The sequence below is a fragment of the Rhodococcus sp. ARC_M12 genome (assembly GCF_022810385.1).
Taxonomy (GTDB): domain Bacteria; phylum Actinomycetota; class Actinomycetes; order Mycobacteriales; family Mycobacteriaceae; genus Rhodococcoides; species Rhodococcoides navarretei.
The window spans coordinates 56,037-98,353 of sequence record NZ_JALGQI010000022.1 but is presented as its reverse complement, the minus strand read 5'-3'; the positions used below and the strand labels follow the sequence as shown (position 1 = coordinate 98,353).

Genomic DNA, 42,317 nt, shown 5'->3' with positions numbered 1-42,317 from the left:
GGAATCAGAAACTGTTGATCACGATCGACCGGTCGATAGCCCTTCGCCACCAACACATTGTCCCGCACCACCGACAATGGGGCGCCTCGACACTCGAGACGCCCCACCATCAAAATGCGACAGCCCCCCAGGGGCATTCAACCGCACCACTGCCGCAGGCACTCAGCCCTGGAGCATCCCCGGGACGGGACATGCATCGACGGCCTCGGCGACCACGAGCGGATCGTCCGGCACCGGCGGGCGCCGACCTTCTTCCCAATCGACGCCGACGAGCGGTGGATACGCGGCGAGAAGCTCGTTCTCTTCCGGGGTGTACGCGCGCCCTCGACTGAGGAAGCGGACTCCCTCGGGTGATTCGAGCGAAAACCCGCCGCCCCGGCCGGGTACCACGTCGAGCACGAGTTGTGTGTGCTTCCAGGCCTGGAACTGAGAACCCGAAATCCACACCGGCACACCATCGACACCGTCGGGGAGGTCGTGCGGAACCTCGCCCACCCCGAGCCGGAGGTCGATGTATCCGAGGAGGACGTCGCGGTCGCCGACGATGAATTCCCCTGCGGGATAACACATCGGCGACGACCCGTCACAGCATCCGCCGGACTGATGCATCATCAGTTCGCCGTGGATACCGCCGAGGCGACGGAGGAGATCCATCGCCCCGGCGGTGGTCTTCAGCCGCGCGGGCGGCCGAGCATTCTCCATCAGAAGAAGCCCTGTGCCTTCTGGGCGTAGCTCACCAGCAAGTTCTTGGTCTGCTGGTAATGGTCGAGCATCATCTTGTGGTTCTCGCGGCCGATACCGGACTGCTTGTAGCCACCGAACGCGGCGTGCGCGGGGTACTGGTGGTAAGTGTTGGTCCACACGCGACCGGCCTGAATATCGCGGCCGGCGCGGTAGGCGATGCCGCCGTCGCGAGACCAGACGCCTGCGCCGAGCCCGTACAGGGTGTCGTTGGCGATCTCGATGGCGTTGTCGTAGTCGGTGAACGACGTGACCGAGACGACCGGCCCGAAGATTTCTTCCTGGAAGATGCGCATATTGTTCTTGCCGGTGAAGATGGTGGGCTGCATGTAGTAGCCGCCGTTGAGGTCGCCGCCGAGCTGCGCACGCTCGCCGCCGGTGACGACCTGCGCGCCTTCGCCCTTGCCGATTTCGATGTACGAGAGGATCTTCTCGAGCTGATCGTTCGATGCCTGCGCACCGATCATCGTATCGGTGTCGAGCGGATCTCCCTGTCGCACAGCCTTGGTGCGGATGGCAGCGAGGGCGAGGAACTCGTCGAAGATGTCCGCCTGGATCAGCGAGCGCGACGGGCAGGTGCAGACTTCGCCCTGGTTGAGGGCGAACATCGTGAAGCCTTCGAGGGCCTTGTCCTGGTAGTCGTCGTTGGCCTGCAGCACGTCGGAGAAGAAGACGTTGGGGCTCTTGCCGCCGAGTTCCAGCGTCACCGGAATCAGGTTCTGCGATGCGTACTGCATGATCAGGCGGCCGGTGGTGGTCTCGCCGGTGAACGCGATCTTGGAAATACGCGGGCTCGATGCCAGCGGCTTGCCTGCCTCGACGCCGAATCCGTTGACGATGTTGAGCACACCGGCGGGCAGCAGGTCACCGATGATCGAGATCAGGTGCAGAATCGACGCGGGAGTCTGCTCCGCAGGCTTGAGCACGACGGCATTGCCGGCTGCGAGAGCGGGGGCCAGCTTCCAGACGGCCATGAGAATCGGGAAGTTCCACGGAATGATCTGCCCGACGACTCCGAGCGGCTCGTGGAAGTGGTAAGCCACTGTGTCGCTGTCGATTTCGGACAGCGAGCCCTCCTGCGCGCGGATGCAGCCGGCGAAGTACCGGAAGTGATCGATGGCCAGCGGGATGTCGGCGTTGAGGGTTTCGCGAATCGGCTTGCCGTTGTCCCAGGATTCCGCCAGCGCGATGGACTCGAGGTTGTCCGCGATACGGTCGGCGATCTTGTTGAGGATCACGGCGCGCTCGGCAGCGGAGGTCTTGCCCCATGCGGGGGCTGCGGCGTGTGCGGCGTCGAGCGCGAGCTCGATGTCCTCGGACGTGGAGCGGGCGACCTCGCAGAAGTTCTCACCGGTGACGGGAGTCGGGTTCTCGAAGTACTGACCCTTGACCGGCGGTACCCACTCGCCGCCGATCCAATTGTCGTAGCGCGACTGGAACGACATGATGGAATCGGCGGTACCTGGACGGGCGTAGACGGACATTGAAAATCCTCCTGATCGACACGTGCTTCACAGTTGATGCGGTGTGTGATTCAGGACACTAGGCGGTGCAACGTTGCAACTAGGTTGCTTACGCCCGACCGGACGGTCCTCGGATCCTGCAGTCAGATTCCGAGATCGCGGTCGAGCAGATCGATACGCGCGCTGACCTGCCCGTAGAGCGCGGAATCTCTGCTCAGGGTGGACCGGTAGGCCTCCCAGGCGACCACATCCGAGCGACCGTGAATGGACGATGTCCACTGGGCCAGCAGCACCGGATCCCCGAGTCGGAGCAGCGCTGCCTGCATTCGAGACCGCAATTCCTCGCGGATCTCCTCGATACCGGGCGCGGACGATCCGGGTAGCACCGGGCCGGAGTAGATCCGAAGGGCGGCGTCGACGTCGCCGCGATCGAGGGCGCGGCGAATATCGCCGACGTCGGAGGACAACTCTCCGACCAGACGGTAGGGGCGCGACGCCAGGCCTGCGGTTCCGAATGTCTTACGCAGTCTCGACATCTCGGCGCGGATGGTCACGGAGTCGAGCTCGTGCTCGTCGAGCAGCACGGCGAGGTGGTCGGAACTGAGGCCCTCGGGATGCTCACCGAGCAGAAGCAGGATCTCCGCGTGTCGTTGAGAGAGCGGTATCCGGCCGGAACTCCGCACCAATCCGGGCCGACCCGATCCGAGAACTTCGAGCCGGGGAGCTGTGTCGCCCAACGATTTCGGTGAATTCATCAAATGCAGCCGCAACTCGGATTCGGCCGCGGCGACGGTGGCACGGACCAGCGAGAGCACCTCGGGTACCGCAACGCGCGGGCCACCGGTGATGTCGATGGCTCCCAGAATGTGGCCACTGGTGGGGTGGTGCACCGGGGCCGCCGAGCAGCTCCACTCGTGCACCGAACGCGAGAAGTGCTCGGACGCGAAGATCTGCACGCTGTGGTCGACCGCGAGCGCAGTACCCGGGGCATTGGTGCCCTTGCTCTCCTCGCTCCAGTCGACCCCCTCGGCGAAGTCCATCGTGAGCGCTCGGTCCTTCGCCGCGGAATCACCCTCGACCCACAGCAGCCGGCCCTCGGCGTCGGAGATGGCGACGAGCAATCCGGTGTCCGACGCGTCCTCGACCAGCAGCTTGCGGATGACCGGCCGGATGATGGACATCGGATGCCCGTTGCGGTAGCGCTCGAGATCCGGCCCGGTCAACGCGGGAGTGTCGTTCCCGCCGTCGGGATCGACGCCCTTGGTGCGACTACGCATCCACGAATCGAGCACCACCGAGCGAACCGTCGAACCGTGAGTACGAATGTCGTCGACGAAAGATTGATGGGCACTGGACATTTGGCGCGCGAGCACAGCGATGTCCTCGCCGGGGCGCACTGCGACCCAGGGGTTGCCGCCACTGTCCGATCGGCTTGCCATTCGACGCTTCCTCCGTGACCTGTCCACATCGCTGTAACCCAGCTCACAAGCAAGGATACAGCCGGGGCCGACGGAACGGCGGTGGCCGGTCCCGCCGACCGCGAGCGCCTACTTCTTCTTGACTGCCGAGGTGATGATGTCGTTGCTGGTGTCACCGCTCGACTTGGCCCGCTTGTCGGCGCGCTTGTCCTTGAGTGATTTGCCGGATTTCTTGGTCATCGTGTTGCGGGGCGATTTGTCCGACATAGCAGTAACCCATCTATTGGGGAACCTGAACGGTCCCCAGACCACGAACGCTACGCCTTCACACGACTGCGGTGGTCAACTCCTGCACACCGCCTCATTCCGCAGGCTCCACTCCCATCCACCGGGTCATTCCGCAGGCTCCACTCCCATCCACCCGGGTCATTCCGCAGGCTCCACTCCCATCAGCGCCACGGCACGCTCGGCGAACATGATGGCCGTCGCATGCGGGCCGCGACTGGGCACCACCGGGAACGCCGAGGTATCGACCACGAAGACTCCGTCCACCCCGCGCACGCGGCAGTGATCGTCGAGCACCGACTCCGGATCGGACTCGGGCCCCATCTTGGCGCTACCGGACATGTGCAGCGACGTGCCGAGTGCCGCGAGAGGGTCGTCGATCGCGGGCACTTCGACCTCGACCGCCATGGACGGCGATGCGAGCAACTCGCGCGCCAGTTCGACGCCACCTCGCATCGCCCGCCGGTCACCGTCGGATTCGAGATAGCGGTATCTCACGTCCGGGGCCTCGAACGGATCCGTGCTGCGCAGCGTGATGCTCCCTCGCGCCGTCGAGCGCATGAGCCCGACCCCGAACACGTGGGGCACACGCGAGAGACCGGAGATCAGTTGGTCGAACCTCCTGGTGTACGGCCTGATTTCCACCTCGCCCGCATGCAGAACCGCCTCCAGCGCAGGCGATGGCGTCGACCTGTCGTTCTTCGTGACGAAGGGAACGGCAACCTCGGGATGATCGCTGAAACCGTGACCTACTCCCGGACTGTCGGCGATGACCGAAATGCCAAGCGCAGCAGATCCTTCGGACGGTCCTATGCCGGATCGAAGCAACAGAGCGGGGGTGTGCACCGCGCCGGCCGAGACGACGACGGTGTCCGACTCGACGACTCTGCGTACGCCGTCGACGATGATCTCGACCCCGATCACCTTGTTGCGCTTGAATATCAACGACGACACCGTCGAATTGCCCTGCACTCTTAGGTTCTTTCGTCCCGCGACCGGCAGAAGATAAGCCAGAGCGGCACTTACGCGTGTCCCGTCGACGACGTTCGACGGAACGATGCCCACTCCCCCGGCGGCAGCGTCCGGAGAGTTCATGTCCTCACGGAATCGAAAGCCCGCGTTCGTGGCCGAATCCACGAATGCCGCCGTCAGGGGATGTCGATCCTGCATCGGAGCGCGCGAGACCGGCATCGGCCCGCGGGTGCCGTGCCACCGCCCCCTCGCTCCGGCGTCGAGGTCGGTTTCGGAGCCGATGTAGAACGGCAGGACCTGATCGAAAGACCACGCCGACTGCGGCCAGGCGTCGAAGTCGCCAGGCGTGGCGCGGATGAAGTAGCCGCCGTTCACTGCTCCGGAGCCTCCCAGGACCCGACCTCGCGCAATCGTCCGTGAGACACCCGCCGCGAGTTCGGCCGGATAGGTTCCCACCCATTCGCTGCCGGGGCCGATGGGAAGCGTCGACGCGTCGAGCAAGGCCGCCGGGACATCGGCGACGCCGGAGAATGCCGGTCCGGCTTCGAGCAACAGCACCGACCGATCGGGATTCTCGCTGAGCCGTGCGGCGACGACGCAGCCGCAGGAGCCACCTCCGACGACGATGACGTCGACGAACTCGGTGGGGTTCACACCGTCGACGAGGCCGGCCGGGATCGCACCACGTCAGCCGTCGAGTCGAGGCTTGAGCGCGTCCAGGCTGCGAGCTGCCAGTGCGCCGCGCCACAGCCCCGCGCCGTAGGCGACGTCGTCGGCTCGCTTGTAGAAGGCATACCGAACGGGATCGAGGCCCCCGAGTTCACGGTGCTTGTACCAATCCGAGAATGCCTCTGCCACAGCCAATCCGAGCGCTATTCTACGAATACGGCTCGACAGCAGCACGGCGAGCAGGGTGATCGGCCAATAGTGCCGACACAGAGCCGACGCCAGTTGCCACAAACCCGCCACAAAACCCTCTGCCGCCAGAATGGCTGCGATGCGAGTGGGCTGATCCAGACCGACGAACATTCTGCGAAGACGGACGATCGTCACGCCGAGCGTGGCGGCCGCGCCGACGAGCCCGAGCCGCGTCAGACTGGCGGCAAGCAGGCAGGCCACCAACGTCCACGGAGACATGGCGATCGGCGGCACCATTCCCGGATGCCGAGCGGACAACGGTGTGGCACCGGTCCCGTAGAACAGCTTGCGCGCGAACCACTCGCCGAAGGTGACGCGATGCTCGTGCGCGACGTGGGCGACGGGCTCGTACCGCAGCCGCCACCCCGCCTCCTGCAATCGCCAGCACAGGTCCACGTCCTCGGCCACGTGCATCGACTCGTCGAACCCGTCGCAGTCCATCGCCACGGATCGGCGGATCAGCATCGCGGCGCTGGGGACGTACGAGACCGAGCTACCTGCCCGCACCGCCGCTTCCTTGCGGCCCAGGTCGAGCGACGAGCGAGCGTGTTCGTACCGGGCGAGAGCACTGCCCTCGGGCTCGAGGGCGACGATGCGGGGTGCCACCAGAGCAACCGCCGGATCCGAGAAGTGACCCAGCATCACCTCGAGCCACCCCTTACGCGGGACGACGTCCGAATCCAGAAATGCCACGAAACCTGTTGTTGCACAGCGTAAGCCAGTGTTTCGCGCCGCAGCCGGCCCGCGTGAGTGCTCGTGCCGCAACACCGTCACACTGCCCACACTCCACGAGATCTGCGGCATGGCGACCGGGACGTCGGACCCGTCGTCGACGATGATCACGTGCAATCCGTGCAGCGCCGCGATCAGTCGCTCCAGCCCTGCCTCGTTGTTCTTGAGCGGTACGACGACGGTGACGTCCGACGGCGACGGGATCGACATCGGCCGCGGGTTCCCGACCCCGGAGTCCAGCAGCTTGCGCGCCACGAGAGCGGACTGCGAATCCGTCACTTCGATGAATCCGTCGCCGATCATCGCCGCAGCGGTCGGTGCGAGCTTGAGCATGCGGGTCGGTGAACCACCGATCAGGACGCGTCCTTCGGAGAAAGTGCGTACGCGTGGATCGACTCGCACCCCGAAGCCGTCAGGCAACCGACCTTCACCCATCAGGAGATCGTAAGCGGACAAGCCGCTGGAGTGTCGGCCACCCGAGAAATCGGAAGGAACATACCTGGCCCCCGTTTCTCGCGGCGTCACGACGGACCCCCCAGCAGGCGATTCACGGATTCGGTCATGCGATCACACCGTGCTCGGAGGGACTCCATCTGCGCACCGCTTCGGCGGCGCGGGCGCTGAGGGCCTCGAACAGTCGTTCACCCTCCTCCGAATCGGCCCCGGTGGGATTGCCGAGCACGCCGTTGGCAGTGATCGGTGCCAATCCACCGTCGCGAAGTGCCGGCAGCAAAGCGGCGATGTCGGTCACATTTCCCACCTGTGCCTTCGTCATGTTCACGGCCTCGGGCGAAAGGTGCAGTAGCAACGACGTTTCGGTCCGTCCGGCGTGAGCATCTGCTCCTGGTACGGCGCATGGGAACCACACGACATCGCGTCCCTCGTACCGGAGCAGCAGCACTGCGGATCGCACGGTGGGCCCGTTCCCGCCGTGTCCGTTGACGAACACCACCCGCTGGGCCCACCGGCAGGCGGAGCGTCCGTACTCCACCAGGAGCGTTTCGAGCGCAGCGGCGCCGATCGAGACGGTGCCGGGAAAACCCTCGTGCTCGCCGCTCGCCCCGTATGCGATAGGGGGAGCCACGACCGCGTCCGGGATGCTGCGGGCGACGGCGTCGGCGATACGGGTGTCGGTGTCGAGGGGAAGGTGCGGTCCGTGCTGTTCGATCGAACCGACCGGCACGACGAGGGTCCTCGAACCATCGACGTCCGTCCAGTACTGCGCGCCGAGGGGATCCGTGGCCATGGACGCAGATGCTATCGGATGGAACGGAACCGTCACGCCGCCGAAACACACCGTCGCTAATGTTCGAGTCGTGCCACCCCGCCGTCGGTCCATATTGCTCTCGCAATTGTCGATATCGACTCCCGGTGGACCGCAACCGGCAATTCTACGAGAATTGCGGCGGGTAATTCTCGCCGGCGACGCTCCACCGAATACCCCGATTCCACTCAACGAAGTGGCGGAACTGTTCGGAGTGAGCCGAATTCCGGTGCGAGAATCCCTCAAGACACTGATCGGTGAGGGATTGGTCGATCATCGACCGAATTTGGGCTACACAGTCGCTCAGCTGACCGCCGCCGAACTTCGCGAAATGTACATCGTGCGAGAGGTTCTCGAGACTGCAGCACTTCCGGTCGCGGTCGATCTGGCGACCGACACCGACCGCGAACACCTCATCGAGGTCAACAGGCAACTCGAGGCCTCCCTCGCCCAGGACGACTCGCGGGAATATCACCGCCTCTCACGTGAATTCCACCTGTCGCTGACGCGCCCGTCCCGAATGCACAGGTTGCTGCACATGCTCGAATCCGCCTGGAACATCACCGAACCCGTGCAACCCATGGTGCATGTCGCCGGGTCCGACCGCGCGTCTCTGCACAGCGACCACGCCGACATGCTCACGGCATTCCTCGCCGGCGATTCCGCGGGACTGCTCAGCGCAGCACAGCATCACCACACGCGCCTCAATTCGGTGATTTCGACACTGTCCAACGATCACGGATTGTTTGCCGATCCACCCTCGGAAACGCCCCGCTGAAGATATATCGCTCACGTCACGAGCGCGCAACACTTCGCCGCTAGCTTTTCCTCATTCACTCGTTCATCTCCTTCGTTCGTCTCATACGCCTTGCCGTCAGGAGCATCGATGACAGATACAGCGCACGGTCCCGCTCAAACGGGAGATCTCGTGGAAGCCGCGGGCCACCCCGTCGGCGGTGGACTGATCAAGGACAGCTACGACCCGCGGCTGACCAACGAGGATCTCGCTCCGCTGAAGAAGCAGACCTGGACCTCGTACAACCTCTTCGCCTTCTGGATGTCCGATGTGCACTCGGTCGGCGGCTACGTGACCGCGGGCAGCCTGTTCGCGCTCGGTTTGGCCAGTTGGCAGGTGCTGATCGCATTGCTGGTCGGCATCACGATCGTCTACTTCTTCTGCAACCTCGTCGCCAAGCCGAGCCAGGTGTCGGGAGTTCCGTATCCGGTCATCTGTCGCAGCGTGTTCGGTGTGCTCGGTGCCAACATTCCGGCGATCATCCGTGGCTTGATAGCGGTTGCCTGGTACGGCATTCAGACGTTCTTGGCGTCGGCTGCCCTCGACATCGTGTTGATCAAACTGTTCCCGTCTCTCGGTCCGTACGCCGTCACCGCCGACTACGGTTTCGCCGGGCTCTCGTTGCTCGGTTGGGCGAGCTTCCTGTTCCTGTGGGTCGTCCAGGCCGCGGTGTTCTGGCGCGGGATGGAATCGATCCGCAAGTTCATCGATTTCTGCGGCCCTGCCGTCTACGTCGTGATGTTCATGTTGTGCGGCTATCTCATCTGGAAAGCCGGCTGGGGCGCAATCGATCTGACCCTCGGCGACGTCGAGTACACCGGCTTCAGCGCCGTTCCCGTCATGCTGGGAGCCATTGCGCTCGTCGTCTCGTACTTCTCCGGTCCGATGCTCAACTTTGGTGACTTCTCTCGCTACGGAAAGTCGTACGCCGCCGTCAAGAAGGGCAACTTCCTCGGTCTGCCCATCAACTTCCTGGTCTTCTCCATCCTCGTCGTCGTCACCGCATCGCTGACTCTGCCGGTGTTCGGTGAGCTGATCACCGACCCCGTCGAGACGGTCGCCCGCATCGACAGCACCTTCGCCATCGTCCTCGGTGCCCTCACCTTTGCCATCGCGACGGTCGGCATCAACATCGTCGCCAACTTCATCGCTCCGGCATTCGACTTCTCCAACGTCAGCCCGCAACGCATCAGCTGGCGCGCCGGTGGCATGATCGCGGCAGTGGGTTCGGTACTGATCACCCCGTGGAACCTGTACAACAATCCCGAGGTCATCCACCTGACGCTCGAGACACTGGGCGCGTTCATCGGGCCACTGTTCGGAATCCTGATCGCCGATTACTACCTGATCCGTAAGCAGCATGTGGCGGTCGACGAACTCTTCTCGATGTCCAAGACAGGCCTGTACTGGTATTCGAAGGGCTACAACCCGGCGGCGGTGTACGCGACCGTCGCGGGCGCGGCGGTGGCGATGTTCACCGTGCTGTTCAACGGAGCCGTCGACGGGCTGGAGATCGCCGGTATGTCCACCGCTTCCAAGTACAGCTGGTTCATCGGTTGTGGCATCGGATTCGCCTCGTACTACTTCCTCGCGACGCGAACCAAGCTGGCCGTCACCAACTTCGACGCTCCAGCGAAGGCATAGGATCTGTTTCGTGCTCATCAAGGTCATCAACCCGAACACCACCAGTTCGATGACCGCAACGATCGGTGACTGTGCCCGGGCCGTGGTAGGCCCGGGCACGGTCGTCGACGCGGTCAGCCCCTCGATGGGGCCCGTTTCGATCGAGAGTCACGTCGACGAGGCGCTCAGCGTCCCCGGCATTCTCGCCGAGATCGCCCGCGGCGAGGCCGCTGGTGTCGACGGTTACGTCATCGCCTGCTTCGGAGATCCCGGTATCGACGCAGCCCGCGAGCTGGCGGCCGGGCCGGTCGTCGGCATCGCCGAGGCGGCCATGCACGCCGCGAGCTTCCTGGGCCGAGGATTCAGCGTCGTCACCACGCTCGGACGCACCATCGGGCGTGCCCAGGATCTGGCGAACCACTACGGCTTCGGACGCCACTGCCTCGGCATCCATGCGTGCGAACTGCCGGTCCTCGATCTCGAGACCGACCCCGATGCCCGCAAGATCGTCACCGAGGCGTGCCGCGTCGCCGTCGAGACCGACGGCAGCGACGCCGTCGTGCTCGGATGCGCGGGCATGGCCGATCTGTGCCAACACATTTCGGCCGAGATCGGAGTACCGGTGGTCGACGGTGTGGCCGCGGGAACCCTGTTCGTGCAATCCCTCGTCACCTTGGGCCTGAGCACCGGAAAGCGCGGCGAATTCGCCACGCCGACAGCCAAGCTCTACACGGGGATGCTCGAAGGTTTCAGCAGGCCTCCCGCTGACCCGATCCGGTAAGCGCTTCCACCCATCAGCTCTCGCACAACGTGCGGTAGGCAACGCCGGGTAGGTACTGGGCCCATTCGGCTTCGGTTACCGAGGATCCACCGGATTCGCACAAGCGAGTGCGGACGTCCTCCGGCTCGGTCCGCCACATGCGGACATCGCGGGCCGTGCCACCACCGAACAACACCTGCCCGTCTGCGGCGAACACCGCCGTGTAGACACGCTGGCCGTACGCGGTGAGGGCTGCATACTGCTCGGGCGCGGCACGATCACCGACATTCCACAGCCAGACCGTCGAACCGCCGTCGCCTGCGGTCAACCGCGTACCGGACCGATCGAAGGCGAGCGACCAGATCGGATTGGACGGCCCGACGAGTCGAACCACATGCTGCGGTCGGGCAGGATCTGCCATGTCCCACAATCGAATCGAGCGATCAGCACTACCCGCGGCGAGAGTTCGCCCATCCGGGGAAATTGCCACGGCCTGGACTGCACTTCCGAACCCGCCGAGCGTGGTGATCGGACGCGGATCGGTGGGGTCGCCGATATCCCACAACTCGACCACACCGCCGACACTGGCGACGGCGAGCACCGACCCATCACGAGACAGCACCATTGCGGAGGGATAGTTTCCTGCCTCGAAGGTCGACAAAGCCCGCGGGGCCGAAGCATCCGCCAGTGACCACAACGACACGTCGTTCGAGTTCTGGCCCGACACGAGGAGCATGGTCCCAGAACTATCGAACGCCACCACCGCAGTCAGACTGCTCGTTGCCGTTCGAATGGTGCCGAGGGCTACCGGATCGTCGAGATCGGTTGTGTCCCACAACTGGAATCCACCGGTCGACGTGCCCGCCGCAGCTCGGGTGCCGTCGGCGGTGAGTGCCACGGCACCTGTCTGCTCGAGACCGTCGCCGATCAGCAGCGGCGGCGACGCCACCGGATTCTCCACATCCGTGACGTCCCAGAGGACCGTGCCGGTGGCGCGGCGACCGGCACCTACCAGCAGGCGGGTGCCCGACGAATCGATGGCGTTCTGAAAGACGGTGTCACCGGCATCGGCGAGGACCGGTCCGGGAACGGGCCAGATCCGGGTGATTCCATCACCGCTCGCAGTCACGATGGACGAGCGATCCGGTGAGAACGCGAGTGAACCGACCGCGATCGGACCGGGAAGCGTCAGTTGCAGCGTTCCCGAGGCCGCATTCCACACCTTCGTCGAGTTGTCCGAACTCGCCGCAGCGATCAGAGCCCCGTCGCGGCTGAACGCAACATCGTTGACGTAGCTGGTGAAGCCCGTCAACGCAGACAGTGGAGTGAGTCGGCCGGCATCGTCGACGGCCCACCGGAGAACCTCACGGCCGGTGGTACCCGCGATCAACGTCGTTCCGTCGGGAGAGAACGCCAACTGTCGCCAGGTGTAGGTCGACCCGTCGGAAGGAACGTCGAGCAGCGGAACGGGCTGCGCTGCAGGAAGAACCGTCAGCTGCGTCGCGTCCCACAACCGCATCGCGCGGCCGGCACCGGCCGTCACCAGGAACCTGCCGTTCGGGCTGAACTCCGTTGCCGAGGGCGAACCGGGTTGCGAGAACTCACCGATCGTGCGGGGCGCGGTGGGTTCTGTGACGTCGAGAAGGGGCAACCTCTCGTCCTGGGTGCCGACGATCAGGAACCGGCCGTCGGGCGAGTACGACAGGCTCCGGACACCGGTGACATCCGTGACAGACAACGTCGTCGGCCTCGTCGGATCCGATACGTCCCACAACTCGACGCCGAAGTACCCGCCCACTGCGAGAACTCGACCACGCGGATCGAACGACAGCACAAGTGAATCCCGCGAACCGATCTCACCGAGCCGGGCGTGGCCGTCGTCGAGAGACCACAGTCGTACGCGCCCGTCGGATCCGGCTGTCGCCACGACGCTTCCGCGCGGATCCACCGCGGTCACGGACTCACCCTCGACTCCGCGCAGGCGTACCGGAGTATGGATCGCCGAAGAATCGAGCAGCGCCGATCGCGCCTCCGATGTTCGTTCGGTCTCGTACGACGCCAGCGCGAAATATGCCGCCAGCCCGGGATCCTGCGTTCGCAATTGCCCTGCCACACCGGCGATCTGGCGTGACACGGCCACCGCCTCCGCATGTTCGGCATCGACCCGTCTGGTGTTCGCGTCCGATCGGGCAACGAATGCCGTCACCGCCAGTGTCACCGCGAGTACGGTCAGAAGCGCGAGTGCGGTGACAAGTGTTTCGAGGGTGCGTCGTCGACGTCGGTCGTTTCGGTTCTGTTCCTCGACTCGATTCGCGCTTGCTTCGAGGAAGAGCTTCTCGACGGCATTGAGATCTCGCCGACGCACCGGTCCGACGGATTCCTGTACCAATGACAGCCTCGACTCCGGGAGCAGCGAGCCCGCGTCACGGTCGTTGTTCTCCCACAGTTCGGCTGCTCGGGTGAGCCGACGGTGTTCGACCAGCCATTGACGATCGTCGTCGAGCCACTCGTGAAGCCGCTGCCATGCCGTGAGCAACGCCTCGTGGGTGACCTGGACTGTCTCTTCGTCGACGGTCAGCAGTCTGCGCGCGGCGAACCTTTCGATGACGACATCGACGTCGGTGACCACGTCGGCATCGTCGTCACCGTGGAACAGCTCGACACGATCGACGCGGCGACGAGTGACCACGTCGTCGTCGAGATTGACCAGACGCATGAAGATGCGGCGTGCTTCGCGCTGCTGTTCGGCAGTCAAGGTGGAGAACACTTCCTCGGCGCTCTGGCCCACCGCTCCGCCGATGCCACCGGTTGCGAGATAGTCCGCGACGGTCAGCGTTCGGCCGCTGGAGACCTGCCACGTGGTCAGCAGTGCATGCGAGAGCAATGGCAGGGCACCCGAGTCGTGGGCGAACTGCGATCCGCGCGGACCCAACTCGCCGACCAACACCTGCACCAGAGCATCGTCGACAGTGACACCCGCCTTCGCGGCAGGCGAGACGATGACCTGCCGCAGCTGTGATTCGGTGAGACGTCCGACGACCACCGGGTTGTCGGACAGCCCGGCCAGCAGAGCATCCTCGGATACGGCGTCCTGGTAGAAATCGGCCCGCAGTCCGACGACGAGGACCGACCCGGACATCGGCAACTCCGATGCCGCACGGAGAAAGTTCTCGCGTTCACTCGCCGACGCGAGCGTCCACAGCTCCTCGGCCTGATCCAGCACGACGACCGAGCCCGGTGCGAACGACGTTGCTCGCGCAGGGAAAGCGCGTATGTCGCCGACGCCGGAGAAAATGTCCGAACCAGCGAACACCGGTGCCAGGCCGGCGCGAAGCAGCGAGGACTTGCCCGAGCCCGAAGCACCGACGACAAAAACGATGCCTCCCCCACCGTCGAGGGCTCCGCGGACGCGCGTGCTCAGACGCTCGATCACATCGTCGCGTCCGAAGAACCACTCCGCATCGGCGGACTCGAACGCTTCCAGGCCCTTGTACGGAGGGTCGCCCTTCACCGGGTCGACCGTGCGCCTGCCCGAGACGGACCGCACCCTCGACACCGCGTCCCACCACCGTGCACGCTCGTCCTCGTTGTCGACACCGCAGGCGATGAGTACCGCAGAGAACATCTCGGCACTGGCTTTGGTGGGGACGTGGTGACCGGAGAACCAGCCACTGATCGTGCCGTGCAGCCCACCGGAGCGCTCGACGATATCGCGGACCGTGGCACCTGACCGGATCCTGATCGCCCGCAGCCCCGCAGCGAATTCGGTGCGGTCCGAGATCGACGAGGGATCCGGGCGATCAGAGGTCATGGGCGAAAACTATAAGGCCGGGAAATCAAGTGCATACGCACTCGAACGCCCTCTGAGCAGCAAGAACGGCAAGTTGATTCGTTTGAATGACGCTTGGATCGAGCGCGAAGCACTACGTATTGACCTTGTATGGACTTCCTCGCAGAGCTGGAACCGCGAGGAAATTCCCCCGACGATGAGCCTGTCGGTGGATTCTCCAAGGGGGTAACTTCTCGTGCTCGAACACACGTTGGCAACGGCGGTACATCATCGGTTCCGGAGGCCGGTACAACCGACATCCGGTGCGTTCCCGACACCTCCCGACCCTCGTCGGCGCAAGCCTGCACTGAGCGCTCGCGAGATCGAGGTCATGCTCGCCTGGTTCGCCTCCGACTCGAAGACGGTCGCAGCTCGATCCGTCTTCATCTCGGTGGGCACGATCAACACGCACATCACCCGCATTCGTCAGAAGTACGCGGCAGTGGGACGCAACGCACCGACGAAGGCTGCCCTCTTCGCACGTGCCCTACAGGACGGTCACACTCAGCTGTCCGACTGGTGACACACCCGTGGCCGTTCCGAATCAGCTCCTCGGTTCCGTATCCCGGACTCCGATCGGGTTCGGGTATCTCGGACCGGGGGCTGATTCGCTCGACTGAAATCCACCGGCACGACGACATCCGACGGCGACAGTTCGTGGACCGATGCGCGGCCGAGGCCAAGGACTGCGGAGTCGAGACCGCCGCGCAGGATGTCGAGGACGTTCTCCACTCCGGCCTGACCGTTCGCGGCGAGACCCCACAGATACGCCCGCCCGATCAGGACGGCCCGCGCACCGAGAGCGAGTGCTTTCGCGACATCACTGCCCCGCCGGATACCGCCGTCGAGGGTGATCTCGACCTGATCGCCCACTGCCTCTGCGATGGCCGGCAACGTCCGGATCGATGCCGGCGAACCGTCGAGGTTGTTGCCCCCGTGATTGGACACCGAGATCGCCGTGACACCGGCATCGACTGCCCGGAGCCCGTCGTCGACCCGCGAAACACCTTTGAGCATGAACGGTCCATCCCACTGCGCGCGTAGCCAGGCGATGTCCTCCCACGACGGCAGCGGGGTGGACATCCACTCCCGATACGCGGCGAAGAACGTCGGGGCGGGCCCACCGGGCGGCGCGAGATTCGGTGCCGTCAGATCCGGGAACGCACCCGACCGCGCCCACTGAGCGAGCCACCGCGGACGGGCGAGTACCTCGGGTGCCAACCGCATCATCGCCCGCGCGTCGAGGCGTTCCGGTATCACCGGACTCCCCCAATCGCGCCCCTCCGAGAACGACCAATCCATCGTCAATATCAGCCCGACCGCGCCCGCCGCACGTGCACGATCGAGCATGTGCGCCAACAACTCCCGCGAACCCACCCAATGCAACTGAAAGAACGTCCGCGGATTCGCCGCGACGACCTCCTCGATGGGCTTGCTCGCGAACAACGACAAACCCATCGGAATCCCCCGTGCCGCTGCCGCCCTCGCCACCGCAACCTCCCCGTCCGGGTGCACAGCCTGCACACCCGTCGGGGAGATCATCACCGGAAACGACAGCGACTGCCCCATCAGTGTCGTCGACAGATTGCGCGCGTCCGACAAACCTGCCACGTGCGGGGCGAATCCGAGTTCACCGAACGCAGCGGTGTTGTCCGAGGCGGTGATTCCCTGTTCTGATCCCGCGACCAACGCCGAATACACGGACTTAGGAAGCCGCTTCTTCGCGCGCCGCTGCGCTTCGGCGACAGTCTCGAACCAGTCGGTCACACACCCAGCCTGCGGTCGAACCCGGCCGGCATCACCACATCCGACGGTGACAGGTCGTGTACCGACGTGTGCCCGAGTCCGAGGACGGCCGAATCGACTCCGCCGCGCAGGATGTCGAGTACGTTCTCCACACCGGCCTGGCCACCGGCCGACAGACCCCACAGGTACGCCCGCCCGATCAACACCGCACGCGCACCGAGTGCGAGTGCTTTCACCACGTCGCTGCCGCGCCGGATTCCGCCGTCGAGGGTGATCTCGACCTGATCACCGACGGCCTCCGCGATCGCCGGCAACGCTCGGATCGGTGCCGGTGTGCCGTCGAGATTGTTGCCACCGTGATTGGACACCGAAATCGCCGTCACTCCTGCGTCGACGGCCTTCTTGGCGTCATCGACCCGCATGACACCCTTGAGCATGAACGGCCCGCCCCACTGCTCCCGCAGCCACGCCACGTCCTCCCAGGTCGGCAACGGAGTACCCATCCACTCGCCGTACGCTCCGAAGAACGTCGGCGCGGGACCGCCGGTCGGTGGCGTGAGGTTGGGGGTCGTCAGGTCGGGGATCTTGCCGGTCTTGGCGAACTCCCACAACCACTTCGGGCGGGTGATGCCCTCCGGTGCGAATTGCACCATTGCCTTGAGATCCATCTTCTCCGGGATCGACGGCGAACCCCAGTCGCGGCCATTGGAGAACGACCAGTCCAATGTCATGATCAGCCCGACCGCACCTGCTGCGCGGGCCCGCTCCATCCGCTGCAGCAGGATCTCGCGCGAGCCCACCCAGTACATTTGGAAGAACGTCTGCGGATTCGCCGCAGCGACCTCCTCGACGGACTTGCTCGCGAACGACGACAAGCCGATCGGAATACCCCGCGCCGCAGCCGCTCTCGCGACAGCGACCTCACCGTCGGGGTGGACCGCCTGCACACCCGTCGGGGAGATCATGACCGGAAACGACAGCGGCTGCCCCATCACCGTCGTCGACAGATCCCGCTTGTCAGACAATCCTGCCACGTGCGGGGCGAAGCCGAGTTCGCCGAACGCGGCCATGTTGTCGTCGATCGTCAACCCACGTTCGGACCCGGCTACCAGGGCCGCGTACACGGATTTCGGTAGACGTTTCTTCGCCCGCCGCTGCGCTTCGGCAACGGTCTCGAACCACGCACTCTTGGCCATTACTGTGCTTCCTGTTCCATTCCTGCGAGCGGGTTCTCGTCGCAGATCTTCGCCGGCGGACGCATCATCAACGTGAGCGGCACCGACTTTCGAGGGGTTTTGCGCTGGCCGGTACGAGAATGATCGACACTGGACTTGGGGATCTCGCCCGCCGCTGCCAATGCCATTTCGCCGTTACCGATGACGCATTCGGGATCCGGGCCATCCATGGGGAGACCGGTGAAGAATTTCGCTGCCATACAGCCACCGCGGCACGAATCGAAGTGGGCACATTTGGTGCAGGCACCCGAGGTCTGCGGGGAGCGCAACTCCTGGAACAACTCCGAGGTCTGCCAGACGGATTGGAACCCTCCCATACCGTCCTTCGCGTCACGGACTATGTTGCCGGCGAGGAAGTTCTCGTGAATGGCGAACGGGCACGCATACACATCACCGATCGGGTCGATCAGGCACACCACCCGCCCCGCGCCACAGAGGTTGAGACCGGGAAGAGCGTCACCGAACGCCGACAGGTGGAAGAACGAATCCCCCGTCAACACACCCTCACCGTTGGCGACGAGCCAGTTGTACAACTCGCGCTGCTGACCGGCTGTCGGGTGCAGATCATCCCAGACATCCGCGCCGCGACCCGAGGGCCGCAACCGGGTGATGCGCAGTGTCGCAGCATATTTGTCGGCCAACGCTTTGAAGTCGTCGAGCTGGCTCACGTTGTGCCGGGTGACGACGACGGAGATCTTCGCGTCCCGGAATCCGGCCTCTTTCAGATTCTCCAGAGCGCGGCACGCCATGTCGAACGAACCCGGTCCGCGGACCGCATCGTTGACCTCCGCGGTCGCGCCATCGATGGAGATCTGCACATCGACGTAGTCCGACGCCGCCAACCGCGCCGCCACCTTCTTGTCGATCTTGACCCCGTTGGTGGAGAACTTCACCCCCACCTGATGCGCCGTCGCGTAGTCGACGAGCTCCCAGAAATCCGACCGCACCGTCGGCTCACCGCCACCGATATTGACGTAGAACACCTGCATCTTCTGCAACTCGTCGATGATCGACTTGCACTGCTCGGTGCTCAGTTCACGCGGATCACGACGACCCGACGAGGACAGGCAATGCACGCACGACAAATTGCAGGCGTACGTCAATTCCCACGTCAGACAGATCGGTGCGTCGAGACCGAGCTCGAACTGATCGACGAGTTTTCCTACCGGAGCGGGTCTTTCGAGAGTGGAAGTCATGTGGGTCGGTCCTGTCCAGAAAGGTGTCGAGGGTCAATGGTCCTTAGCGGGGCGTGATCATCTTCGAGTCGGCCAACGTCGCGAGTGCCTTCACATACGGAGCCGATCCGGACTCGGTGATCCCTGCGGCCGCGATCGCGGTGCGCATATCGGGATGATCGGGAAGAGACTCGATGATCGCCACGATCGTGCGGTTCTTCAGGAAGGAGAGCTTGCGAGTTCCGAAGTGGTAGAGCAGCGCCCCGAACGACTCGGGACGCAGCGCCACCTGCGGATGCAATGCCCACGGCACATCCACATCGAGTGCGCCCTGCACTGCAACAGTCATGATCAGTACACGCCGCACATGCCGTCGATCGACACTTCCTCGACCAACGACTCTTCGACCAGATCGGATTCGACGACGGCGGTATCGACCACAGGGTTCTCGTTGTTCTTCGACATCTGAAACCTCCGAAAGATGTTGGGGACCACAATCGTGATCGACAGTGGCTTGGATCACCACCATAATGGCACTGGGTGCAGAAAAACCAGTAGATCGAAGGGAAATATGGCCAGGAGTGAGAAACCGTCCACTCGGGTAGGTCGGCGCCCGTCCACGACACGGGGCGAACTGAGCGATCTCGGGATCGAACTGTTCGCCTCCCGAGGTTTCGAGGAGACCAGCATCGACGACATAGCCGACGCGGCAGGCATCGCTCGGCGGACGTTCTTCCGTTACTTCCCGTCCAAGAATGCGGTTCCCTGGGGTGACTTCGACGCTCAACTCGCAGCGCTGAGGGGACATCTGAACGGCCTACCCGCAGACATAGAACTCGCCGATGGACTACGTTCGGCCTTGTTGCAGTTCAACACTTTTCCCGAAGAAGAAACCGCGGTTCACCGACAACGGATGTCGTTGATACTGAGCAATCCTGCACTGCAGAGCTATTCGATGGTCATGTACGAGGGTTGGCGAGCCGTCATCGCCGAATACGTTGCCGCACGAACCGCTTCCGATCCGACAGACCACTTTCCGCGAACTGTTGGCTGGATGGTCCTCGGTGTGGCAATCTCGGCATACGAGCAGTGGCTGACCGATGACCGATCGAGTCTGGTCGAGCTACTCACTGCCGGAATCGCACCGTTGCAGTCCGGCTTGACCCCATCGCCTTAGTGCATGAATACAGAAGGCTTTCGAGATGACCGAACTGGATGCGCTCGCACCGAGCCCCCACGACGTGTGGGGTCACGAGAACGTCGTGGTCCGTCGTATACCCGGACTCGAGTTGGACGCAGCCCGAACAGGATCGACCGTGCAGGTCGGCCATGGCTTGACGTCGGCCGAGATCGGTGAGCGCCTCGTTCCGATCGTGACCGCACAGGCCCGTCATGTAGGTCTGTCCCAGCGGGAGTTCGAATCGGTGTTGGTCGGGATCGTCCGCACCACCGTCGCCGATCCGGTCGAGGCCTGGACGACCTACTACCGCAATTCCCTGGACGAACTGCTCTCCGGCTCCGCCGAATTCGCTCCCATCCATGCGCGCGCCGAGGCTTTGATAGCCGGGTCGGTGCTCGACATGGGTTCGTGCTTCGGCTTCTTTCCGCTGCGACTGGCGAAGAAGGGTCACTCGGTGACTGCGACCGACCTCTCCGCCGGCACCATGCGTCTGCTCGCCACCGTTGCCCCGCATCTCGGGATCACGCTCGACACTGTCGTGTGTGATGCTTCCGATGTTCCAGTCGCAGACAACAGTGTCGATACCGTGACCGCACTGCATCTCCTCGAGCACGTCGACGCCGAAACAGGCACGCGCATAATGAAAGAAGCGCTACGGATCGCGCGCACCCGTGTCGTCGTTGCTGTGCCCTTCGAGACCGAGACCACCGCCTGCCACGGACACATTCGCACGTTCGACGATGCTGCGTTGGTCGAGCTCGGTCGATCGTCCGGTACGCAGTTCGAGACGTCGGAGCACCACGGCGGATGGCTCGTGCTCGACAAGAACTCTGCGCCTCAGTTCGCCTGATCGGACGGCGGGCGTTCGCCAGGCCGGAAGGAATCAGCCCGGGTGTTCCGCTCGGCGGGCCTCGCAGACGTCAAATCAACCCTTGCTTACTCGCCGCATATACCGCCTCGGCTCGTCTGGACACCGCGAGCTTGCGCATGATGTTGCTGACGTGGAACTTCACGGTCGTGGCCGAGATGAACAGCCGCGTTCCGATCATGTTGTTGGACAATCCCGTTGCCAGTAGCCGTAGCACTTCGAGCTCGCGCTCGGTGAGGCGCTCGATGCTGCTCGGTGTGCCGTTGAGAGAACGTACAACAGCCGAGGCGCTCCGCGAGTCGAAGGCGCTCTCGCCTCGCGAGACCGCGCGGATCGCGCGTACCAACTCGGTGGTGTCGACGTCCTTGACCACGTACCCGCGCGCTCCCGCATGCACGGCCTCCACCACGAGTCGGTCGTCGAGGAAGGTCGTGAGCACCAGCAGACCGATTCCGTTGTGCGCCTTCGCCAACTGCGCACACAGCGCAAGCCCCTCGTAGTCCGAGCTGGCCGAGAGCTTGAGGTCCATCAGCACGATGTCGGGCTCCACCCGCGCGACGACGGCCAATCCCTCCTCCCGAGTGGACGCCTCCCCCACGATGGTCAGGTCGGACTCGCGTTCGAGTACCGAACGTAGCCCGTCACGAAGAATTGCGTGATCGTCGACGAGCACGATGCGCACCGTCGGTGCCACCACCTGCCCTGTCCCCGTGCGAACAGTTGGAACGCTCACTGTGTTTCGCCCTTCTCGGAATGTTCCTGGAGTGGAATGCGCACCGCTACACGCACTCCCCCGGTTCGGGCTCGGCGGATCTCCAACGCCCCGCCGTGTTCGCGACTGCGGGCCGCCATGTTCGCCAATCCACGGTGCCTGCCGTCGACATCGGTGGATTCGGCCATGTGCAGCATCATGCGCAGATGGGCCGGATCGCCGTCACCGTCGTCGGCGATCGACAGCTGCACCTGATCGGGCGTATAGGTCAATCGCAGAATTGCCCGCGACGCGTGCGCGTGCACCGCTGTGTTGAACAGCGCTTCGCCGGCGATGCGGAGCAATGCGTGCTCGCATTCACTGCTCAACTCGATGGGAGTTCCCTCCACGCGCAACGACACCTGCAGCTCGTCGGGCATGTGGACCACCGAGAGCTGTTCGAGCATTTCGGGAAGCGACGTACGGTCGGCGTCCTGCGGGTGATTCAGCGCGTAGATCGCCGACCGCAGTTGTTCCACAGCTCGACGCGTCAGATCTTTCGCCAGATCCAGCCTGTCACTGCGCTCCTCGGCCGAGATTTCGCTCCGACACACTTCGATCTGCATCCCCGCGGACAACACGGCCTGGGTCACGCTGTCGTGCAGTTCACGAGCGATACGATGTCGTTCGTCGTCGAGCACCTGGTGTCGATGCGCGGCACCCAGTTGCCGCTGCGTCAGCAACAGTTCGGCATTGCGGGCGGCAAGATCGGCTGCTGTTCGATTTGCCTCCGCATACGCGCTCTCGGTGCGTTCGAGCAATTGCCGCCGACTCTGGAACAGAGCCGAATTCTGCAGCGCCACCGCCGTCTGGCTGGCGAGGATGCTCAAGACGGCCGCGTCGGTGGCGTCGAGCACACGCTGATCGCCGGTCCACGCCGCGAATGCGCCCACGACTCTTCCGTCGAATGCGATCGGCACGAAGGCGTGATGAGCAGAGATCACCGGGGTCTGCCCGTCCCCGCAGGTGGACGCCCGAATCGACTCGAGGCAGTCGATGACGTCGTCCGGCAGCGGTGGACCTTCGACATTGTCGACCAGGAACGGAGTCGCATCCGGTCCGAGCACCAACCGTCGGGGCCCGGCATCCGGGAAGGCACCGTCGGCGAGAGCGAACACGACCCAGCGTGCACTCAGATGAGCGCGTGCAGCCTCGGCCACAGCGCACACCAGCGTCTCGGGGCCGTCGACCGTCCGCACCAGCGCCCGCGAAATCAGTTCCAGCGCATAGACGACGCGTTCCAGCCGTTCGGCCGCGCCGCGATACTGGGGATAGAACGTGTTCTTGCCCGAGCGCAGTCCAGTCAGCAGCGACAGATCGGGTCCGGACGTCACAGCGCGCTCCGGAACAGTTCGACCATTTCGCGGTGCGTCGCCGAGCGAGGATTGGTGGACATGCAGGCATCGTGTAAAGCGTTGGTAGCCAACACATCGAGATCGGACTCGCTGACGCCGATCTCGGCCAGACCCGCAGGAACACCCACTTGCCGAGCGAGTCGGTCGACCCTGTCGGCAACGGCCATCGCCGCCTCCTCCGGCCCGGCACGCCCCTCGTCGAGCCCGAGACTGGTCGCTATCGCCACGTACGGCAAGGGATCCTCTGCTGCGTTGAAACGAATGACGTGGGGCAGCAGCACCCCGTTGATCACGCCGTGTGGCAGGTCGAGCAGTCCGCCCACCTGGTGGCTCATCGCGTGCGTTGCACCGAGTATCGCGTTGGTGAAGGCCAGCCCCGCTTCGAGACTGGCCTGGGCCATCGATCCGCGCGCAACCATGTCGGCGGGTTCGTCGATGGTCCGCGCCAATTGCGACATCACCATGGTGATGGCCCGCAGGGCATGGTGGTCGGTGAGCTGGTTGTGTCCGAGCGAGACGAATGCCTCGATTCCGTGCGTCAAGGCATCCAAACCCGTTGCTGCATTCAGCCATTCAGGCATAGTCGTCAGCAACGTCGGATCGATCACGGTGATGTCGGGGACCAGAGCCCGGCCGAGAATGGTGATCTTCGTCGAGCGCGCCGTGTCGGTGACGATGCAGAACTGGGAGACGTCGGCACCGGTACCGGAGGTCGTCGGCACCATGACCAGAGGTGGAATCGGACGCGTAGCCTGGTCGACGCCTTCGTAGTCGAGGATCCTGCCGCCGTTGCCGGCCAGGATCGCAATACCCTTGGCCGCATCCATCACCGATCCCCCGCCGATGGCCACCAGCACATCGCAGCCCAGTTCGGTGTAGGCCGCATATCCGGCTTCGATCTCGACGTCCTTGGGGTTGGGCGTCAGTTCGCTCCACACCTGGGGAAACAAGCCCTGGGCGGTGAGCAGATCGATCAGCTGACCCGCCCAACCGCTGTCGATCAAACCGGCATCGGTGACCACCAGCGGACGCACTCCACCCAATCGAAGCGCCGCATGCGCCACTTCACCCAACGAATCCTGACCGAACACGATCTCCGGGGCATGGAACTTGAGTACGCGGGGTGCCTCCGAGCGGCTGCGTCGATCGTCGAGGTCGTGCAGCGCCTTGCCTACGTTCGCAGTAGCTGCCTGGTCCACGGTTCACACCCTCGCTGTCCATCGGCCCGAGACATCCGGGCATGTGATTCAGGTTACAACCCTACGAGGGCGGTTCGTCGAATCCCACCAGCGCCGGGCCAGGTTCCCACCTACCCGATCGGGTAGGTACCCGATCCGAACGGTTAGGGTCGGCCGCGGCTCACGACAGCGCATGCCCCAGTTCGGCCGCCTGCGCCGTCAGCTGTTCCCCATCCCTCGCCACCACTACTCGGTCACAGATCTGCTCGTAGTCCTCCATCGAGCACGCGGCCTGCGCCCAATAGCGGCGGGCCTCGGGAGTGATCCACGCGATGCGGTGCACCTTGGACCGAATCTTCTCCAAAGCGTCCAGCCCCGACGGGCGGCCGTTGCAGCGGCCGTCGCCGACGATGATCACGGCAGTGCGCTTGTTCAGTACCTCGGCGTGCGAGTCCAGCAGATCGGTGAAGGTCCTGCCGTAATCGCTGCTGGCTTCGAGGTCCAGTCGAGCATCCGCGAGCACGGCAGCCAGTGCGCCGTCGCCGGTGCTACCGAGCAAGGTGGTCGTCACGTCCACCGGCGCGTCCACGAAGCCCATGACGGTGCATCGGTGCGCACGCGAATGCATCGCTTGTGCGAGCCTCAGCGTGAACGCGGTGATGGGCCGCACCGACAGCGAGACGTCCGCAAGCACGAGGAGTCGGACCTTGTCCGGCACGGGTGTCTTCGTGACCAGACGAAACGGAATTCCGTCGGTTCGCAGACTCGACCGCACGGTGCGCCTCATGTCCAACGGCCCTCGCGAGTGCTCGCGTGGCCGCGGTCGCGGAGTACCGCGCATGTGCCGCAGCACTTCGTGACTCGCACGCTCGATCTCGGCGTGGCTGTCGATGGGTCGGCCGACACCCTCGACCGGCATCGGTGCCGACATCGTTCCCGTCAACTCGCCCAGAGCCTGTACGAATGCCTCGACGGCATCGGTGATCCGGTCCAGCATCGCGGTACTCAGCGGACCCGAATCACCGCCGTCGCCGTAGACGCTGCGCGGATCGTACGCATCGAACCACGCCAGGATGCTCGACGGATCCTCCCAATTGAGTTGTCCCGCAACCGCTCCGCTGGTGCTCGACGCCAACTCCCCTGCCGCCGTCGATCCGGACCGCTCGAGGTCGACGGTGTAGGTGACGCCACGCCGTCCCATGTCGCCGTCGGTGTCGATCGACAGGTCGTGGTCCTCGGAGGACAGGCTGATGTCGTCGTCGTCCTTGTGGGGGTTGAAGCCCTTGTCTGCCTCGGGCGCGTCGAGCAGATCCCCGATCTCGACAGCTCGTTCGTTGTACTCGGCGTACTTCGCGGCCTCCTGATCCGCTCCCACGTCCAGGTCCGTCGGAAGTCCGCCCGCGACCTGTGCACCCAACGGCGATCGATGCTCGTCCACAGCACTGTCGATGGGGGCCTCGAACATCGACTCGAAGGCGAGATCGAAACCGTGCTGTTCGTGGTCGTACTTGGCACACGTCGCGCGCAGTGCGGCACGCAGAATCGTGAGGTCACGGCCCCCGAGAAGACCGAGGACGCGTCGTACCTCGATGACCTCGGCCGGCGACGCCGCCACTCCGAAGCGCCTGAGCGTCCGGCCGAAGACCGCTGCCAACACATCGAGCACCACCGATGCCGAGAACGGTTGATTCCCGGTCATCGTCGTATTCCGATGCCGCCCTTGTCGCGTCCACCGTGTCCCCGAAAGGCCGTCGCGGTCGTGTTGACGACCGCTCCGAGTGATGTTGCTGCAGAGGATGTTTCTGCTACCGGCCCGGCCATGGCGATCTTCATGTCCGACGAGTACTTGACCAGCGCGGCAAGCAGATACTTGCGGGTGTCGGCGGTGTGTCCGAGTACCGACGCGATGCGGGCCGCGTCGATCACCTCCGAGATGGACGGGCTCTTGCGCAGCGGTAGCTCTCGCAATTCCGTCGCCAATGCCACGATGTCGGCTGCGATGTGTGCGGGCACCTCGGGAGCACGAGCGGTCACGATCTCGCGTTCTCGCGTCGCAGTCGGGTAATCGAGGTGAAAGTGCAGGCAGCGTCGCTTCAGAGCCGAGGACAGCTCACGAGTGTCGTTGGAGGTCAATATCACCCACGGATCGCTGCGCGCGGTGAACGTGCCGACCTCGGGGATGGTCACCTGCTTCTCGGCGAGTACCTCGAGGAGCAATGCCTCCATCGACTCCTCGGTGCGATCGACTTCGTCGACCAGGAGCACCACCGGCTCTTCCGAGAGCACCGACTCCAGCAAGGGGCGCACGGCGAGGAAGGGTTCGGAGTAGAGGCCGAAGTCCTTGGCCGCGAGCATCGCCGACGCGTCGTCGATGTCGGTGACGTGCTGGGTGAGCGCACCGATGTGTTCACGCAGCATCTGCACGTGCAGAAGCTGTTTGGCGTAGTCCCACTCGTACAGGGCTCGGTTGTCGTCGAGACCCTCGTAGCACTGCAGGCGCACGAGCTTGCGACCGCTCGCCGCAGCAAGGGATTTCGCCAGCTCCGTCTTACCCACGCCTGCCGGGCCTTCGAGCAGAAGCGGGCGATCGAGCGCTGTCGCCAGATGCACCACGGTGGCGAGGTCGTCGTCGGCGATGTAGTCCTGCTCGCCGAGCGCGCGCTGCAGATCGGCGGCGTCGGTGAATCGAACGGTGCCGGTGTCGTCGCTACGCACTGTCGACAGCGAGGTCATGTGTTTCCCTTCGTGGTGCGGCGGAGCCGCAGTGGTGCGGTTATGTGCCGCCCGGGGCACATAACCGCACCACTGCGCAGCATCAGTACGACTCGTTGATCGCGTGCGAGACGACGGGGATCATCGATTCGACGGTGACCTCACGCGGGTTGCCCGGGGTGCACCAGTCTTCCTGGATGTGCTCGGAGATCTTCAGAACCGACTTCTCGTCGCCCTTGATCACGTCGCCCTTGCCGGCGTACTTGCCGGTGTTCATCCGGTTCTTGTCGTACGTCGCCGAACGGATCGATCCGAAGTTGTCGGGAATGCCGACGTCCTTGGCGAGGCGGATGGCGGCTTCGACGGCAGCGTCGGCGGCCTGAACGGTGGTCATGTTCTTGGTGTCGACGCCCATGGCCACGGCGATCTCGGCGTAGCGCTCGTAGCGTGAGGGCAGGTTGTACTCCCACACACGCGGCAGAGCGATGGCGTTGTTGAGGCCGTGAGCGCTGTCGTAGAACGCACTGATCGCGTGCGAGATCGAGTGAATGACACCGAGTCCGCCGGAGTTGAAGGCCTGCGTGGCGATGTATTGGGCGTTCATCATGCCCTCGCGAGCCTTCAGGTTGCCCGGGTCGTACACCGCTTCACGAAGATGCTTGGACACCAAGCCGATCGAGTAGATCGCGTTGCCCAGCGACGGTGCGAAGTCCAGACGCGAGACGTAGGGCTCGGCACCGTGGGCAAGAACGTCGAAGCCACAGAACGCGGTCCACTGCTGGGGGCAGGTGTAGTAGAGCAGCGGATCGTCCAGTGCCAGAGTCGGTGTCGACGCCTCGTCGAAGGCGAGCCACTTGTGCGGCTTCTCCATGTCCGAGGTGTCGGTGATGACGTAGGCCCAGGACGTCTCCGAACCGGTTCCGGCAGTGGTGGATACCGCGATGTGCGGTGGGTTCTGCTTGTTCGTGGACTTGGAGAATCCCTCGAACTCGTTGATGTTGCGGCCGTCGTGGGCGACGACGACGCGGATGCCCTTGGCCGCATCGTGGCTGGAGCCACCACCGACGGAGATGACGCTGTCGCACTTCTCCTTCTGGTACAGCGCAGCACCGTCCATGACGTTGTAGTCCTTGGGATTGGACTCGACCTTGTCGTAGAGGACCACTTCGACGCCCTGGTACTCGATCTTGCCGATCAGTTCCTCGATGATTCCGGACCCGCGCAACCCGGTCGTGACGAGCAGCGAACGCTTGAATCCGAGTTCCTTGGCTTCGACGCCGATCATGTCGTGAGCGCCGACTCCCAGCTTGGCGCGTGGCAGCGGGTGGAACTCCTTGATGGGGAATTCCCAGATCTGATTGAGCTCGATAACCATCGGTGTCTCCTCGGTGAGTGTGAGTGACAAGACGCCTACACCTGTGATCGGCGTCTCACTGGTGACCACACTCCACCGCCCGGCACGTCGATGGAACACCTGAAGGCGCAAACCCTGCCAACGACCCGAGCGAACTACCCGATCGGGTAGGACCGTTCGCTCACCCTCCGCAGAGGCGACTCACAGACTCTGCCGCACTACCGATCTCGTCGTTGTGCCACCGAGAATCCGAGAACCGAGATCAGAGCGAGCGTGATGACGAATCCTCCGTACAGTTCCACCGTCGTGCTCAGACCGAGGCGGTGCACCGCCAGCCCGGCGACCACTGCGGGCACGCTGAACGCGAGGTAACTGATGACGAAGGTCGTGGCGAACACTCCACCTCGCTCTGCGGCGGGGACCAAGGCACCGAGCGTGCGCATCGATCCGAGAAAGGTTGCCCCCCAGCCCGATCCGGCAATCACCGCCCCGACGAAGTACATCGCTATCGACTCGATCTGCACCGACACCAGTGTCAGCGCGACGCCTGCCGCCAACACGGTCGCACCGGTCATCATCACCGCACGGGGGAACCGATTGCGCACCACTGCAGCTGCCACCGCACCCGTGGCGAACAGCGCGAAGATCTCCAGCCCGCCCACTATGTGGTTGTCCACGCCGAACACGGTGCCGATGATGGACGGCCCGAGCGAGAGGTGAAACCCGCCGAGGGACCAGGTCGCGAACAAAGCGGGAGCGATGAGAAAGAACGGTGCCCGCACCGACTTCGGGATCGACATCCTCGGCAGCAGGGTCGCCGCGAGGTGACGGCGAGAGTCGAAGCCGCGCATTGCCGAGGTCTCGGGAACGAACAGCAGCGCGACGGCCAACGTCAGGGCTGCAACGATCAACAGGACGAAGACGAGAATCTCCGGTGCCGGTGCCAATTGCACCAACAGTCCGGCACCGAGCGCGCCACCGGCGAGCCCCAGTGAAGGAGCGACGCTGTTGAGCAACGGCCCGGTGGAGGCGTTGGGCTGCAGATCGATCACGGCCGCACTCATCGCTCCGGTAGCCGCGCCGGCCGCGACTCCCTGCACGACGCGTGCCGCGATGAGCATCGGGACGCTGTCGGCGACGATGAACAGCACCAAGCTGACTGCGAGCAGCAGCAGTGAGGCGATCAGAATCGGTTTGCGCCCGATGTGGTCCGACAGACTACCGACGGTGAGCAACGTGGACAGCAACGCGACCGCATACACGGCAAAGACGACCGTGAGGGTGAGAGCGCTGAATCCCCAGGCCTGTTGGTACACCGGGTACAGCGGTGACGGTGCCGACGCGGAGGCCATCAGGACCAGAAAGGCAATTCCGACCATCCAGAACGCGTACCGGTGCGGAATTCGCGCCGCGGTCCGTCCCGCTGGACTCCGAGTGTCCACGCCGACCATGTGTTTCCTTCCACTGCAGTGATCCTTAGCTCAGTGAAAGACAACGCGCAGGATCTCCTCGCATTCCCGGAAGATCAGTGTTGCTCTGCTCGTACGTCGTCGAACAGCAGTTCCCCCTCGGGATACCGCTGCGCGCTCGCCGGCAAACGGCCTTCGCTCCCGCTCAACCACACCGATACTCGGCCGGTTCCCGAACCGCTCGAACCGACCTCGTCGACGCGTCGCACCGTCTGGTTGGCCACCGCGTCGGCACTGTCGAACAGCGTCACCTCGGTGGGCAGCTGTGCGACGATCTCGCCTCGGACCAGCGGATAGTGCGTGCACCCCAGCACGATCGATTGGACGTCGTCGGGGGTGGCTGCCACGGCGGCGGCGATGGCAGCGCTGATCCCCCGAGCGTCTCCGCGATCGATCGAATCCGCCAGACCGTGACACGCCACACTCGTCACCGTCCGGTGCGAGGCGAACTCCTCGATCAACCGCCCCTGATAGGCGCTGGCAGTCGTGGCCGCCGTCGCCCAGACAGCAATTCGATCACTCACCGCCGCAGCGGGTTTGATCGCCGGAACGGTGCCCACCACCGGAACCGTGTCACCGAGCGCGGCCCGGACGTGACCCAGCGCCGTCACACTGGCGGTGTTGCACGGAAGCACGACCACCTCGGCACCGAGTTCGACGGCATGCTGCGCCGTTCCGACCACCCGATCGATCACCCACCGATCGGGCTTGGGTCCCCACGGAGCGTTGTCCGGATCCATCATCAGCACCAGATCGAGCTCGGGGCGCGCTTGTCGCAGCCGCGCAGCCGTCGGGAGCATTCCCAACCCCGAGTCGATCAGTGCGACGATCATGCCAGCGCTTGCTCGACGTCGCCCACCAGATCGGCACCGTCCTCGATACCGACGGACAGCCGCACCAGATCGTCGGGGACCTCGAGCAGCGAACCGGCCGTCGACGCATGGGTCATGGCACCCGGGTGCTCGATCAGCGATTCGACGCCACCGAGCGACTCGGCGAGGGTGAAGATCTCGGTCTTCGCGCAGAAATCGAGAGCGGCCTGCTTGCCACCGGCCAGGCGCACCGACACCATGCCGCCGAAGCGTCGCATCTGCTTGGCGGCGACCGCATGGGACGGGTGAGATTCGAGTCCGGGGTAGATGACCGACGAGATGGCCGGATGTCCGTCGAGGAATTCGACGATCTTCTCGGCGTTGTCGCTGTGGCGTTCCATCCGCAGCGCAAGGGTCTTGATTCCACGCAAGGTCAGGAACGCGTCGAACGGTCCAGGAACGCCGCCTGCACCGTTCTGCAGGAATGCGAAGGCCGTGTCCAGTTCCTCGCTGTCGGTCACCAACGCACCGCCGACCACATCGGAGTGACCACCGATGTACTTGGTGGTCGAGTGCAGCACCACGTCGGCACCGAGGCTCAGAGGCTGCTGCAGGTACGGGGACGCGAACGTGTTGTCGACGACGAGCTTGGCCCCACCCTCGTGTGCGACACCCGAGAGCGCCTCGATGTCACCGACGTTGAGCAACGGGTTGGTGGGCGTCTCGACCCAGACGAGCTTGGTGTTCGGTCGCATCGCCGCGCGGACCTCGTCGACGTCCGACACCGCGGCCACCGAGTACTCGATGCCCCACTGGGTGAAGACCTTGTCGATCAATCGGTAGGTGCCGCCGTAGGCATCGTTGGGAATGACGAGATGATCACCGGGACGCAGGGCCGAACGCAACAGGCAGTCCGTAGCGGCCATGCCCGAGGAGAACGCCCGGCCGTAGGTGCCGGATTCGATGGCCGCGAGGTTGGCCTCGAGCGGACGACGAGTCGGGTTGCCGGTGCGCGCGTACTCGAATCCGCTGCGCATGCCGCCCACGCCGTCCTGCGCGAAGGTGGAGCTGGCGTAGATCGGCACGTTCACCGCGCCGGTCAGCGGATCGGGCTCGTAACCCGCGTGTACCGCCTTGGTGGAAAAGCCCTGCCAGGAGGTGTTGTCTGCCTTGCTGCGCTGCTCACTCATGACCTCCACACTAATCGGCCTGCTGCGCTCGGCAGGGGCGTGGGTAACCTGCGAAGACAACCCCCAGCGGAAAGAGGCACCGTGGCCAACTCCCAGAGCGTCGACGAACTGTTCGCGATCGATTCACTCCTCGACGACGAGGAGCGACAGATCAGGGACACCGTGCGCAAATTCGGCAACGAGCGCATCCGTCCGCACATCGCCGACTGGTTCGACGAGGGCACGGTACCGGCGCGAGAACTGGCCAAGGAACTCGGCTCACTCGGGTTGCTGGGCATGCACCTCGAGGGCTACGGCTGCGCCGGAACGTCGGCGACGGCGTACGGCCTGGCCTGCCTCGAACTCGAAGCCATCGACTCCGGCATCCGTTCGCTGGTCTCGGTGCAGGGCTCGCTGGCGATGTTCGCCATCTGGAAGTACGGCTCCGAGGAGCAGAAGCAGCAGTGGCTACCGGGGATGGCCGAGGGCTCGCTGATCGGCTGCTTCGGCCTGACCGAGGCAGACTACGGTTCCAACCCGGGCGGCATGCTCACCCGCGCCAAGCGCGACGGTGACGACTGGATCCTCAACGGCAGCAAGATGTGGATCACCAACGGACCCATCGCCGACGTCGCCGTCGTCTGGGCACAGACCGACGACAAGATCCGCGGCTTCGTCGTGCCGACCGACACTCCGGGATTCACCGCGAACACGGTCAAGAAGAAGCTCTCGCTGCGTGCCTCGATCACGGGCGAGTTGGTCTTCGACGACGTACGGCTGCCTGCCGACGCGATGCTGCCCGAGGCCCGCGGTCTGAGCGGACCGTTGAGCTGCCTCAACGAGGCCCGCTTCGGCATCGTCTTCGGTGCGATGGGTGCCGCTCGGGACTGCATCGAATCGGCGATCGAGTACTCGAAGACCCGCGCGGTGTTCGACAAGCCCCTCGCCGGATATCAGATCACTCAGGCCAAGCTTGCGAACATGGCCCTCGAACTCGGTAAGGGCCAGCTACTCGCGCTGCACCTGGGCAGACTGAAGGACAAGGGCGAGCTGCCGGGCGAGCGGGTGTCGCTCGGCAAGCTCAACAACGTGCGTGAGGCCATCAAAATTGCTCGCGAATGCCGAACGATCCTGGGGGCCAACGGAATCACACTCGAATACCCGGTGCTTCGGCATGCCAACAACCTCGAATCCGTGCTCACCTACGAGGGCACGTCCGAGGTTCATCAGCTGGTGATCGGACAGGCACTGACCGGCTCGAGCGCGGTGCGCTGACGCGCAGTGGTGTGGTTGAGTGCCCCCTGGGGCACTCAACCACACCACTGCCGCTAGGCACCCTTGCTGAGGAATCCGAGCAGATCGTGGCGAGTGATGACGCCGACGGGCTTGCCCTCTTCGACGACCATCAGCGCATCGGATTCGCCGAGTGCCTTGGTGGCGTCGGAGACGGTTTCCCCGGCACCGATCAGCGGGAACGGCTCACTCATGTGCTTCGCAACCGGATCTGCCAATGCTGCGCGTCCCTCGAACACTGCGCTGAGCAGTTCGCGTTCGGTGACGCTGCCTGCGACCTCGCCTGCCATGACGGGCGGCTCGGCACCGACGACGGGCATCTGCGAGACGCCGTACTCGCGCAGAATCTCGATGGCGTCGCGCACGGTTTCCGACGGGTGGGTGTGCACCAGATCCGGCAACGCGCCGGACTTTCCGCGCAGGACCGCGCCGACGGAAGTCTCCTCGGTCGTACCGTCCAAGCGCGAACGCAGGAACCCGTACGAGGACATCCACGAGTCGTTGAAGATCTTCGCCAGGTAGCCGCGGCCACCGTCGGGCAGCAGAACGACGACCAACGCGTCGGGGCCTTCGCGCTCGGCAACCTGGATCGCGGCCACGGCGGCCATGCCGCACGAGCCGCCGACCAACAGGCCTTCCTCGCGGGCGAGGCGACGAGTCATGTCGAACGAGTCGTTGTCGGACACGGCGATGATCTCGTCCGGGATGGACGGGTCGTAGGCGGTCGGCCAGAAGTCCTCACCGACACCCTCGACCAAGTACGGACGTCCCGTGCCACCGGAGTACACCGAGCCCTCGGGGTCGACGCCGATGACCTTGACCTTGCCGCCGGAGACCTCCTTGAGGTACTTCCCGGTACCGGAGATGGTGCCGCCGGTGCCGACGCCTGCGACGAAATGAGTGATCTTTCCGTCGGTGTCGGCCCAGATCTCCGGACCGGTGGTCTCGTAGTGGCTGGCCGGGCCTGCGGGGTTGGAGTACTGGTTCGGCTTCCACGCCCCCTCGATCTCGCGGACGAGCCGATCGGAGACGCTGTAGTAGCTGTTGGGGTCGTCTGGTGCGACGGCCGTCGGGCAGACCACGACCTCGGCTCCGTAGGCGCGCAGCACGTTGCGCTTGTCCTCACCCACCTTGTCGGGGCACACGAACACGCACTTGTAGCCACGCTGCTGCGCGACCAGTGCGAGTCCGACGCCGGTGTTGCCGGACGTCGGTTCGACGATGGTGCCGCCGGGCTTCAGTTCGCCGGCCGCCTCGGCCGCGTCGATCATCTTGACCGCGATGCGGTCCTTGGACGAACCACCCGGGTTGAGGTACTCGATCTTTGCCGCGACCGTGCCGCCGCTGCCGCCGACGACAGTGGACAACTTCACCAACGGGGTGTTGCCGATGAGTTCGGTGATGTGCTGTGCGATGCGCATTGCTCCATCTTCCCAGATGCGGGTATTCGACTCTCGGTCACGGCCGTCCAGACCGCGCATACGATGGTGTCGACGGCGCGAGGAGAGGGATCGATCTGTGACGGCGAGCGGATGGCGTACCGCTGCGAAGGCGAGCGCCGCGACGGTTCTCGCAGGCTCCGGAGCAGGGACTGCGTCCTGGGCCGCGTACCGGCATCTGATGGCACAGGCAGCTGCGGCCCGGGGTGTCATCGGGCGCACCACCGCCAAACCACCGGAGGCCGACGGCGTCTACACCGCGGGATGCGCGGCCCCGGAACGGTGGCGGATGGGAAATTCAGCAGATATTCATCTGATGATCTTCGGCGACTCCACTGCAGCGGGAGTGGGCTGCATCGTCGCCGACGAAGTTCCCGGCGTGCTGCTCGCCCGCGGACTTGCCGAGGAAACCGGGCAACGAATTCGGTTGAGCACCAAAGCAATTGCGGGCGCTACCTCGAAGGGGCTCGAAGGCCAGGTCGACGCGATGTTCGTCGCGGGCCCGCCCCCGGACGCAGCGGTCATCTTCGTCGGCGCGAACGACGTCACCAAGAAGTTCTCGATTGCCGCGTCGGCGGCCCGGTTGGGCGACGCGGTCGAACGACTGACGGCCAAGGGCTGTGTGGTCGCCGTGGGCACCTGCCCCGATCTCGGTGTCGTGACGGCCATTCCGCAGCCGCTGCGCACCGTCGTCCGCAACTGGGGTCGACGCCTCGCCAACGCGCAGACGGCCCGCACGCTCAGCGCAGGCGGGCATCCGGTGGCGCTGGCGGATCTGCTCTCCCCGGAGTTTCTCGCGGCGCCCGACACCATGTTCTCGGCGGACCGCTTCCACCCGTCGGCCGCCGGCTACGAGCTCGCAGCGCAGCAGATTCTGCCGGTGCTCGCATCGGCACTCGGTGTGTGGCACGGCGGTCCGCTGCCCGAGTTGCCGACCGTGTCCGCGGCCGTCGAATCGCGCAAGGCCATCCCCCGCGCCACGGCCGCACTCGACCGCTTCCTGCGCAGAAGAACCGCCGAGCTCGATGCCGAGATAGTCACTGCGTCGGAGGATCTCGCACGTCGTGACAACGTCGATTCGTCGGGGTTGTAGGTTCGGTCAGGAGACATCGCCTACTCGGCGGTAGCAGAGCAGATTCGATCAGAAGGAGATCACATGCCAGAGGCAGTCATCGTCGCCACCGCGCGCTCACCGATCGGCAGGGCGATGAAGGGGTCGCTCAAGGACATTCGTCCCGACGACCTCACCGCACAGATGGTCGCCGCTGCGCTGGCCAAGGTGCCCTCGCTCGACCCCAAGGACATCGACGATCTCCTCCTGGGCTGCGGTCTGCCCGGCGGCATGCAGGGCAACAACCTCGCTCGTATCGTCGCGGTTCAGCTCGGTTACGACTCGCTCCCCGGAACGACGATCACGCGCTACTGTTCGTCCTCGCTGCAGACCACCCGGATGGCGCTGCACGCGATCAAGGCAGGCGAGGGTGACGTGTTCATCTCCGCTGGTGTCGAGAGCGTGTCGAGCTTCGTCCACGGCAGCTCCGATTCGCTTCCGGAAAGCCACAACCCGATCTTCGCGGACGCCGAGGCTCGCACCAAGAAGGCACAGGAAGAGGGCGCGGACAGCTGGACCGATCCCCGCGAGAACGGCGAGCTGCCCGACGCGTACATCGCGATGGGCCAGACGGCCGAGAACGTCGCGCTGCTCACCGGCATCACCCGCGAGGACCAGGATCACTGGGGTGTCCGGAGCCAGAACCGTGCCGAAGAGGCCATCAACGCCGGCTTCTTCGAGCGGGAGATCACCCCGGTGACCCTGCCCGACGGCACCGTCGTCAACACCGACGACGGCCCTCGCGCCGGCACCACCTACGAGAAGATCAGCCAGCTCAAGCCGGTCTTCCGCCCCAACGGCACCATCACCGCGGGCAACGCCTGCCCGCTCAACGACGGCGCCGCAGCGCTCGTCATCATGAGCGACACCAAGGCCAAGGAACTGGGCCTGACCCCGCTGGCCCGCATCGTCTCCACCGGAGTCACCGGTACCTCCCCCGAGATCATGGGCCTCGGACCCATCGAGGCCACTCGCAAGGCGCTCAAGATCGCGGGCATGTCGATCTCCGACATCGACCTGTTCGAGATCAACGAGGCCTTCGCCGTGCAGGTCCTCGGATCGGCCCGCGACCTCGGCATCGAGGAGGACAAGCTCAACGTCTCCGGCGGTGCCATTGCGATCGGCCACCCGTTCGGCATGACCGGTGCACGCATCACCACCACGCTGCTGAACAACCTGACGACACACGACAAGACGTTCGGCGTCGAGACCATGTGCGTCGGCGGCGGCATGGGTATGGCCATGGTGCTCGAACGCCTGAGCTGACCCCTGGCAACGAAAAAGCCCCGCCCTCCTCGAAGGAGTGGCGGGGCTTTTCGCGTGAGTACTAGTCGTTCTGGAAGTAGCTCAGCAGACGCAGGATCTCGACGTACAGCCAGACCAGCGTGATGGTCAGACCGAGGGCTACGCCCCAGGCAGCCTTCTCCGGTGCCTGTGCGCGGATCAGCTGATCGGCCTGGTCGAAGTCGAGCAGGAAGCTGAAGGCCGCGATACCGATGCAGACGAGGCTGAAGATGATGGCAATGGGTCCGCCGTCACGCAGTCCGAATCCACCGTCCATGAAGAAGCTGGCAACCAGGTTGCCGAGCATCAGGACGACGACACCGATGAGGGCACCGACGATCATCCGAGTCAGACGCGGGGTGACGCGGATGGCACCGGTCTTGTAGACGATCAGCATGCCGAAGAACACGCCGAAGGTACCGAGGATGGCCTGGCCGATCAGTGCAGATCCGCCGACTCCGCCGAACGAGATGTCGGTGAACATCAGCGACAGCGCGCCGAGGAACACACCTTCCGCCGCGGCGTAGGCAAGCACGATTGCCTTGTTGTCCATCTTGCGACCGAACGTCGCGAACATGACCAAGCCGAAGCCGATCAGGCCTCCGCCGATCACGAACGGGATGGCCAAGCCCGGATTACCCGAGACCAGGAAGTACGAGATGATCGCCGTGACGCTCAGCACACCGAGGGTGATGCCGGTCTTGGTGACGACGTCGTCGATGGTCATGGCCCGCTGAGCGGGCTGCGTGGTGTACGGGTCGGCCTGCGTTCCGGGATGCTGGCCGAAGGTTGCGGCCTGCGAGGCTCCAGCCGTCGCAGATCCGAATGTGGCGTAGCCGCCGCCCTGCTGCTTGGGCAGGTTGCGGAACACCGGGTTGCTGGAGGTGCGCACCGTGTCTCTTCCCTTCGTAAGTTCTGATCCCCACCGGGGATCTCCCCGTCGGTCATCAGTAGAACGTCTGACATCCGGACAAAAGTTCCCGAGAGGAGAACTTCTACGACGGACAAATCGGACTCTACCGGGTACTGCCTCGACACGCGGAGACGACGGCGTGTGTGACACCGAATCGAAACGGGCACTATGAGGAAATGGCAATCGAAGACGGACCCGACCAGACCTTGGACCCCAGCGAAAGCGTCGACTCCGACGAGGTGCGCAACGACGACGGCGACACCGTGGTCGATCCCCCGGACCACTGGAGCGAGGCCAACAGCTTCGGCACCACCGCCCGTGAGGCCGCCGAGGGCGAGAGCCTGGATCTCAAGCTCAGCGAGGAAGAACCCGACATCGCAGTCGAGGAGGACCTCGACCGCCCGATCACCGAGACCCCGGACGACGAATTGACCGAGGAACTGGTCGATCACGTGGTCGAGGAGTCGGACGAGGACCCCGACGTCGATTACGCGGAAGGCCAGCGTCAGGCCGAGATCGTCGAGGGCACTCTCGTCGAGGACCTCGGACGCAACCGGGGACAGATCGACGGAACTCCCGAAGACGGCGGCCCGGTCACCTGATGCTCACCGTTACTCGCTCGGGCGTACCGAGCGAGCGACGGTGAACTTGCCGTTGCGCCCCATCTGATCGGTGGGGCCGACGGCGTCGGCCAGTTCGCGTCGATAGTTCAGATGTGTGTTGAACACCGTCCACAACTGTCCGCCCGGCCGCAGTACTCGGCCCGCCGCGGCGAACAGCTTGCTCGCGCCGCCCGTGTGCACCGCTGCGCCCTCGTGAAACGGGGGGTTGCAGACCACGAGATCGACCGACTCGGACTCGAACGTGGACATCGCGTCGTCGGCGACCACCGAGATCCGCGCTCCGTTCGCTTCCGCCGTCGCCGCTGCCGACAAGATCGCTGCGGACGAGCGATCAGTGGCGAACACCTCGAGGTCGGGCCTCGTTCGGGCTAGTTCGGTGGCGAGAATTCCTGTGCCACAACCCAAGTCGACGGCAACACGAGCACGCGGCAGCATCTTCGGAAGGTACTCGAGCAGGTATCGCGTACCGATGTCCAGACCGGCTCCCGCGAACACCGCCCCGTGTGCGACCACCGTCAAGTCCAAGTCGGCAATCCGCTTGCTCACCGGATACGTCATGCCCGACGCCACCGCCCCGCGTGCGGTGAGCACTCGGGCCTTCTGCCGTCCGCGGCCGGCCGTGACGGTCTCGAACGACCTTCGCAGCACGTCGTTCATCGCCGGTGTCATGTGCTTGTCTCGTCCGCCCGCCAGGACGACGACGTCCGACGACGCGTGTGCAGCGATGCGCTCGGCGATCTCGGTCAATTCGGCCAGTCCTCTGGGCAGTTGCATCAGCACCACCCCCACACCGTCGAGCAGTGCGGCATCCAGCGCATGCTGGGTGTAGGTGCCCGCCATCGAGACCCGGGCGGCGTTCAACTCGAGCGCCCGCACGCCGGTGACCGCGTCCTGATGGACCCGGACCGTGGTGAACCCCGAGGCGACGGCCCCGAGCGTGAGGGCTCCGTACCGGTCGCCGATCACCGCGATGGGTGTGGCCTTGTCGATGCCGGGGAGTTCGTCGACGGTATCGAGGACGAGACGGTCCGCGGCGTCCACGGCATGGAGGTTCGGTGCCTCGGCGTCGGGCTCACGGCGTAAAGCGTCGAACAGGGTTTCATCGGGCACTCGAGCAGTATCCCACCCGGCTGTGGGTGACCCTCCAGGGTCGTTCCGCAGGCTTACCCCCGCGCGGGGCCCGGCAGAGCCAGCGCGGCGAGTAGCTATTGCAGCGAATGAGGGGCATGCTCGGGGAATGGAACATCAAGACAAGAAGAACGAGGCGCTCTTCAGCCATCCCGACGATGCGTCCACCGATGCACATGCCGAAACCTCGAAGCCGGCCGTCTACACCGCCCTCTTCAGCGGTGCCAACGACTAGCCCTTCACGACAGGTACCGCAGGTACTCCAGCGCCTTGGTCGCGTGCACGTGACCGCGCTCGCTCCGTACGACCATCCGCACCGTTCGGTGCCGATCTATCACGAATGTCGTCCGCTTCACGGACAACAATTGCCGTACGTATCCACGCTCGGCTGCATGCGCGCGCCCGCGTTCGAACTCCCGGAGCCGACGCCGCCGGGTGAACCACCCGCCCCGCCGCACCCCGAACTGCTCGGCGACAGCACCGTCCGAATCGGACAGCAGGGGAAAGTCGAACGATCGTTGCAGTGCGAAGTGTTGGTTGCTGTCCCGGGTATCGGTACTGATGCCGACACGGTGCGCGCCGAATCTCTCGAACTCCGAGCCCAGGTCCCGGAAGTGACATGCTTCCGCGGTGCAGATCGGACTGTTGGCGGCCGGATAGAAGAACAGGACGACAGGCCCCGACGCAGTCAGGTCGGTGAGTGCGCGTAGCTCCCCGGAATGGTCCGGAAGCTCGAAGTCCGGGGCGGTATGTCCGATACGCATGGGGCGAGGCTACCGCTCAGCCATCGACGAGGGCGGCAGTCAACCGACGACGCAACGTCGCATCGATACCCAAGTGCGTCAGATATCCGTCGAACGATCCGTGGTTCGACTCCATCGAAGCCCATCCGTGCTCCAGGTAGGACTCGCGGACGCCGAGTATCGCCTCGGTGGGTTGGACCTTTTCGTCGGTCGCTCCCACCCACGTTCTGCGGACGTGTGAGAGCAGGGGCTCGATCCCGTCGTTGCTGCGTAGGTAGTCCGCGACGATGTCGTCCTCGCTGACACCTGCCGCCCGCAGTACCGTCGCAACGGTCCACCCCGCCCGGTCCTTGCCTGCCGCGCAATGCACCAGGACACCACCGCGACGCTCGACGACCGCGTCGATCACCCGCTTGATCGCGTGTGATGCACCGTCGAGGGCCGAGAAGGACGCGTACGCCCGCATCATGTACTCCACTTGGCTCTGCTCGTCCTGCAAGGGAGCTTCGTGTGGGGCGCGCACGCCTCGAACGATTTCGAAGGGAACCGAGATCGACTCCACGCCCGCGGGAACTCGGTCTGCGCCACTTCGATCGATCTCCGAACCGCTACGAAAATCCAGGACCGTGCGGATCCCGAGATCGCCGACAGTCTGCTGACCGCGCTCGGTCAGCGCGCTCAATTCGGATGCGCGATAGAACAATCCGGGCCGAATCGTTGCCCCGTCCGCGGTACGTGCCCCGCCCAGATCGCGGAAGTTCCAGGCCCCGTCCAGGGCGAACTGATCGTGTGCACGAGCGTCAGGCATGGGGTCGACCCTATCGAAGGTGGCGCTACGAGGCCGGTACCAGCCACCGACGTAGCCGCGCGGTGACGAACGGCATCACCACGTAGACCATCAACGGCGTACACATCATCACCACCAGCGCAGTGCGCAGTGCCACGTTCAGGTTCGTCAGATGCGGAGTGAGAACGATGTTGACGAGCAGACTGACGGCGTAGAACGCGACACCGATCGAGACCGCCTGCTTCCACCGCGGCGGCGGCCCGCCGATGACCCGAACCGCGTCGGTGAGGTTGGACTGCGGCTCGAACCATCCCTCGACACCGGAAAGTCGATGAGTCTCGAGGTCGTCGGCGATGGGCCTGCCGGTACCGAGCCAGCTGCGCCGGGCGTCCGAGCGCAGCCAGACGTCGAGGTTGTCGTGTGTCTCGAATCGATACACCACGTGATAGTCGTTGGAACCGCCGGAGCTGCGCAGCCAACCGCCACCGAGAAATCCGGGAAAGGTTCGAACCAGTGCCATTCCGCGATCGGTCCAGTCCACGAAATCCGCTTCGTATCCCTGACGAACGCGCCGTGCGACCGAGGTCGTGACGTGATCGAGCGTGTCCGTCGTGGTCATGCGGTACCCCTTCTGCACGTGTTCGTCGCGGCCTACCTGTTCTACACAGAATGCGGCCCAGTGGACCGGCTTTCAAATCGTAGACACAAATGTAGATGTATGGCCTCGAGATTCGCCCGATGTGGCATTCTGTCCACACAGACCTCTCGTGAACGACCTGGAGTGGACGGATGGCACAACACCGACCCGAGTACCGACTCGACGACGTGGACCGACGCATCGTCACCGAGCTCAGCCGTGACGGCCGAATGTCCATGCGCGCCCTGGCCGAGGCCACCCATATCTCGCGGGCACACGCCTACGTGCGCGTCGATCGCCTTCTCGACGAAGGGGTGATCGAGGGATTCACCGCGCGCATCGCCTACGAGAAGGCGGGGTTCGGCGCGTCGGCCTATGTGGCACTGTCCATTCGCCAGGATTCCTGGCGCGCCGTCGCCGACGATCTGAGCACCTTCCCGTTCGTCGAACACGTCAGCCTCATGGGCGGGGATTTCGACGCACTCGTTCTGGTGCGCGCTCCGGACACGTCGGCGCTTCGCCATCTCGTTCTCGACAAACTGCAGGGACTCGAC

Annotated in this window: 40 protein-coding genes (1 of these 40 only partly in view); 12 read left to right on the top strand and 28 right to left on the bottom strand. The window is 64.7% G+C overall.

Annotated elements, in window-relative coordinates; genetic code table 11:
* Positions 1 to 162: 162 nt before the first annotated feature.
* The 7 genes from MTX35_RS23710 to mftE all read right to left on the bottom strand — a co-directional run bounded on the left by MTX35_RS23710 (position 163) and on the right by mftE (position 7,775).
* Positions 163 to 702: a DUF779 domain-containing protein gene (locus tag MTX35_RS23710; protein WP_243597270.1), complete on the bottom strand. Its 540-nt coding sequence runs from the start codon at positions 700 to 702 to the stop codon at positions 163 to 165.
* A complete protein-coding gene (adh, locus tag MTX35_RS23705) occupies positions 702 to 2,225 on the bottom strand; it encodes an aldehyde dehydrogenase (protein ID WP_243597269.1) in 1,524 nt (507 codons plus the stop codon). Before adh ends, MTX35_RS23710 begins: the two co-directional genes overlap by 1 nt.
* Positions 2,226 to 2,347: 122 nt before the next feature.
* The gene (locus tag MTX35_RS23700; RefSeq protein WP_243597268.1) at positions 2,348 to 3,643 is read right to left on the bottom strand and encodes a transcriptional regulator; all 1,296 of its coding nucleotides are present in this window, start codon (positions 3,641 to 3,643) and stop codon (positions 2,348 to 2,350) included.
* A gap of 108 nt (positions 3,644 to 3,751) precedes the next feature.
* The gene (locus MTX35_RS23695; protein ID WP_167326762.1) at positions 3,752 to 3,889 is read right to left on the bottom strand and encodes a hypothetical protein; all 138 of its coding nucleotides are present in this window, start codon (positions 3,887 to 3,889) and stop codon (positions 3,752 to 3,754) included.
* 159 nt (positions 3,890 to 4,048) lie between these two features.
* Positions 4,049 to 5,533 (bottom strand): mycofactocin system GMC family oxidoreductase MftG, encoded by a 1,485-nt coding sequence (mftG, locus tag MTX35_RS23690; protein WP_243597267.1) that lies wholly within the window; start codon positions 5,531 to 5,533, stop codon positions 4,049 to 4,051.
* A gap of 33 nt (positions 5,534 to 5,566) precedes the next feature.
* Positions 5,567 to 6,964 carry a mycofactocin biosynthesis glycosyltransferase MftF gene (mftF, locus tag MTX35_RS23685; RefSeq protein ID WP_243597266.1) on the bottom strand — a complete coding sequence of 466 codons (1,398 nt, stop codon included), beginning with the start codon at positions 6,962 to 6,964 and terminating at the stop codon, positions 5,567 to 5,569.
* 124 nt (positions 6,965 to 7,088) lie between these two features.
* Positions 7,089 to 7,775 carry a mycofactocin biosynthesis peptidyl-dipeptidase MftE gene (gene mftE / locus MTX35_RS23680; protein ID WP_243597265.1) on the bottom strand — a complete coding sequence of 229 codons (687 nt, stop codon included), beginning with the start codon at positions 7,773 to 7,775 and terminating at the stop codon, positions 7,089 to 7,091.
* Between the two features lie 70 nt (positions 7,776 to 7,845).
* On the opposite strand from mftE, the gene MTX35_RS23675 reads away from it, so the two are divergent.
* The 3 genes from MTX35_RS23675 to MTX35_RS23665 all read left to right on the top strand — a co-directional run bounded on the left by MTX35_RS23675 (position 7,846) and on the right by MTX35_RS23665 (position 10,993).
* Positions 7,846 to 8,571, top strand: coding sequence for a GntR family transcriptional regulator (locus MTX35_RS23675; RefSeq protein WP_243597264.1), 726 nt, complete (start codon positions 7,846 to 7,848; stop codon positions 8,569 to 8,571).
* 108 nt (positions 8,572 to 8,679) lie between these two features.
* Positions 8,680 to 10,233 (top strand): NCS1 family nucleobase:cation symporter-1, encoded by a 1,554-nt coding sequence (locus MTX35_RS23670; protein ID WP_243597263.1) that lies wholly within the window; start codon positions 8,680 to 8,682, stop codon positions 10,231 to 10,233.
* A gap of 10 nt (positions 10,234 to 10,243) precedes the next feature.
* Positions 10,244 to 10,993: an aspartate/glutamate racemase family protein gene (locus MTX35_RS23665; protein ID WP_308198164.1), complete on the top strand. Its 750-nt coding sequence runs from the start codon at positions 10,244 to 10,246 to the stop codon at positions 10,991 to 10,993.
* A gap of 13 nt (positions 10,994 to 11,006) precedes the next feature.
* On the opposite strand, the gene MTX35_RS23660 is transcribed toward MTX35_RS23665, so the two are convergent.
* Entirely contained in the window at positions 11,007 to 14,783 is a 3,777-nt protein-coding gene (locus MTX35_RS23660; protein WP_243597262.1) for a WD40 repeat domain-containing protein, read from the bottom strand.
* A gap of 214 nt (positions 14,784 to 14,997) precedes the next feature.
* Here MTX35_RS23660 and MTX35_RS23655 point away from each other — a divergent pair, with 214 nt between their 5' ends.
* Complete coding sequence (locus MTX35_RS23655) at positions 14,998 to 15,324, top strand: LuxR C-terminal-related transcriptional regulator (RefSeq protein WP_243597261.1); 327 nt, start codon at positions 14,998 to 15,000, stop codon at positions 15,322 to 15,324.
* Here the strand turns inward: MTX35_RS23655 and mftD (MTX35_RS23650) are convergent.
* Genes mftD (MTX35_RS23650) through mftA form a run of 5 tightly spaced genes read right to left on the bottom strand, consistent with a single transcriptional unit; the run spans position 15,306 to position 19,422 of the window.
* Positions 15,306 to 16,568 carry a pre-mycofactocin synthase MftD gene (gene mftD, locus MTX35_RS23650; protein WP_243597260.1) on the bottom strand — a complete coding sequence of 421 codons (1,263 nt, stop codon included), beginning with the start codon at positions 16,566 to 16,568 and terminating at the stop codon, positions 15,306 to 15,308. The genes MTX35_RS23655 and mftD (MTX35_RS23650) overlap by 19 nt on opposite strands.
* Positions 16,565 to 17,743 (bottom strand): pre-mycofactocin synthase MftD, encoded by a 1,179-nt coding sequence (mftD, locus tag MTX35_RS23645; protein ID WP_243597259.1) that lies wholly within the window; start codon positions 17,741 to 17,743, stop codon positions 16,565 to 16,567. Before mftD (MTX35_RS23645) ends, mftD (MTX35_RS23650) begins: the two co-directional genes overlap by 4 nt.
* Positions 17,743 to 18,978 (bottom strand): mycofactocin radical SAM maturase, encoded by a 1,236-nt coding sequence (gene mftC, locus MTX35_RS23640; RefSeq protein ID WP_243597258.1) that lies wholly within the window; start codon positions 18,976 to 18,978, stop codon positions 17,743 to 17,745. Before mftC ends, mftD (MTX35_RS23645) begins: the two co-directional genes overlap by 1 nt.
* Before the next feature lie 43 nt (positions 18,979 to 19,021).
* Positions 19,022 to 19,306: a mycofactocin biosynthesis chaperone MftB gene (gene mftB, locus MTX35_RS23635; RefSeq protein WP_121870469.1), complete on the bottom strand. Its 285-nt coding sequence runs from the start codon at positions 19,304 to 19,306 to the stop codon at positions 19,022 to 19,024.
* Positions 19,307 to 19,308: 2 nt separating this feature from the next.
* The gene (mftA, locus tag MTX35_RS23630) at positions 19,309 to 19,422 is read right to left on the bottom strand and encodes a mycofactocin precursor MftA (RefSeq protein ID WP_243597257.1); all 114 of its coding nucleotides are present in this window, start codon (positions 19,420 to 19,422) and stop codon (positions 19,309 to 19,311) included.
* Between the two features lie 106 nt (positions 19,423 to 19,528).
* Between mftA and mftR the strand changes: the two genes are divergently transcribed.
* Entirely contained in the window at positions 19,529 to 20,134 is a 606-nt protein-coding gene (mftR, locus tag MTX35_RS23625; protein ID WP_243597256.1) for a mycofactocin system transcriptional regulator, read from the top strand.
* 25 nt (positions 20,135 to 20,159) lie between these two features.
* Positions 20,160 to 20,987: a mycofactocin oligosaccharide methyltransferase MftM gene (mftM, locus tag MTX35_RS23620; RefSeq protein ID WP_243597255.1), complete on the top strand. Its 828-nt coding sequence runs from the start codon at positions 20,160 to 20,162 to the stop codon at positions 20,985 to 20,987.
* A 70-nt stretch (positions 20,988 to 21,057) separates the two neighbouring features.
* Here the strand turns inward: mftM and MTX35_RS23615 are convergent, their stop codons facing one another.
* From MTX35_RS23615 to MTX35_RS23575, 9 genes are all read right to left on the bottom strand, one after another.
* The gene (locus MTX35_RS23615; protein ID WP_308198163.1) at positions 21,058 to 21,738 is read right to left on the bottom strand and encodes a response regulator transcription factor; all 681 of its coding nucleotides are present in this window, start codon (positions 21,736 to 21,738) and stop codon (positions 21,058 to 21,060) included.
* Positions 21,735 to 23,090: a histidine kinase gene (locus MTX35_RS23610; RefSeq protein ID WP_308198162.1), complete on the bottom strand. Its 1,356-nt coding sequence runs from the start codon at positions 23,088 to 23,090 to the stop codon at positions 21,735 to 21,737. Before MTX35_RS23610 ends, MTX35_RS23615 begins: the two co-directional genes overlap by 4 nt.
* Positions 23,087 to 24,274, bottom strand: coding sequence for an iron-containing alcohol dehydrogenase (locus MTX35_RS23605; RefSeq protein WP_243597274.1), 1,188 nt, complete (start codon positions 24,272 to 24,274; stop codon positions 23,087 to 23,089). Before MTX35_RS23605 ends, MTX35_RS23610 begins: the two co-directional genes overlap by 4 nt.
* A gap of 196 nt (positions 24,275 to 24,470) precedes the next feature.
* Positions 24,471 to 25,988, bottom strand: coding sequence for a VWA domain-containing protein (locus MTX35_RS23600; protein ID WP_243597254.1), 1,518 nt, complete (start codon positions 25,986 to 25,988; stop codon positions 24,471 to 24,473).
* Positions 25,985 to 27,022, bottom strand: a complete 1,038-nt coding sequence (locus MTX35_RS23595; RefSeq protein ID WP_243597253.1) for a MoxR family ATPase — start codon at positions 27,020 to 27,022, stop codon at positions 25,985 to 25,987. The genes MTX35_RS23600 and MTX35_RS23595 overlap by 4 nt, the downstream gene beginning before the upstream one ends.
* Positions 27,023 to 27,104: 82 nt before the next feature.
* Positions 27,105 to 28,376, bottom strand: coding sequence for an NDMA-dependent methanol dehydrogenase (gene mdo / locus MTX35_RS23590; RefSeq protein ID WP_032376592.1), 1,272 nt, complete (start codon positions 28,374 to 28,376; stop codon positions 27,105 to 27,107).
* A gap of 197 nt (positions 28,377 to 28,573) precedes the next feature.
* Positions 28,574 to 29,806 (bottom strand): MFS transporter, encoded by a 1,233-nt coding sequence (locus MTX35_RS23585; protein WP_243597252.1) that lies wholly within the window; start codon positions 29,804 to 29,806, stop codon positions 28,574 to 28,576.
* A 74-nt stretch (positions 29,807 to 29,880) separates the two neighbouring features.
* Entirely contained in the window at positions 29,881 to 30,657 is a 777-nt protein-coding gene (locus MTX35_RS23580) for a glutamate racemase (RefSeq protein WP_243597251.1), read from the bottom strand.
* Positions 30,654 to 31,826, bottom strand: a complete 1,173-nt coding sequence (locus MTX35_RS23575) for a cystathionine gamma-synthase (protein ID WP_243597250.1) — start codon at positions 31,824 to 31,826, stop codon at positions 30,654 to 30,656. The genes MTX35_RS23580 and MTX35_RS23575 overlap by 4 nt, the downstream gene beginning before the upstream one ends.
* Before the next feature lie 81 nt (positions 31,827 to 31,907).
* On the opposite strand from MTX35_RS23575, the gene MTX35_RS23570 reads away from it, so the two are divergent.
* Positions 31,908 to 33,080 carry an acyl-CoA dehydrogenase family protein gene (locus tag MTX35_RS23570; RefSeq protein ID WP_243597249.1) on the top strand — a complete coding sequence of 391 codons (1,173 nt, stop codon included), beginning with the start codon at positions 31,908 to 31,910 and terminating at the stop codon, positions 33,078 to 33,080.
* A 53-nt stretch (positions 33,081 to 33,133) separates the two neighbouring features.
* On the opposite strand, the gene MTX35_RS23565 is transcribed toward MTX35_RS23570, so the two are convergent.
* Positions 33,134 to 34,519 (bottom strand): cystathionine beta-synthase, encoded by a 1,386-nt coding sequence (locus tag MTX35_RS23565; RefSeq protein WP_243597248.1) that lies wholly within the window; start codon positions 34,517 to 34,519, stop codon positions 33,134 to 33,136.
* Between the two features lie 97 nt (positions 34,520 to 34,616).
* On the opposite strand from MTX35_RS23565, the gene MTX35_RS23560 reads away from it, so the two are divergent.
* Both MTX35_RS23560 and MTX35_RS23555 read left to right on the top strand, forming a co-directional pair.
* Positions 34,617 to 35,630: an SGNH/GDSL hydrolase family protein gene (locus tag MTX35_RS23560; protein ID WP_243597247.1), complete on the top strand. Its 1,014-nt coding sequence runs from the start codon at positions 34,617 to 34,619 to the stop codon at positions 35,628 to 35,630.
* A gap of 63 nt (positions 35,631 to 35,693) precedes the next feature.
* Complete coding sequence (locus MTX35_RS23555) at positions 35,694 to 36,914, top strand: acetyl-CoA C-acetyltransferase (protein WP_068051627.1); 1,221 nt, start codon at positions 35,694 to 35,696, stop codon at positions 36,912 to 36,914.
* A 61-nt stretch (positions 36,915 to 36,975) separates the two neighbouring features.
* On the opposite strand, the gene MTX35_RS23550 is transcribed toward MTX35_RS23555, so the two are convergent.
* On the bottom strand, positions 36,976 to 37,824 hold the full coding sequence (locus MTX35_RS23550; protein WP_243597246.1) for a Bax inhibitor-1/YccA family protein: 849 nt from the start codon (positions 37,822 to 37,824) through the stop codon (positions 36,976 to 36,978).
* Positions 37,825 to 38,021: 197 nt separating this feature from the next.
* Here MTX35_RS23550 and MTX35_RS23545 point away from each other — a divergent pair, with 197 nt between their 5' ends.
* Entirely contained in the window at positions 38,022 to 38,447 is a 426-nt protein-coding gene (locus tag MTX35_RS23545) for a hypothetical protein (protein ID WP_243597245.1), read from the top strand.
* 9 nt (positions 38,448 to 38,456) lie between these two features.
* Here the strand turns inward: MTX35_RS23545 and MTX35_RS23540 are convergent, their stop codons facing one another.
* The gene (locus tag MTX35_RS23540; RefSeq protein ID WP_243597244.1) at positions 38,457 to 39,578 is read right to left on the bottom strand and encodes a methyltransferase; all 1,122 of its coding nucleotides are present in this window, start codon (positions 39,576 to 39,578) and stop codon (positions 38,457 to 38,459) included.
* A gap of 127 nt (positions 39,579 to 39,705) precedes the next feature.
* Between MTX35_RS23540 and MTX35_RS25835 the strand changes: the two genes are divergently transcribed.
* Positions 39,706 to 39,831 (top strand): hypothetical protein, encoded by a 126-nt coding sequence (locus MTX35_RS25835; protein ID WP_279396202.1) that lies wholly within the window; start codon positions 39,706 to 39,708, stop codon positions 39,829 to 39,831.
* A gap of 4 nt (positions 39,832 to 39,835) precedes the next feature.
* Here the strand turns inward: MTX35_RS25835 and MTX35_RS23535 are convergent, their stop codons facing one another.
* Genes MTX35_RS23535 through MTX35_RS23525 form a run of 3 tightly spaced genes read right to left on the bottom strand, consistent with a single transcriptional unit; the run spans position 39,836 to position 41,745 of the window.
* Positions 39,836 to 40,360 carry a peroxiredoxin gene (locus MTX35_RS23535; protein WP_243597243.1) on the bottom strand — a complete coding sequence of 175 codons (525 nt, stop codon included), beginning with the start codon at positions 40,358 to 40,360 and terminating at the stop codon, positions 39,836 to 39,838.
* A gap of 16 nt (positions 40,361 to 40,376) precedes the next feature.
* Complete coding sequence (locus MTX35_RS23530) at positions 40,377 to 41,147, bottom strand: tyrosine-protein phosphatase (RefSeq protein WP_243597242.1); 771 nt, start codon at positions 41,145 to 41,147, stop codon at positions 40,377 to 40,379.
* Positions 41,148 to 41,172: 25 nt separating this feature from the next.
* On the bottom strand, positions 41,173 to 41,745 hold the full coding sequence (locus MTX35_RS23525) for an antibiotic biosynthesis monooxygenase (RefSeq protein WP_243597241.1): 573 nt from the start codon (positions 41,743 to 41,745) through the stop codon (positions 41,173 to 41,175).
* Positions 41,746 to 41,915: 170 nt separating this feature from the next.
* Here MTX35_RS23525 and MTX35_RS23520 point away from each other — a divergent pair, with 170 nt between their 5' ends.
* Positions 41,916 to 42,317, top strand: the 5' portion of a protein-coding gene (locus MTX35_RS23520; protein ID WP_243597240.1) for an Lrp/AsnC family transcriptional regulator. It continues 96 nt past the right edge of the window; 402 of the gene's 498 nt are visible here — the first part of the coding sequence; its start codon is at positions 41,916 to 41,918; the stop codon falls past the right edge of the window.

Excerpts from the sequence above, each read along its gene's own strand:
- mftR (WP_243597256.1), top strand. The coding sequence starts at position 19,529 with ATGGCCAGGAGTGAGAAACCGTCCACTCGGGTAGGTCGGCGCCCGTCC.
- mftB (WP_121870469.1), bottom strand. The coding sequence starts at position 19,306 with ATGACTGTTGCAGTGCAGGGCGCACTCGATGTGGATGTGCCGTGGGCA.
- MTX35_RS23580 (WP_243597251.1), bottom strand. The coding sequence starts at position 30,657 with ATGATCGTCGCACTGATCGACTCGGGGTTGGGAATGCTCCCGACGGCT.
- MTX35_RS23700 (WP_243597268.1), bottom strand. The coding sequence starts at position 3,643 with ATGGCAAGCCGATCGGACAGTGGCGGCAACCCCTGGGTCGCAGTGCGC.
- mftD (WP_243597259.1), bottom strand. The coding sequence starts at position 17,743 with ATGGCCAAGAGTGCGTGGTTCGAGACCGTTGCCGAAGCGCAGCGGCGG.
- MTX35_RS23575 (WP_243597250.1), bottom strand. The coding sequence starts at position 31,826 with ATGAGTGAGCAGCGCAGCAAGGCAGACAACACCTCCTGGCAGGGCTTT.
- mdo (WP_032376592.1), bottom strand. The coding sequence starts at position 28,376 with ATGGTTATCGAGCTCAATCAGATCTGGGAATTCCCCATCAAGGAGTTC.
- MTX35_RS23530 (WP_243597242.1), bottom strand. The coding sequence starts at position 41,147 with ATGCCTGACGCTCGTGCACACGATCAGTTCGCCCTGGACGGGGCCTGG.
- MTX35_RS23660 (WP_243597262.1), bottom strand. The coding sequence starts at position 14,783 with ATGACCTCTGATCGCCCGGATCCCTCGTCGATCTCGGACCGCACCGAA.
- MTX35_RS25835 (WP_279396202.1), top strand. The coding sequence starts at position 39,706 with ATGGAACATCAAGACAAGAAGAACGAGGCGCTCTTCAGCCATCCCGAC.
- MTX35_RS23585 (WP_243597252.1), bottom strand. The coding sequence starts at position 29,806 with ATGGTCGGCGTGGACACTCGGAGTCCAGCGGGACGGACCGCGGCGCGA.
- mftE (WP_243597265.1), bottom strand. The coding sequence starts at position 7,775 with ATGGCCACGGATCCCCTCGGCGCGCAGTACTGGACGGACGTCGATGGT.
- mftA (WP_243597257.1), bottom strand. The coding sequence starts at position 19,422 with ATGTCGAAGAACAACGAGAACCCTGTGGTCGATACCGCCGTCGTCGAA.
- MTX35_RS23535 (WP_243597243.1), bottom strand. The coding sequence starts at position 40,360 with ATGCGTATCGGACATACCGCCCCGGACTTCGAGCTTCCGGACCATTCC.
- MTX35_RS23695 (WP_167326762.1), bottom strand. The coding sequence starts at position 3,889 with ATGTCGGACAAATCGCCCCGCAACACGATGACCAAGAAATCCGGCAAA.
- adh (WP_243597269.1), bottom strand. The coding sequence starts at position 2,225 with ATGTCCGTCTACGCCCGTCCAGGTACCGCCGATTCCATCATGTCGTTC.
- mftM (WP_243597255.1), top strand. The coding sequence starts at position 20,160 with ATGACCGAACTGGATGCGCTCGCACCGAGCCCCCACGACGTGTGGGGT.
- MTX35_RS23670 (WP_243597263.1), top strand. The coding sequence starts at position 8,680 with ATGACAGATACAGCGCACGGTCCCGCTCAAACGGGAGATCTCGTGGAA.
- MTX35_RS23525 (WP_243597241.1), bottom strand. The coding sequence starts at position 41,745 with ATGACCACGACGGACACGCTCGATCACGTCACGACCTCGGTCGCACGG.
- MTX35_RS23555 (WP_068051627.1), top strand. The coding sequence starts at position 35,694 with ATGCCAGAGGCAGTCATCGTCGCCACCGCGCGCTCACCGATCGGCAGG.
- mftC (WP_243597258.1), bottom strand. The coding sequence starts at position 18,978 with ATGACTTCCACTCTCGAAAGACCCGCTCCGGTAGGAAAACTCGTCGAT.
- mftF (WP_243597266.1), bottom strand. The coding sequence starts at position 6,964 with ATGGGTGAAGGTCGGTTGCCTGACGGCTTCGGGGTGCGAGTCGATCCA.
- MTX35_RS23595 (WP_243597253.1), bottom strand. The coding sequence starts at position 27,022 with ATGACCTCGCTGTCGACAGTGCGTAGCGACGACACCGGCACCGTTCGA.
- MTX35_RS23565 (WP_243597248.1), bottom strand. The coding sequence starts at position 34,519 with ATGCGCATCGCACAGCACATCACCGAACTCATCGGCAACACCCCGTTG.
- MTX35_RS23710 (WP_243597270.1), bottom strand. The coding sequence starts at position 702 with ATGGAGAATGCTCGGCCGCCCGCGCGGCTGAAGACCACCGCCGGGGCG.
- MTX35_RS23600 (WP_243597254.1), bottom strand. The coding sequence starts at position 25,988 with ATGACCGGGAATCAACCGTTCTCGGCATCGGTGGTGCTCGATGTGTTG.
- MTX35_RS23545 (WP_243597245.1), top strand. The coding sequence starts at position 38,022 with ATGGCAATCGAAGACGGACCCGACCAGACCTTGGACCCCAGCGAAAGC.